Origin of the sequence: Bacteroides sp. BFG-606, assembly GCF_024788145.1 — a bacterium.
Classification (GTDB): Bacteria; Bacteroidota; Bacteroidia; order Bacteroidales; family Bacteroidaceae; genus Bacteroides; species Bacteroides vicugnae.
This window is the reverse complement of sequence record NZ_JANUIL010000001.1, coordinates 3,980,288-4,037,958: the sequence shown is the minus strand read 5'-3', so window position 1 is coordinate 4,037,958 and position 57,671 is coordinate 3,980,288. Positions and strand designations below refer to the sequence as shown.

The following is a 57,671-nucleotide window of genomic DNA, read 5'->3' as shown; positions in this document are numbered from 1 at the left end:
AACTCCATTACCAACAAAAGGACGGTTATCCAATTGCTCTTGTGTTTGATATAAGCCTATAGCTTTATAGCCATAAATTTGTCCTAAAGGTTCACCTATGTTTGTCCGGTACCAAGGAGTACTTTCACTTTCAATCCGCGACAGAACTTTATTTCTAGCCCACGCTACACTACCGGTTATACTATAGTAAAAATCATTAACGTGGTTTTGGTGCTTCAATACCAATTCAAAACCGCGATTGTCGATCTTACCCGTATTTCCTTTTTGAGCATAATTTCCACCTAATGAAGGAGGGAAACCACCACTCCGGCTTTCTTGTATATCTTTTGTCAGCTTATAAAATAAATCGAATTCTACTCCCAATAATCCATTCCACATTGTCAGGTCAGCACCAATATTGTAACTGCGGGTAGTAGACCAGGTTAAGCTGGAAGTAATAGAGTTGGATGCACCTAATCCTGCATAAGGAACTCCTCCGAATATGTAGGCATTCTTCTCTACGTTAAAAATACTTCTATGTAAAAAAGCATCTGTATTATCACTTCCTAATTCACCGACAGAAGCACGCAGTTTTAATAGGTTGATAGAAGAAAAATTGTTTTTTATGAAATTTTCTTCAGAGATTACCCATCCCAAAGATACAGAAGGGAAGAATCCCCATCTTCTATCTTTTGCGAATTTATAGGATCCATCTACACGGAAAGCAAATTCAGCAAGGTATCTTTTATCGAAAATATAATTGAAACGTCCTACATAACCAATGGTAGCTTTATCGCTGTGACTACCTGTAGGATTGGATATAAATTCAGTACCTAATGAAAGATCAACCGGATCATTAAAATTATAACCACCCATCTTTCCTGTCATTGTAGAACCTTTCAATTGCGTCTGTTCATATAAGAAAAGGGCTGAAACTGCATGCTTGCCAAAGGTATTAGCATACTCCACACTTGGGCGGACCATAAATCTTCTGAAAGAAGATGCGGATTTTGTGTAATTACCTTTCTCGCTTGTAGAAGAGGCACGCATTAAATTATATGATTTAGAATCTGCACTATAAGCATTAACATTGTATCCTACCAAGAAACCGTTATCTTCCGAATAACTAGTATCATAAACTAAACCTAGAGAAGCTTTCAACCCTTTTATCCAAGGAAAGGCATAACTGATTTTCATTGTACCATCAAACTCATGTCTTTGGTTTTTCTGAAATCCGCTATTCCTTAAAGTAGCGAGTGGACTCTGTGTGTTGGAACTACCGGGACCAATCCAAGCTGTATATTCTCCTTGATAATAAATAGGAATAATAGGGGCTGAATAAACAGCCTGCTGAATGGGGTTTTGTTCAGCCTGTGCGCTTGTACTAATTCCGGGCCAGTTCTTTTCTTCATAAAAGCCAGAAATATTAAGTTCGAACGTTAAATCTTTGGTAATATTACCTTCTACGTTAGAACGGACATTGTAACGATCATAATTCACATTTTCGATGATGCCGGATTGATCCAACATACCTATACTGGTGAAGAAACGGATATTCTTGTTACCACCGGAAGCAGAAATATTATGTTGATGTGTGAAGCCATAATCCTTAAAAACTTCTTTCGTCCAGTTTGTATTTCCATATTTACCTTCCGGATCATAGTTATTAGCCACTTTCGTCTGAATATCAGCTCCATAATATGGTCCGTTGCCATCAAGTTCACTCGCCTTATTATACCAATAAATATAGTCAGGACCATTTAGCATTTCAGGCATAGCTGTATTTTTCTGGAAAGTAACAGAACCGTCATACGAAAGGGTTACCTTACCTTCAGTACCTTTCTTGGTCGTTACCAGGATCACTCCATTTGCCGCTGCCAAACCATAAACAGATGCTGTAGCTGCATCTTTCAAAATAGATATGTTTTCTACATCATTAGGATTCACTGTATTCAACATACGTTCAACACCATCCACTAATATCAGGGGACTAGAATCTAAAAAAGTACCTAAACCACGGATGTTGATAGATGTCTGGTCGTTTCCGGGAAGACCGGAACGTTGAACACTCGTTACCCCCGGTAACTTACCTGTCATCATATTGGAAAGGTTCGCTTGAGGAGCCATCATCAACTCTTTAGAGCCTACTTGAGAAACGGAACCTATTAAGAATTTCTTTTTTTGAGTTCCGTACCCTACCACCACAACTTCATCCAATGCTTGTGCATCTTCTTGTAGTCTAATAGTAATTTCTGAACGACCATGTAAAGCAACCTCTTGAGTCTGGTACCCAACAAAGGAAACGACTAGAGTTGATTTTAAGTCCTGTACATTTAGGCTAAACTGTCCGTCAATATTGGTAATAGTACCGTTGGACGAATTCCCTTTTACACTAACAGTAGCACCGACAAGCGGCTCATTGTTTGAGTCATACACTGTCCCTTTCACGTTCGTGTTTTTTTGAGCATGAACGTTTAAGAAAGAAAGCGAACAGATGAATAAGGCTATAAACCTTATACTCCATGTGATTTGTTTCTCCATATTAAATATTAATGTTAATAAAACAAGATAGTTATTTATAATTCATCAAATCTTCTAATGTTTTCCAGCACTGATACAGCCCTCTTGGCACATGGAAACATCCTTTCCATTTTCCACCTTTGAGTGGTAGTAACACTTCTCCTCTTCGGTTCAAGTAGCCATACCATTCAAGATATTCTTTATCCTTGAAATGCTCCCAAGTGTAGTCATGTACCTTTTCAAACCATTCCAGACACCGTTTATCTCCGGTCAGTTGATAGCCTTTCAGCAAAGAAATAAGTGTCTCGATATGCACCCACCAGAGCTTCTGATCCCATTCCAGTTGTTGAGGAGGACAACCGTTACGATCCATAAAATAGTAGATCCCCCCATATTGCTTGTCCCAGCCATAATTAAGCATCGTGAGAGTAGTCTCTTTGGCTTTCTCTATCAATTCAGGACGATTCAGGCGCTTGCCCAGATCCATGATAAACCACATAGCTTCAATGGCATGCCCCGGAGTCACCTGACGGCCTTCAAAACAATCGACCAGATTACCGTCAATGTCCACGTTTTCAACAATGATACCTCCGAGTTCGGGACGATAGAAAACTTCCATCACTTCATGAATACAAGTATCCATTGTTTCCCGCAGATACGTTTCATCCAATAAATGCTCTATCTCCAGTGCCAGGTTACAGAGGATCATTGGCAAGGCAAAGTTCTTCAGATTACGGGTACCCGGATGAAGCTTATTCCATTTCCCTTTCGGATTATCTACTTTGGAAAGAATAATGTCGAAAGTTTTCTTGGCAATATCCGCATATTCCTGATTACCGGTTGCAAGACTCAACTGTCCGAAAGCCATGGTGGCGAATGTATACGAGAATATATTATACGGTTCTACCAATGGTCTACCCGAACGATCAAGGGAAAAATACCAGTTATAGTTACCATCATGTCCGTATTTTTTTTAAAAATCCACCACCTTGAACAGCACAATCCAGCCATTCTTTGCGTTTTTCCACTTTATTGTAAAGCATGGAGAACATCCACACTTCACGACATTGCAGCCAGATGAACTTATCCGTATCGAACACTTTTCCTTCACGGTCCAGACAGGTGAAGTAACCACCATACTCGTGGTCTTGGGAGTGTTCGAGCCAGAAAGGGAGGACACTGTCCAGAAGTTCATTCTTGTACAGACTTGCCAGTTTTTCGAAATCCATACTATTATTTCCATTATAGATTGGTATGGGCAATTCAGCAGTGAAAGAAATGTCCGCTGAATGACCAATGTTGTTCTTACTATCCATATTTATAAGATGTTAGTTTATTGTTACTAAGGTCTGTTTTATATTTATTCCGAACGGGTCCAATATCTTTCAATCTCCTCCAGTGACTTCCCGGTAGTCTCCGGCACGAGTTTCCAGACAATCAGCATATACGGCACGCACATGAGGGCGAACAGGAAGAATGTTCCGGCGGGGGTAAGGTTCTGGAGCATCCAGGGGGTCAACTGTCCAATCAGGTACGTTCCGATCCAGAGAGCGAATCCTGCTATCGACATGGCCAGTCCGCGAACCTTGGTGGGATACATCTCCGAGAGGAGCACGAATACCACAGCGCAGATAGACACGGCACAACAGAATACATAGAACAGGAAGAAAATAAGCAGGAAGAGGCTGGATACTCCCAGGGAATCTCCGAAGAGGAAGTACAGGCCGATGAGAATCAGAGAAACAACCATTCCCGAAACTCCGTAATAAACCAGTTTCTTGCGGCCTACCTTATCAATGATGACAAGAGCCAGAACAGTGGTCAGGGTGTTGACTAGTCCTACCAGAACTTGGTAAAAAAGAGAATCTCCACCTGAAAGTCCTGCATTTTCAAAAATAGAAGGGCCGTAATAAAGCACTGCATTCACTCCCATAAATTGCCCTAAAATAGCAATACAAACACCGATAATAACAGCTTTGAAGATTCCGGGCTTCATTAATAGCGACCATTCCGATCTCGTTTCAGAGGTCAGTACAGATTTCGTTTCTTTTAATTGACTTTTCGCTTCTGTAATTGAATTGTATATTCTTTCCAGTATATTCACAGCTTTTAAATCTTTACCACGTACGATTAACCAACGAGGGCTTTCCGGAATAAAGAATATGATAATGAAAAATAAGATTGCGGGCAATGTTTCCATCCCTAACATACCTCTCCAAACTTCAGTAATAAATACTTTATTCAACCAGTCTACACTTAATTGAGTTCCACTCTCTGCCCATGCCAATAATTGATAATTAATCAAATAGGCCCCTAAGAAACCTACCGTTACAGCTAATTGATATAGCGATACCAAACGCCCTCTATACTGTGCCACAGATACTTCAGATATATAAAGAGGAGAAACGATGGAAACAACCCCTATCCCTACTCCACCCATAATCCGATAGATCACTAACTGAGAAAAATCGGCACATAGAGCACATCCTAAGGCTGATGTAGAAAACAATACGGCTGAAATAACCATCGTAAGTTTTCTTCCTAACTTATCACTTAAGATTCCCGCAAAAAGAACACCCACAATAGAGCCGACTAAAGCACATCCTACATACCATCCCTGTTGCAATGTATCTAATTGAAATAGTTGAGTTACCTGGGCAATTGTTCCCGATATAACTGCAGTATCATATCCGAACAAAAAGCCTCCCAATGCTGCCACGACAGAAAGGAATATAAGATAACCAAAATTGATTGTAGACTTCACCATATTTATTTTATTTCAAAATATTCTTTATATCTGTCATATAAATGCCCCGCTTGCAAATAAGCTGATTGCGGACTCATAAAATGAGAAAATTCGAAGGTGATAGCCTTATCATATCCAGCACGTTTTGCCGCTTCCAATTTCATCCGAAGTTTATCGAACTTAATGGGTAGAAAACGAATAGGCATATCACGGTCAAAAGATTCGGCATTTGTCCAACATTGCATACCATACTTATCTGCTAACTTTTTATTGACAGAAAAGAAGGCATCCAGTTCATCATAATCAATATGACCATCTTGAAAAGCGCATGCGTCTACCACCTCATGAATTCCATCAAAAATTTCATCCCACTCTTTTTCGTGTTGTTGTACAGAAACGGCATCTTCCTTAGTCATCTTTGTCGTTCCCATTATTGCTTTTTTGCCATCGATCCAAGGAGATATAAAAGTAGGCAATCCATTGGATACATCTTTACATTGTTTACCTAATGCATGAAAAGCACCAATCGCACCTTTCGTTGCCCGACTAATTTCACCACTGATGTACCATCCACCAAAACTTTTATACTTGGAACCATAGTTTTTCCAAACCTCATCAATCACATATTTATTATCTTCTACTTCCCAGGTCATATCTCCTGTGTCCCAGTATTTACCCGAATCATATAATCCAAAATAGAATTTCATTCCATACTTTTCAGCTAAACGCAAAAACATATCCACCAAATCAACAGAAGGCATATAGCAACCTTTTTTCAGCAAATAAGGAGAAGGGAAAGTTACAAATTTACGATAGCCCGAACGGATCATTATTACCGTATCAATTCCTATATTCTTCATGTGTTGAAAATCTAGGTCCCATTCTTTCTCACCCCAATTCTGATGTGGAATGTCATGCGATATCTCATCCAGAAAAGTTCCGGTAATTTTTAATCCATTGTTTTTAGGAACAATGAGTTTACTTTCCAGACCATCGGTTGCCACTATTGTACTAGCATTAGCTTTTGAAGTACAAGATTCAAACAATGTTGGCACAGCCAAAGCCGACGCACCAGCCAATGTGGCTTTTTTTAGAAAATTTCTTCGATCTAATGTTTTCATATTAGTTTAATTAAAACAGCTGTTAACATTTATATTTTTATTACCTATTGAATATACTGTCCTGTAATATCTATTTTTTTATTATTGAAAGGATCTAATATCTGATCTATCAAAATAGCCATTTCACCCCGTAGAATATTTCGATTCATATCTAAATCTTTCAAGCCAAATTCACTCCAGATTTCTTCAATCCTACCCTTCTTCAACTCAATACTTTCTTTTTCAGCAATCCCTTCTATCATCTCTACCGCTTTCTGAATTGATATGGTATTATTACCTTCAAAATTTTGCTTATCAACAAAGGGATACACATCTCTTAGCCCTTCCAACTCATTTGCCAATAACAAAGTATCTGCTCTAAACCACGTTTGATTTGCCCAGTCAACACTTTTACCTATACCTTTTAAAATTCCTGTAGAACCTACACGCTGTAATGATTTAAACATTGGATGATCCATTGCAACATCTAAATAAGGTAATAAATATCCTTTCGCATCCAAAATTGCATTTTGCACTTCCCGAACAGACACTTCACTAATATTCTTATTTTCTTTCACTGCAAGAGCTGCCAATGCTCCCGCTGCCTGTCCAATCTGCATTACCATAGGTTGCAAGCGAGTGGTACCATTAATTATATTGGAAACGGATATTGATTTTTCAGCAACAATCAAACCTTCAACATCTTTTGGAATCAGAGTTCCTAAAGGCAATCCATACGAAGGTACCGGATGAAAATAGAGATTAGGCAATTCTTCATATCCATGATAACGGGTATGATGATGATCTACTGGATAATTTCCAACAGCAATGCAAGTGCGATAAAGTGGTTGAGACTGGTTGAACGGCTCACAAACATGATTTAAATTAAAACGAACCAATCCATGGATTCTTCTTGACTCCCTATGATAAGGAATAAATGGCAGTTTGTCGGCCGTAGGATATTCATCATCAGCCAATCCCAATGTATTAAAGCCTAACTCATGTTGCAGGAAATAAACAAAGCACATTGTATAATGCTTGGCATATTTCAATGCTTCTTCACGTTCCTCGCGAGTCATTTCAATCAGGTTAACATAATAATCATTGCCTTCTATCGGCCAATTTATCATATACTTATTATTAGGAAGCTTCCCATATGTTATCATCATTTCCTTAGACCATACACGATCCGGTTCTTTAGGTATGATACAAACAGGACTGGCGCATGCACAAGCAAATTCATCTTTATTGTATCCTTCAGGACAAGGAATCGTCACATCCTTACCGTAATCTTTCAAGGTTGCAACGTATGTAATATCCTGGACTATATTATTTTTCTCTTCCGGGGCAATATCTTCTTTAGTATCATGACGGCTTTCCATGCCGATATTATATTTCACACCGCACATTTTTGCTATATCACCCAATTCAGTACCATCAATCAAAATTTTAGCGCATACTTCTTTAATCGTATTATCCTTCATCTGAATTTGAGCAATCCAAGAATCATCTTTTCTTTCCAATTTTACCAGAGTAGTATTATGCCATACTTTTAGTTTTTTCTCTGCACCAACCATTTCATGGAAAATTTTATTTCCAACAGAAGGTTCAAATAGTACCGCACTAACCCAACCGGTTTTTAAGGAATCAAGCCCTCCGTAATAATCAACCAAATGTCCACGAAACTCACCAAATAAGCCAGCTGGTAAATCATAATTTCCATCAACAGCACTTACACCCGCAGAAGTTAGCATTCCACCCAACCAATCTGTTTCTTCCACTATTAATGTCTTAGTTCCCATTCGAGCAGATTGAATACCAGCGGTCACCCCACTAGCACCTCCACCAACAATCAACACATCAACAGAATCATCCAAATGAGAACATGCCATGAAACATAAGGCTATTAACAAATATAGAGTTAGAAAATAGTTTCTCATATTTAATTCATTTAAGGATACAGACTTTTATTAATAATATCACGGCACAAATATAGCTATATTTATTAAATAAACAATAGATAATAAAATATTTTATTAATAAAAACATTATTGATAGCATAATTAATTAATAGAAGGGGTAATTAATTCACCAATCATCATATTCCATTTATTATACCCATAATCGATCACCCTTATATTATCCTGTATATAAACTCATTAGATAACATATATATAGTATAACATCCAAGATATTCTAATTTTCAAGGTTCTAAAACCGTAAATTAATAAAAAAATTAATTATCTTTGTGTGAATTACCAAATAAGCATAGTTATGAACCAACAATTCTTGAAAGAAATAGAAAAGGGCTCTAAAAGCGCTCTCGTCAAAAAGAGAATTATTACACATTATATATATAATGGCAGTTCTACAATTCCCGATCTTTCAAAAGAGCTGGATTTAAGTGTACCAACTGTCACCAAATTTATTGGCGAAATGTGTGATGACGGATATATTAATGATTATGGAAAATTGGAAACTAGCGGCGGACGCCATCCAAACCTTTATGGACTTAATCCCGAATCCGGTTACTTTTTAGGTGTAGACATTAAAAGATTCGCTGTCAATATCGGCCTGATAAATTTTAAAGGCGATATGGTGGAACTGAAAATGAATATACCTTATAAATTTGAGAACTCAATTGAAGGGATGAATGAGTTATGCAAACATATTCTCAATTTTATAAAGAAACTCACTATTAATAAAGAGAAGATCTTAAATATTAATGTAAATGTATCGGGTCGTGTAAATCCTGAATCAGGATATAGCTTCAGCCAGTTTAATTTTGAGGAGAGACCATTAGCAGATGTATTATCCGAAAAATTAGGATATAAAGTGACTGTTGACAATGATACGCGTGCCATGACCTATGGAGAATATATGCAAGGCTGTGTAAAAGGAGAAAAAGATATCATTTTTGTAAATGTAAGCTGGGGAGTAGGGATCGGAATTATTATTGACGGGAAGATCTATACTGGAAAATCCGGTTTCTCCGGTGAGTTTGGACACATGAGCGCTTATGATAATGAAATAATCTGCCATTGCGGCAAAAAAGGATGCCTGGAGACAGAAGCCTCCGGTTCAGCACTGCACCGTATTTTATTGGAACGTATTCAGAACGGGGAAAGCTCCATACTATCGACTCGAGTCGCCACAGAAGAAAATCCGATCACTCTTGATGAGATAATTGCTGCCGTGAATAAAGAAGACTTGCTTTGCATTGAAATCGTAGAAGAAATCGGGCAGAAACTGGGAAAACAGATTGCCGGACTAATCAACATCTTCAACCCGGAACTGGTAATTATAGGGGGAACTTTATCTCTGACCGGCGATTATATCACCCAGCCCATAAAAACAGCCGTACGCAAATACTCACTCAATCTGGTGAATAAGGATTCAGCCATTATAACATCCAAATTGAAAGATAAAGCTGGCATTGTTGGCGCTTGTATGCTAGCACGCAGCAGAATGTTTGAAAGCTGATTATCTTCTACGCTGGGAGAAAAAGTTATCTATAAAGCGAACGATATAGACTACTGCCACTCCGGCAACTACTAAAACAATAATACGACTCAACATAGATTACATTTTTATATTTCACATCTATTACATACACTGAATTTTCCTTTCATAGGAAATTGGATATTTTATAAAAATTAGAACGCTGATTATTAGTTAATAATCAGCGTTCTAATTTGAGAGCCGCTAGCCAGACTTGAACTGGCGACCTACGCGTTACGAATGCGTTGCTCTACCAACTGAGCTATAGCGGCGTTTGTCTCTCGTTTACGGCGTGCAAAATTACAGCTTTATTTGAGAAAACAAAAAGAATCCGATTATTTTTTGAGCTTATTTTTTAAATCAACTTTTGTTGACGTAATCTAAAACTTTTCTTTGCGCTCAAATTTCCCGTCCTCGGTATAATATTTCCATGTACCTTTCGGTTTATTATTTGCATACTTTCCACGAAGTTTCAAGGTACCATCTTCATAATATTCACGGTAACGGCCGTGACGTTTCCCTTCTTTTACTTCCGCTTCACTCTTCAATGCGCCTTCCGGATAGAACTCCCGCAACACATTCCCTTCAAACTTTTCGACATAGAAACGTTTCAGTTCGCTCATCTGCTCTTTCTCGGTTTCAGCATCTTCGTTCATTTCCTTATCATCTTCATCAGTAGCAATAGCAACGGCAACCTCTTCCGGTTGATATGGGCTATAATCCATCACATACTGCAAAGAAGCCGAGTGATCCTCTCCTATAATCTGCATAGTCCAGTAAGGGAATGAATACAAAACGTCTTTGTTTGATTGTATTTCATTCCATGTGGCAGGATTCATCATCGGTTTCAACTGGGAATAAAACTTGCGCACATCTGTATATAAGAAAATAGTAGAACTTGATTTTAAATATGACAGTGCATTTTCAAAACCCGGATTATTTTTCAATAAATTCTTCTGCTCGTAATCTTCTACAAAGGAAAGTAAAGAAGCAGCTTTATTACTAAAAACGACATAATCGTCAACATAAGTATAGTATGGCTTCTCAAATTTATCAAATAGCTTCCCAAAGAACAAGCGGAAAAAGCCTTTCATCTCGATATAATTAATCTCGAAATCCTTATAATTAGCAGTCTTAATCTTAACCGGAGTACGTCGCTTAATCTTCTTTTCAATGAATTCCATGTTCTTACGGGCATCTTTAATACTTTTAGCCCTGATAGCCAGAATCAGTTCGGGATCATGCCCTAACAAACCTGGTTCGGATTGCGTAATAGCAAACTCTCCTGACATCCAACTCAAGAAGTTTTCTTCCAAAGATATACCGAATAGCCCTTCTATCTTTTTCCGGGAACTTTGATAAGAATCATACAGCTGTTTATTGTGAACCGACAGTGCATTCTCCAATTCCTTTACAAAAGTTACCGGACTATTGAAACCTATATTCGTATAAAGAGCTGTCCGCCCGGACAGAATCTCATGCGCTTTCATTTTATGTTTTCCCGAATTCAACAAAGCAGTGACATAAGGATCGGCAGAATCTTTTTTCAACGTATATCCTTTCACCTCCATCCTTTCCTTATTCATATTTAAATAAAGTCCCGCAAAATTCATGGAATTGCTAAACAGATCGATATACTCATTTCTTGTACCTAAATAAATAGACATAAATTGAGGTACACGCGCATAATTGATAAAGACCCTGACAAGCCCCTTACCGGAAACCAACTTCTCTGTTTCAATAAAAGACTGATCAAGCCCGATTTTAGGTTTATTACGAGAATCAATAGCCGACTCGACAAGTCCGGATGTATAAGAACCGACCAAATGATTATCGACAAAAGCAATATAGAAAATATCCCTCGTCTCGGGATCGCGCATTTCAAGGATATTAATACCATTATGCATCCGGTTAGTCACAGTAAAACCACTCATAACCAATACGGTTTCAACCTGGTCTTTCAATAAGTCCATCTTTGATGTCTTCTGCATATCCAGGATAAGTAGAAAATCCCAATTAGTGGGACGAGTCTTATGGAGCGAAATAAGCATATCCCGCTCACCAACAAGCGACAATAATACCTTATTGCTTTTGACAACGGAATCCAGCTTCTCCACACTTTGCGTCACCTCCTCAAAAGATTTCGCTTTCTTCAGGCATTGCCACGTCTCGCTTCCACTAAACTTCTCCCAATCTTCAATCGGAGCCGATGACTGAATAATAAATGCCGCATCTTCCGGAACCAGATAGATCTGCTGAATATTCCGATCAGGCGAGACAAATAAATAAACCACGGAATATACAACATATACCGCCAAAGCCAATGCAGCCACAACTAAAGTTCTCTTCACTATTTTCGAGGTACTTTTTTTCTTCTCCGGGCCTGCATATTGCTCTTCTTGCCCGCAATTTAATTCATCCATTATTGAGTTGTTATAAACTTGAATGGACAAATATACAAAAAAAACTATTCTGAATAAAACATAAACCATTGACTCGTATCGTAAATATGTACTAACTTTACCGCATGAAAAAGAAATTCCAACTCGAAGTTCCGGGAGGAGCCGATAAGGTCTTACTTCATACCTGTTGCGCTCCTTGTTCATCAGCCATTATTGAATGTATGATGCAACATCACATTACCCCTGTTATCTATTATTGCAATCCTAATATCTATCCGCTGGAAGAGTATATGATAAGAAAAAACGAATGTACACGCTATGCCCAATCATTGGGATTGGAGATAATAGATGCTGATTACGATCATGAAAACTGGCGATGTCATATAGCAGGAATGGAGCAGGAACCCGAAAGAGGAGGACGCTGCCTACGTTGCTTTAAACTACGCTTATTGGAGACCGCCCGTTATGCACACGAACATGGCTTTTCCGTAATAACCACAACGCTTGCTTCCAGTCGTTGGAAAAGTCTGGAGCAGATTAATGAAGCCGGACAATATGCCACTGCTTCATACCCGGATGTCACATACTGGGAGCAGAATTGGCGGAAAGGCGGACTTAGTGAACGACGCATTGCCATCATTAAAGAGTATAACTTCTACAACCAACAATATTGCGGTTGCGAATTCAGCATGAGAAAAGAAGAATAAAACGAACCCGACATCAGCAGCTAACCAATGAATCGAAGTAAAAAAGGTAAAAACAGAAAGCTATTCAAAAAGAAATTACATTCCAATAACAAGTTAGGATGTATCATCGCCATCATTGTGCTCATTCCTATTCTTTTTGGCGTCTATTTGTATTGCCAACAGATTAATATCCAGAAAAATAATGAACTGCAAACCGATGCTTCCCTTCAAATTCCACTTGGCAAAGATCTGGAGACACCCATATCATTAGCTCCCCGGCAAGAACAAATCATCCGGCATAGCGGATATACCGTATCATATAACAAAGATTTAAAGATCCCCAACTGGGTCTCTTACGAATTAACCCGGGAAGAAACCAGAGGAAAAGAAAAAAGAGGCAATCGTTTCATTGCCGATCCATTAGTGACAGGTCCGATTGCCACGAATGCCGACTACACCCGTTCAGGATATGATAAAGGCCACATGGCTCCTGCAGCAGATATGAAATGGAGCCCCGAAGCCATGAAGGAATCATTCTATTTCAGCAATATGTGTCCACAACATCCACAGTTAAACAGAAGAGGGTGGAAAAATCTGGAAGATAAAATCCGGAATTGGGCCATAGCAGATAGTGCCATTATTATTATATGTGGACCTATTATTGAAAAACAGCCTAAAACGATTGGAAAAAATAAAGTCGTAGTACCTCAACAGTTTTTCAAAGTAGTCCTATCCCCTTTTGTCAAACCGATACGGGCCATCGGCTTCTTATTCAACAACGAGCAGGCAGTAGAACCTCTATCTTCATATGTAGTCACAGTGGATAGCATCGAGAGCCTGACTAATATGGATTTCTTTGCCCCCCTGCCCGACGAAATAGAAAACAGGATAGAAGCGGACGCTAATTATTCCTTATGGCCGAACTAACTTGCAAAACTCATTCAGCTGAAACGAATTCATCTCCATACGCCAATAGTATTCTGTTACAACAGTCCTTCACCTTATTATAAAGGGATGCCGTAGCGATTCTAACGGTTTCACACGGTATCATCAAGTAATTCAATTAGTCCCACATATTATGGGAAAGTATTCTTTTATATTGTGGGAAAGTATTCCCACAATATATGGAACTAATGGAGTTACTATACAAAAAAGGAAATACTCTAAAGATCCGGATAAATCAAGAAGGGTGAAACGCAAGATGAAGAAACAGCTTCATAAACCGCACCAAAAGAAAACAAACTTTTGATGCGGCCGCCCTGTGATTCATCATGTAAAGAGAACAATCCTATCCAAATTCTTTTTATCTTTGGCGAACTTTTTAAATATACCTCAAAAGATGAAGAGAAAAAAGAGAAACATTCTATTATCCATTCTAATCGGAGCATTCCTCCTTTGTGCAATTGCCGGAGGCACCTTTTATTACTATCTGTTTGCTCCTCAATTTCATCCATCTAAAACTGTATATATTTATGTAGACCGGGATGATACAGCCGATTCTATCTACCATAAAATAAAAGAATTCGGGCACGTCAATAAGTTCGCCGGATTCCGGTGGATGGCAAAATACAAAGATTTCGATCAGAATATCCATACCGGACGTTATGCCATTCGCCCCAATGACAATGTCTATCATGTATATAGCCGCTTTTCCAGAGGTTATCAGGAAGCGGTCAACCTTACTATCGGAAGTGTCCGGACATTAGACCGGTTAGCACGAAGCATTGGGAAACAACTCATGATAGACTCTGCCGAAATCGCCAGCCAGTTATTCGACTCTACTTTCCAGGCTCAAATGGGATACACAACCATAACACTCCCCAGCCTTTTCATACCTGAAACCTATCAGGTATATTGGGACATGAGCGTAGACGACTTCTTTAAACGAATGAAGAATGAACACGAACGTTTCTGGAACAAAGAACGTCTGGCACAAGCCACCGCCATCGGCATGACACCGGAAGAAGTCAGCACTCTTGCTTCCATCGTCGAAGAAGAAACCAACAACAATGAAGAAAAGCCAATGGTAGCCGGATTGTATATCAACCGTTTACATCAAGATATGCCTCTGCAGGCAGATCCTACCATCAAATTTGCACTGCAGGATTTCGGTCTGCGCCGAATCACCAATGAGAATTTGAAAGTCAACTCCCCCTATAACACCTATATAAATACCGGACTGCCTCCAGGCCCCATCCGTATCCCTTCTAAAAAGGGAATAGACAGCGTATTGAACTATACCAAACATAACTATATCTACATGTGCGCCAAAGAGGATTTTTCCGGAACTCACAACTTTGCATCCAATTATGCCGACCACATGGCAAATGCAAGAAAATACTGGAAAGCCCTGAATGAAAGAAAGATTTTCAAGTAAATTTGTAATAAAACGAACGGAAAAGCCTATCTTTGCCCGATAGATTAACAAACTGTGATCAACACTAAATAAAAGAAATATATATGAGCAAGCAACTCTTACTTGGCGATGAAGCCATTGCACAAGCTGCACTGGATGCCGGACTTTCTGGTGTTTATGCCTATCCTGGTACTCCTTCAACTGAAATTACGGAATATATTCAAATGGCCCCAATAACGACCGAACAGAATATACACAACCGTTGGTGTGCCAATGAAAAAACAGCGATGGAAGCTGCGTTGGGTATGTCATTCGTTGGTAAACGGGCATTAGTTTGTATGAAGCACGTAGGTATGAATGTAGCTGCCGACTGTTTTGTCAACTCTGCCGTCACAGGCGTGAAAGGCGGATTGATGGTGATAGCAGCAGACGACCCCAGTATGCACTCTTCGCAGAACGAACAAGACAGCCGTTTCTACGGAGATTTCTCACTGATCCCCATGTACGAACCCAGCAATCAGCAGGAAGCGTATGATATGGTATACAGTGGCTTCGAATTCTCTGAAAAATTGGGCGAACCTATCTTGATGCGTATGGTAACCCGCCTTGCACACTCCCGCTCTGGAGTAGAACGCAAAGCACAAAAACCACAGAATGGCATCTCTTTCAGCGAAGATCCCCGTCAGTTCATCTTGTTACCGGGAAACGCCCGCAAACGCTACAAAGTATTGCTTGCCCGCCAAGACGAATTTATCAAAGCCTCGGAAGAATCACCTTATAATAAATATACAGATGGTCCTAACAAAAAGTTAGGAATTATCGCTTGCGGTATAGGTTACAATTATCTGATGGAAAACTATCCTGAAGGTTGCGAATATCCGGTACTTAAAATCGGCCAGTACCCATTGCCTAAAAAGCAATTACATCAATTGATTGACTCCTGTGACGAAATCCTCGTTCTGGAAGACGGACAACCATTTGTAGAAAAACAATTGAAAGGTTATCTGGGCATCGGCGTTAAAGTAAAAGGACGCTTGGACGGCACTCTGTCACAGGATGGAGAATTGAATCCGGACTCTGTAGCCCGCGCCGTAGGCAAAGAGAATAAATCGGAATTCGGCATTCCTTCTGTCGTAGAAATGCGTCCGCCTGCACTTTGCGAAGGTTGCGGACATCGCGATATGTATATCACATTAACCGAAGTTCTGAAAGAAGAATACCCATCTCATAAAGTATTCAGCGACATCGGCTGTTACACGCTAGGTGCGAATGCTCCTTTCAATGCAATCAACTCATGCGTAGACATGGGCGCCTCCATCACGATGGCAAAAGGTGCGGCTGACGGAGGTCTTTTCCCGGCTGTAGCTGTCATCGGAGACTCCACATTCACCCATTCCGGAATGACCGGACTATTAGATTGTGTGAACGAGAATGCCAGTGTAACCATCGTCATCTCCGACAATGAAACTACCGCCATGACAGGCGGACAGGACTCTGCCGGAACCGGACGTATCGAAGCGATCTGTGCAGGTATCGGAGTAGATCCGGCTCATATCCGCGTCGTTACTCCGCTGAAGAAAAACTATGAGGAGATGAAGCAAATCATTCGCGAAGAAATCGAATATCGCGGTGTATCTGTCATTATTCCACGCAGAGAGTGTATCCAAACATTAGCACGCAAAAAAAGAAGTAAGTAAGCCATGAAGAAAGACATTATATTATCAGGAGTCGGTGGACAGGGAATTCTGTCTATTGCTACAGTGATCGGCAAAGCTGCCTTGAAAGAAGGATTATATATGAAACAAGCAGAAGTGCACGGAATGAGCCAACGCGGAGGAGATGTTCAATCCAACCTCCGTATCAGCGACCAGCCGATTGCTTCAGACTTGATCCCATCAGGTAAATGCGACCTTATTATTTCATTGGAACCCATGGAAGGATTGCGCTACCTCCCCTATCTTAGCCCTAACGGTTGGTTGGTGACTAACGAAACTCCGTTTGTCAATATCCCCAATTATCCGGAAGCAGACAAAGTAATGGCAGAAATCAATAAGCTGCCTCACAAAATTGTGTTGAACGTAGACAAAGTAGCCAAAGAAGTAGGCTCCGCCCGTGTTGCCAACATTGTCTTATTGGGAGCAACGATTCCATTCCTCGGCATCAATTACGAGAAAGTGCAAGACAGCATCCGGGAAATCTTCCAGCGCAAGGGAGAAGCAATTGTAGAAATGAATCTTAAAGCATTGGCCGCCGGCAAGGAAATTGCAGAAAAGCTAATGTAATAACAGACATTATCATGAGTACACAATACTGGGAAGAAGAACTAGAAACCATGAGCCGGGAGAAGTTGCAGGAATTACAACTTCGACGGCTCAAGAAAACAATCAATATAGCTGCGAACTCCCCATATTACAAAGAAGTTTTCAGCAAACATGGCATCACAGCAGATAGCATACAATCATTAGACGATATCCGCAAATTGCCCTTTACTACCAAAGCCGATATGCGTGCCCACTATCCTTTCGGGCTGGTAGCAGGTGATATGAGCAATGATGGTGTACGTATTCACTCTTCCAGTGGTACTACCGGAAACCCGACAGTTATTGTTCACTCACAGCACGATCTCGACTCCTGGGCCAACCTGGTAGCCCGTTGCCTATACGCAGTAGGAATACGCAAGACCGACGTCTTCCAAAACAGCTCCGGATATGGTATGTTTACAGGGGGGTTAGGCTTCCAATACGGTGCAGAACGCCTGGGCTGCCTGACAGTTCCCGCTGCAGCAGGAAACAGTAAACGACAGATTAAATTCATCAACGACTTTAAGACTACCGCTTTACATGCTATCCCCAGCTATGCCATCCGCCTTGCCGAAGTCTTTCAGGAAGAAGGACTTGATCCCAAAGGAACCACACTGAAAACGCTGGTTATCGGTGCCGAACCTCACACCGACGAACAACGCCGGAAAATAGAAAAGATGCTGGGCGTAAAAGCATACAACAGCTTCGGTATGACAGAAATGAACGGCCCCGGCGTTGCTTTCGAATGTCAGGAACAAAACGGAATGCACTTCTGGGAAGACTGTTATCTGGTAGAAATTATCGATCCTGAAACAGGAGAACCCGTTCAGGAAGGAGAAATCGGAGAATTAGTGCTTACAACTCTCGACCGTGAGATGATGCCGTTAATCCGCTATCGCACCCGCGACTTAACCCGTATTCTTCCGGGGAAATGCCCCTGCGGCCGCACGCATATCCGTATCGACCGTATCAAGGGACGCAGTGATGATATGTTCATTATCAAGGGAGTAAATATCTTCCCGATGCAGGTAGAAAAGATACTCGTACAATTCCCCGAATTAGGCAGCAATTACCTGATTACACTGGAAACGGTCAACAACCAAGACGAGATGATCGTCGAAGTAGAATTAAGCGACCTTTCCACTGACAATTATATTGAACTGGAGAAGATCCGCAAGGATATAACCCGCCAATTAAAGGATGAAATATTGGTGACTCCCAAAGTTAAACTGGTAAAAAAAGGCTCTCTCCCACAAAGCGAAGGAAAAGCCGTCCGAGTGAAAGACTTAAGAGACAACAAGTAACGATTCAAAATTCCATGTGCTAATATACCAACCGCTGTTCACCATGCGGAATGGAATATTAGCACATTATTTAATTAATATCATACAGCATGCAATTACTTAAAAAAAGAATTCTGCAAGACGGAAAGTGCTACGAAGGAGGTATCCTGAAAGTAGACGGTTTTATTAATCATCAAATGGACCCTGTCCTGATGAAATCAATCGGAGTTGAGTTTGTCCGCCGTTTTGCAGCCACAAACGTAAATAAGATTATGACGATCGAAGCCAGCGGCATCGCCCCTGCTATCATGACAGGCTACCTGATGGATTTACCTGTTGTATTTGCAAAGAAAAAGTCTCCTAAAACCATCCAGAATGCACTAAGCACTACCGTGCACTCATTCACCAAAGACCGTGATTATGAAGTCGTTATCAGTGCAGATTTTCTCACTCCGAACGACAATGTTCTTTTCGTGGATGACTTTCTCGCATATGGAAATGCCGCATTGGGCATTATTGACCTCATCAAGCAATCCGGAGCAAATCTGGTAGGAATGGGCTTCATTATTGAAAAAGCCTTCCAAAATGGCCGTAAAATGCTCGAGGAACAAGGTGTCAGAGTAGAAAGTCTGGCCATCATTGAAGACTTATCCAACTGCTGTATTAAAATCAAAGACGAGTAGATTGATTGGGGTTGAAATACTGCCCCTTATCTTTCGTCCTTTTTCCATATTGCACCGCATGCTGCGGACAAACATGATAACATGCCAGGCATGAGGTGCAATCCATTCCCCAAACAGGCCTTCCGTCCACAACTTTAACATTCTCCACCGGACAAATCTTCTCACAACGCTTGCACCCAATACAAGCATCGGTAGCATAAAAATGCTTGGAAGACATCTGAAAACGATTAAACAACGGATTTATAATCCTCGTCTTGATAAAAGGCATACTCCCTTCATGACAGAGAAACATCTCTTCCCTCTTACTTATCAAAGCATTTATTTTACTGACAGTCGAAACAGCCTCCGCTAGTTTTTTCTCTTCCAACTCTTTATTATCCACGTCAAAACCGGGAAGCAAGACATAATTATTAGGCATAGTCACCGAAAAACCAGCGTGACATTCCCAACCTTTATTCTTCAATGCCTTCGCCAGCACTTGCTGGGTAAGCCCGGTATCATCACCACAGGAACAAACAAAAAACAAATATTGTCCTTTATATCCCTTTAAAGAAAGTTGTCGAACAAAGTTCAATACAATTTCAGGAGGTCCCCACGAATAGATAGGAAATACAAAGCCGATCTTTTCATCTGCCTGCAAACTAAACTCCAATGCTCCATTCTTTAGCGCATCGGGAATAAAAACCAACTCTTCTTTTTGCTCTTTGGAAAGCTGATTTGCAATCCACTTAGAATTACCTGTACCGGAGAAATAAAATATCATAGAAAAGTATATAAAAAAGCCGCATCGACGATGTGATGAAACTCTGATAGAACAAGATTTGAGCGCTCGCCCTCTTTGTAATCCACCGGCTTAAAGCTGTCCCGAAGGATGTGGCCCGCCATTGAAGAACGAAGCTTTCTCGGTGCATCAGATTAATTTGAAGAGTTTCCCGATCCAGTCGATACGGCTAATATTTTTGTATCACAAATGTAATAAGAATCTATGAGACTAACAAGAAAAAAAAGGAATTTGTTTACCTACTAACATTTTTTTCACTCCCTTTTATCCGCCTAACAAAAGAAAAGTGTCAGTTACTGGCTTAGTAACTGACACTTTGTAACTCGTAAACTATTGATGCTTAAGCAGCTTTAGCCTTAGCAACTACAGCTTTGAAAGCTTCCGGGTGATTCATAGCTAAATCAGCCAAAACCTTACGGTTTATTTCAATACCGGCTTTGTGCAGACCGCCCATCAATTTAGAATAAGACATTCCTTCAAGACGTGCAGCAGCGTTGATACGTTGTATCCAAAGAGCGCGGAAGTTTCTTTTCTTATTTCTACGGTCACGGAACGCGTAAGTCAAACCCTTTTCCCAAGTGTTTTTAGCTACGGTCCATACATTCTTTCTTGCACCAAAGTAACCTCTGGTCAATTTCAAAATTTTCTTTCTTCTTGCTTTTGAAGCAACATGATTTACTGATCTTGGCATAGTTTTACTTTTTTTGAATGTTAGCGCCGCTACTTCACGCAGCGAACTTCAGGCTAATGCATTCGGTTAATACTTTAATAATACTTTTACGCTTTTGATTACTTCATTGCTAAGAGTTCCTTAACCTGGCTTACATTTGTTGTATCAACAGTTGTAGAGTAGCACAGATTTCTTTTTCTCTTCTTGGATTTCTTAGTCAAAATGTGACTGTGAAAAGCGTGCTTTCTTTTGATTTTACCTGTTCCGGTAAGGGTAAACCTTTTTTAGAACCGGAGTTAGTCTTCATCTTTGGCATCTTACTTGTTTTTAAATTATTAAATATATAATGGCAACGCACTATACCTGCGCGTTACGCATCCTTTTCTTATTCTTCGCTCGTTTCCGGCTTCTCTGCTTTTTGTGCAGGAGCAGCAGGTTTCGGTGCTCCGGCTGTTGCAGGCTTTTTAGGAGCTTCTTTCTTCTTCGGAGAAAGCTGTATAGTCATACGCTTACCTTCCAGTATCGGCATCTGATCTACTTTAGCATAGTCTTCCAAATCATTCGCAAAACGAAGCAACAATACTTCACCTTGTTCCTTAAAAAGGATAGAACGACCTTTAAAGAATACATAAGCCTTCACCTTATCACCGTCTTCCAAGAATCCTTTAGCATGCTTCAACTTAAAGTTGTAATCATGGTCATCTGTCTGGGGACCAAAACGAATCTCCTTCACATTAACCTTCACCTGCTTCGCTTTCTGTTCCTTCTGACGTTTCTTTAATTGATAAAGAAATTTAGAATAATCAATAATACGACAAACAGGGGGTTGAGCATTAGGAGAAATTTCCACTAAATCCAATTCTTTTTCTTCAGCCATTTTCAGAGCCTGAAAGATTGGATATACTTTCGGTTCAATATCATCGCTTACTATGCGAACTTCCTTGGCACGAATCTGTTCATTGATTCTGTATTGCCCTTTTAGAGTGTCATTCTTCATTAAAAACGTTTACTTCCTGGTTTGATCTTTTTATTGTTATACTAAATATTTTATTCTGAAACGGCTGCAAAGTTACCATTTATTTATCATATTCTGAACTTCTTCGTTCAAAATTTTAGCAAATTCTTCAAATTTCATGGTTCCTTTGTCACCTTCGCCTTGTCTACGAACAGAAACTTCACCATTTTCAGCTTCTTTTTCACCGACAATCAGCATATAAGGAATGCGTTTCATTTCATTATCACGAATCTTACGACCGATCTTCTCGTTACGATCATCTACAATCGCACGGATTTCGTGTATTTTCAGATACCTCTTCACCTGCTCTGCATATTCATTGAACTTCTCACTGATCGGCAGAATAACTACCTGTTCCGGTGTCAGCCACAATGGGAATCTACCGGCAGTGTGCTCAATCAATACGGCAACAAAACGTTCCATTGATCCGAACGGAGCGCGGTGAATCATCACCGGACGGTGCTTCTGATTATCAGAGCCCATATACTCAAGTTCAAAGCGTTCCGGCAAGTTGTAGTCAACCTGAATTGTACCCAGCTGCCAACGACGACCAATAGCGTCTTTCACCATAAAGTCGAGCTTAGGACCATAAAAAGCAGCTTCTCCATACTCAATCTTAGCAGGCAAGCCCTTCTCCGCACAAGCCTCGATAATAGCCTGTTCCGCTTTTTCCCAGTTATCATCGCTACCAATATACTTTTCACGGTTCACCTTATCACGCAAAGATATCTGTGCTTCAAAATTCTGGAAATCCATAGAACGGAACACAATAGATATAATATCCATCACACGAAGGAACTCATCTTTCACCTGCTCCGGACGACAGAAGATATGCGCATCATCCTGCGTAAAGCTACGAACACGAGTTAAACCATGTAACTCTCCACTTTGTTCATAACGACAAACCGTACCAAATTCAGCTATACGCAACGGAAGGTCTTTATAAGAACGTGGGAAGTTCTTGTAAATCTCACAGTGGTGAGGACAGTTCATTGGTTTCAAGAAATACTCTTCCCCCTCTTCCGGAGTATGGATAGGTTGGAAGGCATCCTTGCCATATTTTGCATAGTGGCCCGAAGTCACATACAGCAACTTATTACCGATTGGCGGAGTAATCACCTCCTGATAATCGTAACGTGTCTGGATACGACGCAAGAACTCCTGCAGACGCAAACGCAATGCAGTACCTTTCGGCAACCACATAGGAAGCCCCTTACCTACAGTTTCGGAGAACATAAACAACTGCATCTCCTTACCGATCTTACGATGATCACGCTTCTTCGCCTCTTCCAACAACACCAGATACTCATCCAGCATTTTCTTCTTCGGGAACGTGATACCATAAATACGTGTCAACATCTTACGGTCTTCATGACCACGCCAGTAAGCACCAGCCACAGAAGTTAATTTAATAGCCTTGATCGGAGCAGTCGTCATCAAGTGAGGACCACGGCAAAGGTCAGTAAACGCACCCTGTGTATAAGTCGTAATGTGTCCGTCTTCCAGTTCGGAAATCAATTCACATTTATATGTTTCGCCACGATCACCAAACATTTTCAAAGCATCCGTTTTTGCGATGCTTTTTCTGACTACGTCTTCTTTCTTTGCAGCCAGTTCCAACATTTTAGCTTCAATGGCAGGAAGGTCGCTTTCTTTTATTACCGCCTCACCCGGATCCACATCATAGTAGAATCCGTTTTCAATAGCCGGTCCGATACCAAACTGGATACCCGGATAAAGTTCCTGCAAAGCTTCCGCCAACAAGTGTGCACTTGTATGCCAGAATGCATGCTTACCTTCTTCATCATCCCATTTATAAAGAACAAAATTTGCATCTTCATTAATAGGACGTCCTAAATCATAAGTCTCGCCGTTCACGCCACATGCCAGCACTTCCTGTGCCAGACGCGAGCTGATACTTTCAGCAATCTGTAAACCGTTCACTCCTTCGTTATATTCACGAACGGAGCCATCGGGAAATGTTATCTTTATCATAATATGATGATGTTATATTTTCATAATTTGAACGCAAAAGTAACTAAATCTTTTGAGTTTTCTGTTTTTTATCAAAAAAATGTTATTCCGATTGATCCGTAAAACGTTTGATAACATTATAAGCGGAAACAATCCCCAACTCACCGGCTTTACTCAAATCTGAAATACCCAGCTTATTATTTCCTAAAAAAATATGAGTCAGTCCACGGTTGAAATAAGCATCCGCAAAATCAGGATTCAGCTCAATCGCCTTATCGTAGTCGATAATTGCGGCACGGTAATCTTTCAACATAGCAGAAACATTAGCACGATTATAATATGCGTATACAAAGTCCGGAGCCAGATTAATCACCTTATCCAAGTCTTTTCTGACCACTTCATAATCTACCGCAGTAATCTCTTTACGCTTATTATCACCCGGAACAACATCTGTTTCGACAGCTTGTTCAGCCTTCTGATATTCCAACTGTTTACAACGGATCAGTGCACGCATAAAATATGCCGGGAAGAAATCACCATCCAGCAAGATCGTCTGGGTCAAATCGGAAACCGCACTCGAGAAATCCTGCACCAGATAAAAATCAATCGCACGGGCAAAACGTTTCGAAGCATTCTTATCATCTTCCACAATCGCCGATGTATGCGTATCAATCAAGGCAAAATGAACTTTCACCTGTTCTTCCGTCAACGGAGCTTCCATATTTGTGATACGAAGACGTTTCGGAAGTATACCTGTACGGTTCATGTCTTCAATATATTTGTGGAAGTTCACCGAACGCTTCACGTCACTCATCTTCTCATAATAAGTCAAAGCGAACATCGGTTCCAGCGTTATATTTACGTTCTTATCCTGCACACGACCACGATAATCACTTGTATAGCGTTGTTCGGCTTCAGAATCATCCGCAATCACTATCTTACGATAGTTATTCATATTCTTATCGGATTTCTTACGGGTCTTCTCTCCGCCTTCCTCCTCATTTTCCTTATCCTTGTTCTGCGCTACATCTTTATTCGTCACACCATTCTGCTTGTCGATCTGCGCCTTCATGACCTTAAACTCGTCCTGCTCCGCACCCTTCTTATCTCCAATCTTTCTGCGAGCTTCCGAACGCTGATAATATCCGGCCAAGAAGTTCGGATACTGATTGATAACGGTGGTGTAATCTTGTATAGCTCCGCGATAATCACCCGTTTGCGCACGAAGCAAACCACGGTTAAAGACAGCCATCATATTATCCGGTTCCATCTTGATGACAAAGTCGAAGTCTTCGATAGCCCGGTTATCATCTCCTACCTGTGCACGTAACAATCCGCGGTTATAATGACCGATAAAGTTATTCGGGTCAATATCCAATGCCAGATCATAATCGCTCATGGCCCCTCTTAAATTATTCTGATGAAAGCGTGCCAATGCACGGTTTATATAATTTCCTGCATTCTTAGCACTCAACGGAATAGCACGGTTGAAATCCGCTTCTGCTTCCGCATACTTAGCCTGCTGTAATTTAACAATCGCTCTTGCAGCCCAAGCATCCGGATCATATTTATCCAGTTCAAGCGCCTTATTGAAGTCATTCAAGGCAGCAATTGTATCTTTCTGTTGCAAAGACACTTCCCCCCTCATCAAATAAGCACGGGTATAGCGTGGAGACACCTTCAACAAGCTTTCCAAATCCTCTTTCGCAGAATTATAATCCTTCTTCTGGATATGAGATAATGTCAGGTTATGCCATAAGGTAATATTCTCCGGATCATAATGCAATGCTTTCTTATAATCCTCAATCGCCCCATCAAATTTACTCTGACGAATCCTTGCCAAACCACGAATCTGATAAGCACCTACCACAAACGGATTGCGTTGGATAGCTGCATCACAGTCCGCTTCAGCACCCTGAAAATCCTCCAGATTCAGTTTGGCCAATGCCCTGAAGAAATAAGGTTCATACAGATAAGGCTTAGCGTTAATGACCTGGTTAAAGTACTGAATAGAAAGCACATAGTCCTCAAAATAAAGAGCATTTCGGGCAATAGTCATCACCCGATCCGTATTTATTTGAGCACACACCAGCGTTGGGAACAGTAATAAAACTGTTAAGATTCTTTTTACCATTGATATTTTATGCTTGTAAACGAAGCAAAAATAATGCTTTTCGCTTACTTAACAGGGATATAAACGTTTTTTATCTTTATTTCACCTGTTTCATCTTATATGAACTGCGCGCTTTTCCCTTCAACATCGTATTCAGCTTTCCTTTAATCATCTGCTTACGAAGCGGTGAGATATGGTCGATGAACATCTTACCATCCAAATGATCGAACTCATGTTGCATCACCCGAGCCAGATAACCTTCCACCTCTTCCTCATGCTCCACAAAATTCTCGTCCATATATTTCACGCGAATTTTATTACCTCTTTTCACTGTTTCATGAATACCGGGAAGGCTTAAGCATCCCTCTTCCATATTCACTTCTTCCCCCCCAACTTCCAATATGTGGGGATTGATATAAGCCTTATTGAAGTCTTTAAATTCAGGATATTCCTCCGAAAGCGGATCCAATGTAATCGTGACCACGCGAATAGGCAAACCGATCTGTGGAGCAGCCAATCCTACGCCGTCCGCATGTACCATTGTTTCGAACATGTTCTCAATCAACTCTTTCAGATTCGGATAATCCGGTGTTATGTCCTCTGCAACCTTTCTCAATACAGGTTGACCATATACATAAATAGGTAAAATCATATTTTTATACTCTACTAAAAAATTAAGTTATTCTTATGTTCTATACTAAAAACGTTTACTCTCCAAATATGTTTGCAAAATAATAGTAGCACTTATCTCGTCCACCAATGCTTTATTTTGCCGGTCCTTTTTCTTCAAGCCGGCCTCCAGCATGGTACGGTGTGCAAGAACAGAAGTGAAGCGTTCGTCCACATATTCGACCGGAAGGTCCGGATAGCGTTTTTTCAGCGAACGAACAAAAGGCTCTATATTCTTCATATTCTCCGAAACCTCATTATTCATTTGCTTGGGCAATCCAATAATAATCCGCTCCACCGGTTCTTTAGCTATATATTCACCGATAAAGTTCAGAAGTTCATGCGTGGGCACCGTTGTCAATCCGTTTGCGATCAACTGCATTGTATCGCTCACAGCTATTCCGGTACGCTTTCTTCCATAATCTATTGCTACTATTCTGCTCATGGGGTACAAAAATACAAAAAAGACGCTTCCCATGAAAGGAAACGTCTCTTTTATTCTATTATTTCAAATGTATATTATTCTTCAACAATAGCTACACGGCTCAACTTAGCATCATCATAGAACATGTTGCCTACGCCACCCTTGTAATCAACCTTCAATTGAGAAGCAGGAACACCAAATTCATTAACCATCAGGTCACGAACAGCTTCAGCTCTCTTCTTACTCAACTTCATGTTGTATTCAGCAGAACCAGTACCCTTATCAGCATATCCTGTTACAGTAAATACTTTATCAGTTGCTTTGATACCCTTAGCCATAGCTTCGATATTCATGTATTCTCTCTTGCTGATGTTGCTCTTTCCGATATTGAATACAACAACCAGACGTGGAACGAATCCAGCTTCTTTCTTAACGATCACTTCCGGTTTCTTGTTACGAGCTTCAACCAAGTCACGTTTCAAAGATTCGTTTTCACCCTTCAGGGCGTTCACTCTGTCTCTCATGTCGTTCAACTGGCTTTCCGGAACCATTGGTACAGTAGGAACAGCATCCCAACCACGTTTCTTAAACTTGTAAGTAACACCTACAGTCAGACCGGCCAATCCTTCAGGACCTGAATTGCCGAATGCGCCTTTCATCAAAAGTCCGCGCAATTCAACGTTGAGATCCAAAGCAGAAGACAGACGGAAACGGTTGATCAAACCGGCATTGATACCCAATTCGTCATAACCCGAACCTTTTCCTGAATGAACGAATCCAGCTCCTACATAAGGAATGAATGAATACAGACGATCTTCTCTATAACCACAAATCATATTGGAAAGATTCAGCATTACATCTCCATGGAAGTTCATCACATTCCATTTTTCTTTGTAATAGCCATTAGAATACTGTCCTCCGTCTACAAGCGGACCATTAGCATCAGGAGTAGCACCTTTAGCCTGAAGACCGTTATAAGCAACACGTAATCCGATACCCGGAGTAAACCACTTACCTACAGCAATGTCAAGTGCCGGAGCAAGACGTTTTCCGAAGTCAGCTTTACCATCATTGTCGCCAAAATACATTTGTGCGCCAACGCCACCACTAATAAACCAGTTAGCACCAAAGCGATTCGTTTCCACTCTATAACTCTTTGCTGCATTTTCTTTTTTCTTGTGCAGGCAGACATACAGAGACTGCTGCCAATAAAATAAACAATAAACCCTTTTTCATCTCAATTTATTTTAGTAAATAATATATTTCAATTGTCTTACAGGATAGAAGCACAACCCAAATGCTCTACACCTGACTAAGAGACAATAAACATCATCCTTCTTTCTAAATTTAGTGCAAATATAGATATTTAATATAACACAAACAAAAAAACACGTAAATTTTCATTCATCCATAGTTTTTTATAGAACGATAAAAGTGTCATATAACACCAGGAGGCATCTGAAGGCATTTATTATAGAAGAATTAAAACAAAAAAAAATAGTCAATGATAAATTATATCACTGACTATTTCCATTCTTCAACTATATACCTTATTAATATACCAGTTTCACATTGTCAATCCATAGCGTATTTCCCGGAGAACCAATATAGGCTCCTCCATGACTGGACGTGAACTGAAGACACATATGAGTCGGAACATCATTTTCATCTCCCCAGGCCACCTCATGAATAGGCACACTTTCACCTTTGCTGTTCACCGTATAGTTTTCGGTCACTTGCAGACGCATCATATGAGACTTATATTCCGGACGGTTCGTTATGTCACCATACATAATCTCATAGGTTGCATTATTTTTCCAATCCGTAGAATGATAGTAATAAGTCACCATTGTCCCTATCCGTTTCGCATACACATTACCATTGGCATCCTCCCAGCGTTTTTGCAAAAACAGGATAGCTGCCGGATAATCTTTTCCGGGAACATCCGTAATCTTGCTGAAACCGGTAGCACGAATACGATTCTCCCGGTCAGACATCTTCACTTTGTAATCAAACTGAAGGGCAACCGGTTTCTTTGTAAACGGAATGCCGGTCTGCAACATTTTCTGCGGATTTTTAGTACCCTTAATCGGCTCATGCACCGAACCAGTGAAAATAGAACCGGCCGCCAGTACTGTGATATTAACCAATCCCATCACTTTCACACTTTCCATGCGCGTATCCAAACGTGCACAATATCCATCCCCCCGTTTCTCCGGGAATACCGAAGTATTAGTTTTCGTTATACCGGCAACCTTCGCCATTACATTTGAAGTGCCCCAAGGCGATCCGCCCATATTCTTATAAACCTGATCTCCCTTAATCACCGTCGTCGGCCCTATCGCATATACATTCTTTGTATTTCCACCAATAATGCTCGACTCCTTTATCTGACGGTCCACCCATTGATCCATGTCCCCAAAAGGAAGCATTTCAACTTTATGTTGCGCCATCAAAGACAAGGAAGAAATAAATGCAACGAAACCTGTCATCAACAGGCGATGAACGTTTTTCTGAATCATCAATACTTTCCCTTTCTTTTTCTTCTTATAAATTATAATCCCATTGTTTCAAAGCAAAATCCCAGTTCTCTTCTACTAAACGAATCGTACGGTCGTCATATTTATACTTATTCTTCTTATATCCCTTCTTTCCGCCCACATATTTTTCTATATCACTACGCGCTTCGGCAAATCCGGGGATAGAAAGAGACTGATAAATATTCTCCGTCATTCCCATCGCATCCGCTTCGAAATCTTCAAACTTCACTTCCATCAAGTTACCTTCCGGAATAAATTTCTTATCCGATTCATACTTATGATAAAGCTTGGCATAAATAGAAAGGATATTTTCCTCTAATTGTTCATTGCTGACATCCTGCAATTTCAGCGGCTGAATCGTATTTGTAAAGAAACTGCGTGTAGATTCGAATACAGTATACGGATTACGCATCAGGTAGATAAACTTAGCATTCGGGAACATTTTCACCAGTTCCTTCACCCTGCCGGTATGCGGAGGATTCTTGCTAAGGAATTGAGTACCATGGGTATTCCACAAAGAGATCTTAATCAACTTCGTAAACACCTCTTCAAACACTCTCAATTCAGCATCCGTTATATCATCAAATAAAAGATATTTATCAGCATATTCCTGTTGATATTTCGGCAAAAACCAGAAATTATAATATGTATAAGGCATCATGTTCGACAAAGCAAACTCCTCCTCTTGGGGAAGATCCACTGCCAGCTCCATATTATCCGTCGGACGCTTATCCGGCATCAGCCAACTCATATTCTTTTTGAAGAAAGGCTGTCCCCACATCATCAGATGAGGAAATACAGTCTGATAAGTAGTGTTATACCCAAAATGCTTGTCACAAGAGAACACATTATGTACAAATGTAGTTCCACTCCGCCAGTGTCCCAAAATGAACACCGGATCATGCTCCAATGGCTGATCAGCCAGCAACTTCTCGTAACGCCTGTCTTGTAATGACGCCAATGGAGAAAGCAATCGGCACACAGCCTTCGTCAATCGGTATTTACCTTTGTAGGCTGCGTCAATTTCACGACCGGCGGTGATAGCCTTGAATGTCTTCCAGTCGGCACCTACCAATGTATTAATCGGAAGTTTATTAAATTCGAGTAATCCCACTTTATTAATTAGAAATTAGAAATCAAAAATTAAAGACGACAGGATACTGTCATTTTCAGTTTTCAATTTATTGTTGAACAATCTATTTTATTAGTCGCACTGCAAGACCCTGGCGTTCCAGTTCCTTCACAGCTTTTTCTACCGCTTCGTAATGTTCCGGAGCAATTCCCAGTTTTGCCATATCCAATACCGGAATACCCTCCGTGTCACTCATATCTTTCATTTCCACACGGTCAATAATCATACCTACTGCCGAAGTATTATTAGTGATCGGGTCAATCAGGATAAATGAGCCACAAGATTTATTCTTCTTATAAGGATCAAAAAACAATTCCTTAGCCGTAGTCAGCACCACACGGGCAATCTGATTCAACTGCAAAGGCAGCGTTTCTTTAGTCAGCTGACCATTCTCCAGAGACAGATGCTCCATGGTATTCACGTCCACCTTATATTTTATCGTATCAATTCGCGTACGGCTCAAATTGGTAGTCTGCTTGATAAAGAACGACTTATTTACATCCATCGGTTCTTCATCCATCCAGACCATCATAGCATCAAAGTTACGATCCACCGTCGGCAGATTATCAGGATGCACCAACATTTCGCCGCGCGACACGTCGATCTCATCCTCCAAAGTCAAAGTCACAGACTGCGGTGGGAAAGCGTAATCCAATTCCCCGTCATAAGTCACGATACTCTTCACCTTAGACGTTTTTCCGGAAGGAAGTGCCATCACCGTATCCCCCTTGCGAACGATACCGGATGCAATTTTACCACAGAATCCTCTGAAATCCAGATTCGGACGAAGCACATACTGAACCGGGAAACGGAAATCCGTAAAATTATGGTCATTATCAATCTGAACCGTTTCAAGGAAATCGAGCAAAGAAATCCCCTTGTACCATGGAGTACGTTCAGATTTATCCACCACATTATCCCCATCCAATGCAGAAAGTGGAATGCAGTTGACGTCAGGAATACCTAATGGAGCAACAAACTTCTTATAGTCAGCCACAATCTCGTTAAAACGCTCTTCCGAGAAATCCACCAGGTCCATCTTATTGACAGCCAATACCACATGCTTGATTCCCAGCAAAGATACCAGGAAAGTGTGGCGACGAGTCTGGGTTATCACTCCGGTACGGGCATCCACCAGAATAATAGCCAAGTTAGCCGTAGATCCTCCGGTAATCATATTGCGGGTATATTGCTCGTGTCCCGGAGTATCCGCGATGATAAACTTACGGCCATTCGTTGAGAAATAGCGATAAGCAACATCAATCGTAATCCCCTGTTCACGTTCAGCCTTCAATCCATCGAGCAATAACGCATAGTCAATATGCTCACCTGCATTTCCCACCCGTTTGCTATCACGCTCCAACGCATCCAACTGATCCTCGTACAGTTTCTTACTATCAAACAACAAGCGTCCGATCAACGTTGATTTTCCATCATCTACCGAACCCGCAGTCAACAGTCTCAACAAGTCTTTCTGTTCATCCTTGTCCAGAAAAGCTTTTATATCTAATTTATTATCTGCCATTACTTCTTAAATTAAAAATTGAGAATTGAAAATTGAGAATTAAAAACTACACACTATTATTTTTTAATTTTTAATTCTCAATTCTCAATTTCCTAAAAGTATCCTTCACGTTTCTTTTGTTCCATGCTACCCTCCTGGTCAAAGTCAATCACACGGGTAGTACGTTCACTCTTCGTTGTAGTCATCATTTCCTCCACAATCTCTTCAATCGTAGCAGCTCCACTTTCCACCGCCCCTGTCAGAGGCCAGCAGCCCAATGTACGAAAACGAACCATCTTCATTTCAATCTGGTCACGGTACTTTTCAGGCAAACGGTCATCATCCGCCATAATAATATTACCATCCAAATTAATCACCGGACGCTCCTTAGCATAATATAGCGGAACGATCGGAATATTCTCCAAACGGATATACTGCCAAATATCCAACTCAGTCCAGTTGCTAATCGGGAATACACGGATACTTTCCCCCTTATGCACGCGGGCATTATAAATATCCCACAATTCAGGACGCTGATTTTTCGGGTCCCATTGGTGAAACTTATCCCGGAAAGAGAAAATACGTTCCTTCGCACGTGACTTCTCCTCGTCACGACGTGCACCACCAAATGCAGCATCAAACTTATACTTATCCAGCGCATGAAGCAAAGCCTGTGTCTTCATCAAGTCCGTATGCACCTTACTTCCATGCGTAAAAGGTCCTACCCCTGCATGAAAAGCCTCCATATTACTTTCAACGATCAGATTCCATCCATACTTCTTCGCATATTCATCACGAAACTGAATCATCTCCTTGAACTTCCATTTCGAATCGATATGCATCAACGGGAATGGCACTTTACCCGGATAAAACGCTTTTTCAGCCAAGCGTACCATCACCGAGGAATCCTTTCCGATACTGTAAAGCATCACCGGATTCTCAAATTCCGCCGCCACCTCGCGGATAATATGAATAGACTCGGCTTCGAGCTCCTTCAAGTGGCTTAATTTATATTCTTCCATATTTATTTCATTTTATACACTTCACTTTTGGCAAAACAAGCTCCAACAAACGGTTCACCGACTCCTCCAAAGTCAATTTGGAAGTATCCAGTGACAAAGCCGGATGTTCGGGAACCTCGAAAGGTGCGGAGATTCCTGTAAAATTCTGAATTTCCCCTTTCCGTGCCTTCGCATACAACCCTTTCACATCACGTTTCTCACATTCCTCCAGCGGAGTACTAACGAAAACCTCCAGAAAATCATCCTTACCAATAATGTTTGCAGCCATTTCGCGAATATCATTATTAGGGCTGATAAATGCAGCAATCGTAATGATACCGCTATCCAGAAACAACTTCGACACTTCCGCTATGCGACGGATATTTTCCACCCGGTCCGTTTCGGAGAATCCCAGGTTATTATTAATTCCACTACGGATATTATCCCCATCCAAGATACGGCAAAGCAATCCGCGCTCATGAAGTTCACGTTCCAATGCAATGGCAATCGTGCTCTTTCCGGAACCACTTAATCCGGTAAACCAGATCATCACACTGTGTTGCCCCAAAAGCTCTTCTTTGTCCTGCCGCGTCATCATGCGGTCAAATATCGGATATATATGATTCTTTTCTTCCATTTACAAATTTATTTATTAAAAGTTCCAGATCAACGGGATCAGAATAATAGAGATTAAGAAAGTGATGATATTAAGCGGCAATCCGATACGTACAAAATCCGTAAACTTATAGTTACCGATACCTTGCACAATCAAATTAGTCTGATAACCAATCGGTGTCGAGAAGCTGGCAGATGCAGCCATACAGATCACCACAAAGAAAGGTGTAGGACTGACTCCCAATTGGGCAGCAATCGACAATGCCAACGGGAAAGCCAAGGCAGCAGCTGCATTATTCGTTATCAGTTCCGTAAACAAATTCGTAATGATAAACAACATTGCGAGCAACACATGCGGGCCATAATCATCGCTCAACCCGATAATAAACTTCGCAACGCTATCCGCCACACCGGAGTTCACCATCGCCTTACTGATGGCAAAAGCACAAGCAATAGTAATCAGAATATCCCACGAAATATATTTAGTATATTTACGGGCAGGGAACAGATTCGTCCATGCCATAATAATAGTAGTAATAGACACAAAGAAAAACATATCCAGCTTGATATCCGGAAACATCTCCTTAGTTACCGGAAGCTCACCCACCGTTGCGCCGACAATCATCAGAACCAGCAACAGCAAAGCAAACCAACGCTTCTTCTTCCCGGTAGTATCCGGCTCATTCCCGTTCGTCAACAAGACAAATACAGAAGATTCCCCCCATGTCGGGATAAACGTATCATCAGCCATCACAACCAATGTATCTCCTTCGTGAAGCACCACATCCTCCAGATTCGACACAAAACGCTGTCCGTTACGTGTTTTAATCTCTTTTACCTCCGCACCGTAATGACGCTGGAAATTAAAATCCTTCAGTTTCTTATTGATACCGGGAAAACGGGCCCCCAAAACAGCCTCTACCCGATGTAACTTCTCCCCTTCCTCTACTTCCTCATCCGGCACAGCCGTATCCGGACGTGCATCCGGCAAAAGACGTTTGGAGAAAAGAAATATATAAACAATTCCGGCAATAGCGATAAAAATGCCCACCTTTCCGAGTTCGAACATCGAAAAGCCTTCAAATCCGGCCTCCAATATCATTCCATGCACCACCAGATTGGTAGAAGTACCGATCAAGGTACAGATACCTCCCAAAATAGTCACATAAGAAAGAGGAATCAGAAACTTCGTAGCCGGGAGATTCACCGACTTAGCCCAATGTTTGATAATCGGGGCAAAAATAACCACCACAGGCGTATTATTCAGAAAGGCGGAAATAAATGCCACCGAAGGTAAGATACGCAACTGTGCCTTAAATACGGTCGTCTTTCCTTGCGGAAGCAACTTTTTAATCACTTGTCCCAATGTGCCCGACTGGCGAATCCCCTCACTCACCAGAAACAGCAGAGCAACGGTAATCATCCCTTTATTACTAAACCCTTCCAGCATCTCTTTAGGAGTCAGGATGCCGGCACACAGAAACAAAACCACTACCGAAAAAAGTATCATGCCCGGACGCATCTTATCTGCTACCAAAGCCGCTACCATTCCTAATAGGGATAATAGTACAAATACAATTTCAAATGTCATATAAACATTATTTAGTGTTCTCTTTTTGGCTCAACGATAAACCACGGATTCAATAAATCCTCCTTATTATATCGTAGAGGTTCTTCCTCTCCAGCCTGATATACTTCCATCCCTGCAGCACGGGCTATCGCATGCCCGGCAGCCGTATCCCACTCCATCGTCGGAGCGAAACGCGGATATACATCAGCCTTACCTTCAGCAACCAGACAGATTTTAATAGAACTTCCGCTCGAAATCAACTCCACACTGCCGTGTTTCTTCTTCAAATCTGCAATATATGATTCAGTTTCAGGCGACAGGTGCGAACGGGAAGCAACCACGATCAAATGATCGTGCACCTCCTTCAAAGGTATCTGTTCCGACTTCCCAATCAGCTGTTCCAATGCCACGCCGTCATCTTCCAGACTGACAATACCGGAACATTTATAAGCCCCTGCACCTTCGATCCCGAAATAAAGTTCTTTTTTAACAGGCACATAAATAACACCGAACACAGGTACAGCGTTCTGCACCAAAGCGATATTTACCGTAAATTCTCCATTGCGCTTAATAAACTCCTTCGTTCCATCCAGCGGATCTACAATCCATAAAGTATCCCATCCTCGACGGATCTCATACCCTAAATGCTTCCCTTCTTCACTAAGAACAGGAAAAGGAGTATCGTTCAGAATAGCCACAATCGCTTCATGCGCTTTTCTGTCTGCTATAGTTAACGGAGAGTTGTCAGCCTTCCTCTCTATCTCAAAGTCCGATGCCGGATCATTATAAATAGAAAGAATCTTTTCACCCGCTTTTAGAGCCGCATCAATAGCAGCCATAACATATTTTTGTTCCATTCAATCTCTAAAATTAATGCCCTATTCACATTCAGGCAATACATCCTCCAAATTAAGAGTTGACAAAAGTAAAAACTTTCTTTGCTATAAAAGTTTCCCCACTATCATTTATAACTTCTTTTAGTAGAAAGATAAAAATATCTAAACGAAAAAGCCACTCATTTTCAATAAAAAAGCAGTAACTTCCCAGTTACCGCCTTCTTATTCGGAAAAAAACGTTCGTTCTTTCCAATATATATTACCAAAAAGAAATCAATATACACGATACAGCAACCAAGCACCCTGGAAATCCGAACGGTTCGGATATTTAGCCTTGAATGCATCGCGAGCTTCAGCAGCAGCAGCCTTGTCAGCAAAAGAGTTCACAATCACACGATACATTGCCTTATCAGCATTAAATGCAATCGTAGAGTGATATCCCTGTCCGTCCAACCAATCTTTCAGGCCTTCAGCATTCGCTTTCACACCAAAGCTACCTGCCACAACGCTATAATCTTTCAATCCTTCGTTACCGGAAACCACTGTAACCTTTTCCTGACGAACGCCGGATGTATCTGCCACTTTAGTAGTTGTCACAGGAGCTGCAACCACCGGAGTAACCTCTACCGGAGCTTCCACCTGCGGTTCTGCCAATTCTTGCTGTTTTGCTTTTTCGTAAGCTTTCTTATAGGCACTTTCGCTGGATTTACAAGATGCAAATGCCAGCACCAAGCATACTCCCATTCCTAATACGACTAATTTTTTCATAATCCTATACTCTGTTTTAATTAATAATTCAATATTCTCGTCTATTATATTTAGTTTCGGGCAACAAAATAATAGAAATTTTATCATCCGGCAAAGAAATCCGTCAAAAAAACGTCTATTCCGGCTTCTTCTTATACGAAATAGTGCCTGTAGCCTGATAAGTAGGCATCAAAAGTACCTCCGCAATCTGAATATGTGCAGGAGCCGACGCGGCAAAATAAACAGTTTCTGCAATATCATCTCCCGTCAACGGACGAATCCCTTTATAAAAATTATCGGCAGCCTCCTTATCTCCCCGATAACGCACCACTGTAAAGTTTGTCTCCACCATTCCCGGTTTTATATTCGTCACTCTCAACGGAGTGTCCACCAGATCGATCCGGAGCCCGTCCGAAAGAGCTTTCACGGCAGCTTTCGTTGCGCAATACACACTTCCACCCGGATAAGCGGCATCCCCCGCAATAGATCCTATATTAATAATATGTCCGCGTCCGCGTTCCACCATACCGGGCACCACCAAACGCGTCATAGCCAGCAGTCCCCTTATATTCGTATCGATCATGATATCCCATTCATCCAGGCTACCCTCGAATTCCTTATCCACACCGATCACCAGTCCGGCGTTGTTCACCAACACATCAATCGCCTTCCATTCTTCGGGCAATGATTCCAAAGAGGCGGCAGCCAATTTCCGGTCGCGCACATCAAAAGGCAATAAATAAACCCGGACACCATACCCCCCTTCCAGTTCAGCTTTCAGTTCTTCCAGTTTCGATACGGTACGGGCATTCAGAATCAGGTTCCATCCCTCCTTCGCAAATTTACGGGCACAACCTTCACCAATTCCGCTACTGGCACCGGTTATAAAAACAATCTTAGCTTCCATTATGTTTTGATTTACAATATTCGAAAGCAAAAGTACGCCTTAACCTTCAAAGGATAGCTACGAAAGTCAGTTAAATAAGATTAAACCATAAAAGAAAAAAAGAATTATAAAACGAGGCACTTTTTTTTCAGTTTTCACGAACAACCTTTCGATAAAAATGTTATATTTGTTGTATCATAATCATTTTAAACATTATACATTATGAAAGGATTGAATGTTTTAGCAGCTTTTTTGGGTGGTGCAGCCGTAGGTGCAGCCCTTGGTATTTTATTTGCTCCTGAAAGGGGAGAAGATACCCGTCATAAAATCGCAGAGATTCTTCGTAAAAAAGGAATCAAGCTTAACCGCAGTGAAATGGAAACTCTCGTTGACGAGATCGCTGCCGAGATGAAGGGAGAAATAGCAGAATAAGTAAGTAACCAAAGACTAAAAACAGAGCGACCATGTTTGCAGACGATAAAAGTATTGAGAATTTTCAGCAGTTGTTTTTCGAGTTCAAGAAATATCTGGAGCTTCAAAAAGAATATACCAAATTAGAATTGACGGAGAAGTTAACCATACTTTTTTCCACGTTAATTATGATATTAGTACTTATTATCCTTGGCATGGTTGCCCTGTTTTATCTGCTTTTTGCTCTTGCTTATATATTGGAGCCTTTGGTGGGCGGTCTGATGTCGAGTTTCGCCATCATAGCAGGCATCAATGTTGTTCTCATCGCCCTGGTTATTATTTTCCGCAAGCAGCTCATCATTTCTCCGATGGTGAACTTCCTCGCTAATTTATTTTTAACCGATTCAAATAAATAAATTATGAATGCGCAGACCCCGCAGAAATTTACATTAGAAGAGATTGCCGAACGTAAAAAGAAGCTTTTAAATGAGATCCATGCTCAAAAAAAAGCCATGACAGCTACTACACGCGAAATATTTGCCCCACTTGCTCCGGCAACCAACAAGGCGGATGCACTCATGCGTTCGTTCAATACCGGTATGGCTGTATTTGATGGCGTAGTGATGGGAATCAAGATTATGCGGAAGATACGGGCGTATTTTAGGAATTTGAGATAAAAAGAGCTACTCTTCCACTATCCATTTTTCTATATTTCTTGTTTGCGAACTAAAGTTCACACCTACTTTAAAAAGCTTACGATTATCCGCTTCAAAAGGAAGTGAATAATGCTTCTCGTTAATCTGTCTCAAAGCTTCTTCTGCCGTGCCATTCAGTTTAAATTCCATGACATATATGAATTTGTCCGTCTGCAAAACAAGGTCGATGCGTCCTTCGCTTGTATGATATTCCACTTTAGTATAAAAGCCTACGAGTTTGAAAACGATAAAAAGCACATTTTCGTAATGCAACTCCTGCTCGCGAATCACGTCATAGCCTGTATCTGCAAAGAAACTTTGCAAACGACGGAAGAAAGAGTTATAATCACCAGATTCAACTTCACGGACAAACTTCTGAATTTCAAACGGAGACTCCACCTTATTCACGTTCGCATAATAAGGAAGCAGGAAACGAACAAACCCCTCTTCCACTTCACGATTCGGAAAACCTAAACGATATATACCAAAACGTTCGTCATACCCCTTAATGGTGAGATATCCGCTCTGATAAATCACTGGAAGGGGATTACTAGATTCCGAGTCAATGCTGTTCAGCACCTGTTCGTCTGTTTCCTCATGAGCCATCCGTTCCAAATCATAGTGATGCTTCTTCAACAAGTTCACCAGATAAGTGGGTGTCCCCGTCTCAAACCAGTAGCTGCCGAACTTCATCTTATCAAACGTGTTCAACAGACTGAAAGGGTTATAGATTCCTATAGTATGTTCCACAAAGTGATAGCCATCATAACATTCTTTCAATTCTGCGCACACCTGCTCATAACTCATCTTCTGCTTTTCTGCCAACTGATGCAATTCCTCCTCCAGATTGTCATGTATTTCTTTCTCCGTGATACCGCAAATATGCACAAAGCGTTCATCCATTGAAATATCCTTCAAATTATTCAAGTCATTGAATACGCTCACCTTGCCAAATTTTGTCACCCCGGTCAACAACGCAAATTTGATGCAGCCGTCCATCGTCTTCAAAGCCCCGTAGAAAGGCTTCAATGTATCCCGGAATTGCTTCTGTAAGTCCTCATTGCCAATTGCCTGCAACATCGGCTTGTCATATTCATCCACCAGAATAACTACCCGTTGTCCGGTCTTTTCATAAGCGCGCTCTATAATACCGGCAAAGCGTAGAGAGAACGAACGTTCCGATGGTTCGGCACCATAAAGTTTTTCCCAAGCGGTCAACGATTTATCCAGAATATTATCCAGACTCTCCGGAACATCATACTTCTCAATATTAAGGTCGAGATGCAAAATTGGATGTTCTATCCAATCTTTTTCGAGCTTCTCCACCATCAGTCCAGCAAATAGTTCCTTCTTCCCTTGAAAATATGCTTCCAGGGTAGAGATCAGCAGACTCTTTCCAAAACGGCGCGGACGACTCAAAAAGTAATAACTCCCGGTCTTTACCATCTGATACATCAAGGCCGTTTTATCAACATAGAAATAACCGTCTTGACGGATTTTCTCGAAGTTCTGGATACCAATAGGATATATTTTATTGCTCATACATGTACAACCTTTTAATTATGGTGCATACAAATATACTGCTTTCATTCTATAACACAAAGCTAGCAATGATTTTAATTCTATGATAGAAGAAACTTTGGGGTGAATTATATTCGGATGCAGAAGGTACGGACATATTTTAGAAATTTGAAATAAAAAATCATTTAGTCAATCGCTTGATTGGATACTTTCAAATCGTCTATGATTTGTTATAGCACATCTTTTAACTTCGGCAAATCATGTTTTATCACGTCATAAACAATTTCAGCATCTAAATCATAATGGTGTGCAACTATATCCCTCATTCCCATTACACCTTTCCAATCCATCTCTGGATACAATGATTCTATTATCTGACTTTTACACATAAATTCCATCTTTATTGATACACCCCCTCAATAATTCATCCATATTATTTCGCAACCGAACCACATCAACAGGGCATTTCAATAGTTTTTCCAATTCTTCTTTAATATGAACTAAAGTAAAGATAGAAGGTCTATCAATTTCAACACAAATATCGACATCACTACCCTCATGTTGTTCACCACGAGCAACGGAGCCAAATATCCCTATGCGAGAAATACCATATTTAGCAGCATTCTTTCGCATATACTCACGAAGCAAAGATAAATATTCTACAGTAGTCAACATAATAAATTGCTTTTATCTATACTACAAAGAAATGCATTTTCTTTCAAAAACACAATAGATAATCAATAAAAAACATTCTAATTCTTTCTATTATACAAAACTAGAAATCTGAATATTATCTTTAATCAATAAACATGCTATTAAAAAGTAATATATCAACGATCTTCACAGACAGTTGATATATTTAGAATACATATCAGCATTTGCCAATATGAGGGGACAGATCAGGAATATACCGCTGTATTTTTCCCAACCTGCAGAATGTAGGGGATTCATGTGTGTAGCATGAAGTTAGGGACCTACATATTTCGTTATTATTATATGCTATTTAGACTTGTATATACCTTCGTAATAGCTCTCGTAAGCACCACTGGCGATAGTATCCATCCGTTCTTGATTATCTAGTCACAATAGTCGGCACACTATAAGTATCGTGAAAAGCGCGTACAAAGTGATCACTACCTGCTTTCGAAGCCGAGTAGGACGACTCTGGTCTCTTTGAAATTCAAAGAATATTCGTACGAGCAAAAGTAAACGGATCTCTGATACTACGGTCCACGTGACTTTCGGCAGCTAAATGAATGACTCCATCTACATGATATTGCTTGAAAATTTTCAGCATCATCTCAAAGTCACAAATATCCGCTTTTACAAAAGTGTAGTTTGGTTTATTCTCTATATCTTTCAGGTTAGTCAAATTCCCCGCATAAGTCAATTTATCCAGGTAAATAATATGGTAACCGGGATACTTGTTCACAAATAAACGTATCACATGGCTACCAATAAATCCGGCACCACCAGTAATAACAATACTTCTTCTATTCATTAGTTACCCTTTTCCTGTGCGTCCACTTCCTCTACACTGCTCAAAACGATACCTTCATATTATTATTTAATTCTATTATTCCTCATAAAATTTCATGATAACAATTGATTTTCTATCAGTTATCTACACTACCAAAGTGATTATTATCTTTTCAACAATGCTAATACAAACTGCGGCACTTTCCATGCCATTTTCTCCAATTTCGTCAATGTAGGAGCCATACCGTGTGAAGCATACACCCGTATATCCTCATCCCACATTTTTTTACGCTTAGCACTATCAGTAGAAAGGCCTCCCATACGCATCTTTACAATATACTCCCCCAAATAAGTTGTCGTGAGTCCTCCTGTAATAAGATAGCGCAACAACAAATCGCTATCTGCTGCTATTTTATAGCTCTCATTATAGAGTCCTAAACGATTTACCACCTCGCGACGGATGTAACAGGTGGGATGCAGTGGTAACCAACCATGACGTACTTTCCAAAGTCGATAACTACCTCCAATCCAATTGCGTACTACCTTATCAGTATTATCAGGATCCACAAAAAGTCCATCTCCATACAAAAAGTCGGCTCGAGTGATTTTCATACGCTCCACAATACGACTTACCACCCCATTACTATAGAAAAAATCATCCGAATGCAGTAACCCTATTACATCACCTGTAGCCACACGAATTCCCTTATTGATAGCTTCATACATTCCATGATCAGGCTCCGAGATAATAGTTGAGATACAACCTTCATATTCCCTAATGATCTCTAACGAACCATCTGTACTCGCCCCATCTACAACAATAAACTCTATGTTATTATAGTCCTGCGCCAAGACACTCTCTATGGCACCACGAATCGTCGCCGCACGATTAAAGCACGACGTTATTATAGATACTTTCATAAAATTTATCTTTGAAAATTCCTAATCACTTGAATTATCACTTTGAACTTCTCACGCTCATTGTGAAGTAAAGTACAACTTCTCTCTTTTCTTTTATATGAAAGAAAAGATACATCCACCCAAAGTACTTTAACATAAGTGTAAAATTCCACCTCAGACCCTCTTCCTAGCTACAAGGCTTTTCCAGAAATAACTTCTGCTCCTTATTCAAAAGCCTTGAGTAGACAACATAAATCACTATTTATAAACATTTAATACATACAGAAGAATACTATAAATATTTCTCTTCCAAATATGCCTTTATTTTTTCTTCATTCCATTCGTATTGCTTCTTCAATTCATACACCTTTGCATCCGCTAAAGAACGATACCAAAAGCCTTGTAGAAAATGCCACAAAAATCCCTCCTTACCATCAAGAAAACCACCTCGAAAGATGTAGCGAAGTATAAAAAAACCAAAAGCACGCCAGAAAAGAGGCATCTTGATGTATTTCAGCTTCTTTCTGCGGATAGTAGCCGAATGTTCACCCGAATTTACGACCGATTCTTCATTCAAGTTATACTCCGTCAGTAACAAGTCAATAGCCTCACGAGTAGCATAACCATTATGCTTATTTGTCCACCAAGTTAGTCCATTCAGATTATCATCATAGAAAGGGCACTCTAGTTCACCAATTATACCTTCAGAAAGCTGGATGTGTTCATCCATATACCGATTCTCACATACCGCATTCTTTATCTTAAAGAGACGAAGCAAAATCAATGGTAGAATACCATGTTTGATATATTTCCCCATAAAGATACGTCGACAAGGAGCTGTAAAACCATTAACATCATCTTGTAAACAAGGGAGCTTTTTATGTAATTCTGTTATTAGCTCATCCGACAGATACTCGTCCGCATCCATACGCCATACCCATTCCGTAGTAATCGGCAAATTTTGCAATCCCCAATTAAACTGTTTCGAATAGTTTTCCCATGCATGCTTATACACCTTTGCACCCATTTTCTCTGCTATCTCCACCGTCTTATCAGTAGAAAAAGAATCTATGATAAAAATTTCCTTTGCGAACTTTCGGGCATTGTTCAAACACCGTTCTATATGAATTTCTTCATTATAAGCTAAAATAACAACTGATATGTCTAACATGTTAATAAATTATTTGAGTTCTCTCTTTTTAATAAATTTAGCGGGATTTCCTCCTACAACAGTCCAAGGTTCAACATCTTTAATCACTACTGCACGTGCTGCACATACAGCACCCTCGCCTACCGTCACCCCTTGCCCAATGAACACCTCAGCACAAATCCATGCCAAATTCTCAATCACAATTGGCGCATCTGTTTGATGATGATGAGGGTCTGTTATGTCATGCCCTGCCGTACAAAGAAAAACTCGTTGGCTCACAGTAGCATTACGCCCTATGTAGATAGGTGCTGCATTATAGCAGTCTACTCCTTCAGCCAGACAAGCGTAATCATCCATTGTCAGTAACCAAGGCTGAAATACCTTTGTTGTAGCATAAACTACTGCCGTAGGTGCAATCTTTGCCCCAAATGCACGAAGCAGCGTACGCTTCCACCCCATAGCGGTAGAGCGAGGAAATGGACGAGCAAAGCAAGCCCAAATCACGCTCCATATCAATCTGCGCAGTTTATTACTCTTCGAGTATGGAGTTTTAAATTCCATCAAATCCTTTTTCATAAAATTGATTTGTACATATCCACAAATTCCTTTGCCACCTTACGCACTGAATACTTCTCCTCTACCAGTTTACGACCATTACGTCCCATCATCTCCAGTTCATCTTCAGTAAGCGATAAAAAGTTACAAAGTGCTTGTGCGGTTGCCTCTGTACCTACCTCCGTCCACCAGCCACACCGCTGACTCTCCAGCTCGCTCCATGGTGTCCCCATAGTAGTTATCACAGGCGTACCACTAGCTAGTGCCTCTGCCACCACAATACCAAAATTCTCACTGTGTGTAGGTAATATAAAGAGATCCGCTTGACGAAATAATTCCCATTTACGATTACCATATACACCACCTTCAAAGATGATTAATTGTGATATACCGAGACGTGCTGCTAATTGCTTTAATTCCTCAATATAGGTAACATCCCCTTCACCAGCAATGCGTATCACATAGCCTTCCATCTGTTCCTTCAATTGAGCAACTGCCTCAAGAAGAAAATTAATCCCTTTCTTCACATGTATACGGCTCAAGAAGAGAATTTCCTTGTTACGCTTCCATGATGGCTTCATCTCTATATCCTCCACATCAATGCCGTTAGCAATGACCTTAATCCTATCGTTATAACCTAACCTCTGCAAATTTTCTTTCTCGCTCTTTGCAGTAGCGTGCAACACATCCGCCTTCACCACTGCTGACTTTTGATAAAGCAACAATGCAGGAACTTTCTTTGACCAGTAATGACGCGCCATAATCCACGGCTCTAGCATACCGTGCGGTGTAAGTACCACTTTATATCCCAACGCCTGTGCCCACTTTTGTGTAAAGGCACAAGCAGGCATCCAACAACAGTTTATATGCACCACATCAGGTTGTAATTGAGTTAACAATATCCTCCATTGTCGCTTTATCTCCATGAAGTTGCTAATTTCAGGAATGAAATACACCTTACAATTATCCATTTTTACAGGATTCCCACTAGCGTGACTCACCACATGAAGCTCTACCAATCGTCCCAATTCTTTAGTCAACAATTGCATATAAGCAGTTGTTCCACCCGATGTACGGTCTAAACTAGGAATATAATGTATTACTCTCATAAGCGTTTATTCATAAATTTTGTATTATATAATTTGCCACCGCTTTACCTGAAATGTAGTTTCTACTCCATACAATGCGTTCATTTACCGTCTCCCTTATCCAATCTTTTTTTGCAATACAGGCATCAACCACATTACTTAATCCCTGTGCTTCTTCTAGAGTAAATACCATTCCCTGTTGCTTATTCTTCAACAAATACGAAGCTCCACAATGATTGCTTGTTATCACATACAATCCTACTGTCAACGCCTCATTCACAACAGCCCCCCACCCATCATGTTTTGAAGGCAAAATCAGTACATCATATTGTTGCATAATCTCCGAGACCCTCTCCATAGGTTGTATACCATAGAGTGTTACTTCTGTTTTAGACTGGATGTTCATTTCCTCGATCTGCGTTCTCTTCTCGCCATCTCCTACTATACCAAGCTCTAATTCTACTTTTTGACACAACACCTGAAACATTTCCACCACATTCTTTCTATCTGACAAACTACCCACATAGAGCATCTTAAGCCTCTCTGAAGTCGGTATAGGATGTGTACGTTCTTTCCACTCCGTACAATATATAAAAGGTAATACTTTCCATTTTTTACTCCAAAAGCGATAATAAGGCACGAATTCATCTCCCATCACTAATAAGTAATCAAAATACTTTATATATCGCCAATCTTTCAATGCAAATCTTAGTTTATGCTGCCATAGTGGATGATTATAGAGTAATGGTGGCTCGGTTATTACCCCTCGCTTAAAAGAATAATTGAATGAGAGTTTCATCCATGGTACAATTTCAGGAAAAGCATTGATTCCAGAAAAAAAACAAAACGTTTCAATACCTTTGCACTCCTCATATAGTTTTTGCACTACTCCTATAGTAGGAGTAATCAAAAACTCTATTCCCTCTACCTTAAGCAATTCTGGAGTCTTCCATCCCATCTGTTTGCGATCATCATAATCAATACGTGGCGCCACTACCACCACCCTATCTACACTTTCATAAACAGGCAATTCTTTAATATATGGCATCTGATGAGGACTGATACAGTTTTGCAAGAATATTAAATTCATTTCAAAATGAAGTTTTGTAATTGTTTAAAAAATTTCTGTAATGAAAATGCTATTAGCATACTAATAAGCAGTATCATCCAAGCAGAGAGTGAACTATGTACCATACCCAACATCTGCATATGTACAAGATACAGTTCATATGATAAAGCACCACATAATGCTAAAACAGGATTAATCACCCATCTATGGGGTAACAACCAAAGAATAATCATAACAGAAATTCCCAAAGGTAATTTTATGCCAAATTCTACTAGAGAGTAAAATGGTGTACCACATAAATTCCTCACTTCTGGCAACTGCTTGATTGCTAATGAGACTAACCCTATAATACAGAATATTGCCATTAGTTGTACATATTTTCTTTTTGAGAGCAAAAGAAACTTTTCTTTTTTCTCAGACAAGAGTACACCTATCGGAAAGCTCAAACATTGTTCTGCCCTAATAGCATCCATACAAAAAAATGTATAAATGGCAAAAGCTACCAATAGATACCACCTATATTTATAAAAGAATTTAAATGCTACCCAAAACACCAAATAGCAACGTAGCATATAGTGCACATACCAATAATCATCTTGTCTGATACTACATATATTCAGAAAAAGATTCTTATAGTTATGCTTATCGTAAAGCAAATAAATACCAATATAGAACAATAAGAAAGGCACCCATACCCTCCACAGTTTACTCTTCAAGAATCCTCTCATGCCTCTCTTACTAAATGATTCTGTCAACCCAAAGCCAGATAAAAGCAAGAATACTGCTACACCTATTCCTCCAAAAGGAGTAAAAATATTAGTTCCCAACTCACCAGCACAGTGTTGCAAGGCTATTAAAATAATAGCAACACCTCGATAACACTCTGTCATCTCTTTATCATAGATATTCACCTCTCCCAATAATATCCCTACGCCACTTCGACAAGTGATTAATGCAATAGTACCAATTACTATTATTACAAGTAATATTGATTGAGTCATATAAAATTCATCTTCCCACAAGCCATGGGGCATATTTATTAAAGCTTCTTATTAAAAAATATAAGGTAAATGCCAATAGGAGCAATCGCAATATTGCATCTTGTACAGTGGATAGAGACAAACACTTTGTTAATATCTTCATAGAATTATAGATAATCTGATGGAACGCTACTATAATCAATGTATTTCTACCAATAAAGCACACTGTAGAATTTAATAAAGTTACAGATAGTCTTGATAACAATATACTAAGTAAACCCAATATTATTATACCGCAAAAGGCCGGTAAGATGTGAAAATATCCATAGCTAATAGGTTGTAAAAGGCATGATATTATAATCAATACTATCATTACAGAACTTACCAGCCAATATCTAATTTCATGCATGTTTAAATTAAGAGCCATATTCCTTATTACGTGACCTACGGCATAATAAAAAAGTGGCATACTAGGTAATATCACACCAATAGCCTCATTTCTAGTTAAACCGATATATTCAGGAGTAACACCACGAAAATAATCAGATAGAACTATTAAAAGGAATATTATAAATAACTTCAATACCCAATTGCTTGCCAGTTTATTAATGAAGAAATACCACAATTCTGAAACAAATAAAGCACGAATAAAGTACATAGCTAAACAGCCTGTTAAGAGTTCTGTAAAATCAGTCTGAATATGAGATATATTAAGTCCTTTCACTATCAACCATAACAGTGTATTCAAGCAGAAGAACGGAATAATTAATGTTTTTAATCGTCTTTTTATATAGGACCGAAAGTCACTATACTTGCTATCATTCAACATCATGCCTGAAAGCATATAAAACATCGGCATATGAAAGGAATAAATCCAATTATAAACCGTCTGCGATATTTGTGCAATACTAGTATGACCTATTACAACCAAGAAGATACCAAGCCCCTTGCAAATATCAATCCATTCAATTCTCAAAGATGATTTCTGCATGCTTATTTCAGCCATGTATCACGTTGTATTTTATCAAAATTTTTCTGTACTAGAGGGATTTGTTCCAGTTTATTATATATGGCTTTTATCACCTTTATCTGCGCCAATTTTGCATAAATTCGCTGTTTAAAGTTCATTTTCTTCCAGCTATTCTTCACCATATGAAGAGCATATGTATTTTCTGTCTGCTTAGAGGGGTGAGTAAAGTACTCATCCGGGAAAAGATGCATATCCTCTTTCAGTGTCTGAAATTCATTCACATATCTAAAACCATACTTTTCTGCTTCTAGAGCCATGATTACTGGTACAATTATCTTATCATAATATGTTCCATCTGGTAAAATAAAGTGTTTTCCTATATAATAATCTAAACAATCTTTTATAAAGGGATGATTCTTCTCTGCTGCAAATATGCTTGACTCTATACATATATCAATGATTACATCCTCTTTATTTTTTTTGTATCCTTGGGAAGTGAGTTGATCTTCTACGTGGTTAATCCGGACATTATCTCCGTGATACTCCATAGCAGTAAAGAAACGATAGTTCAAGAACTCATCAAAGCGCTTTAATACTTGAATATCAGTATCCATATAGATACCACCATATTGATACATAGCCCACATACGCACATAGTCAGCCACGAAGGCATACTTTTTCACTTGATATGCCTCCTGCACAAAAGGCAGTGAAGCAGAAATATCAAATGTAGTCTCGTCCCAACATTTTATTTCAAACTCTGGAAATATCTTCTTCCAGCCATCTATATATGTTAAAAATTCATATGGAAGTGGACTACCCCCAAACCAACAATAATGAATAATCTTAGGTATCATACTCGTTTTTGATTAAAAAATAAAGGTTTTAAATGATTGATTGAAATCCATCCCATTCTCAAACTGTAGATAATTCCTTGGGTTAAGAAAAAAATAGACTGTAAATTGACAGCCTACAGTAGTGATATAGCCTTCACCAAGAGAATTAATACAAAAAAAAGTGAGTAATGCTCCCAACAAACAATGCACAAAATGTCCATCTTTTCTAGATAAAAGGTATCTAAAATTCTTGTAAGTAAGCATTATAAAAGGAACAGCTCCTAGCAAACCTAGTTGAGATAAAAGTCCGCCCCAGCCAGTCGTAGTTTCCACCATTCCTGTCATTAATGAAAATTCTGTAGGATTTGAAACAGAAGCAAAACCAATTCCATATATGGGGCTTGATGTGAACTCATCCCATCTTGTTAACCAGGTACTTTCTCTTGATCTCATATTGAACGATTCCGTACTACCACCCTGTTTATCGAGTATACCTACAGTATAATCCTCCCATATCGGAAATGTAAAAATAGCCAATGCAGCTAACATAGCAAATAATGTAACAGTACTTCCTATTTTACCTTTTTTCTGAATATAAATCATTATTAAAGCAGAACCAATTATACCAACAATTGAGTTACGCGATGATGATAATAATAGACATAACAGTAATCCCAATAACAACCCCGTAAATATAAATACATATATTTTTTTTATATTTTTCCTATACAATAACAATGAACCAGCATATAATATCCCCATACTGCACAACATACCAAGATAATTGGTCCCTATAGTACCTGCATATACTCTATTACCCTCCATAATAGAAAGGCTCCCCGTTCTGTATAAATAGTAATTTAGAAACCCAACAAAAACTAGTAATAGACAAGTGTATTGAAGGAATTTGAAACACATTACCGCTTTTTTCCTATTAAAAAGTATAGGAGTAATGCCAAATAATAAAATGGTATAAGCTGTAAATCGGAAAGGAGTTTTAAATACTGGCAATATTTCGTTAAGTAAGATACTTAGTAAACAAGCTAATAGAAACCATCCAAACACAGAGTTTAAATTATTTCTCTGTATTTTTCTATTGTAATATAAACAAATAAATAGTAGCATTGGATAGTATAATATATATCCTATACCACCTGTAAAAGTGGATACGAACATTGATGCTACAATCAAAGCAAAATAGAATGGTGGTTCTTTAAGAGCATGGAAAGTGAAATCTTTCATTCAAATAATATTCTAGAATTAAAGTAATGTAGAATTATCTAATAACTTAAGATGCTTTTTTATAATATATAGCTATCATAAAAAAGAAATACCAATCCATAAGTTTAAAGTGTTTCCCTCTCATAAACAGCTTATAGCCTAAACGAACCAACATATTAGCTCCCCGGCTATTATCGCAAATGATTTGTCTAATCTCCGGTGCCATATTCTTATAAAAATTCACACGTTCTTCTCTCGATAGTTCCTTTTTGATATACATACTGTTTCGTACCCGTGCAAAAAGCATTGAAAGGATGGAGGCTGATGAAGAAAACTGCATCAAGTCTATATCAGATATGACAGAAAGTATGTTCATCTGTGCAATATACTTGTAGAAACAGCTACGCTCCATTTCAAAAGTGAAGAACCTCCCACTAGCACTACCACTACGCAAATAATAGATATAATCTGCATATGGTATATACTTAGCTCTTGGACTTACCGTAAGATATTGCATCACAAAAATCAGATCTTCGGAAAACCTTATTTCTTCAGGAAAACGTAGTGGCAGTTCATGAGTAACCAAACTCATGGGCCAAATACGATAACATTTAGCGCATGCATAACCATGAGCACTTAGTTCGTTGTCCGAAAAAATTTCTGGCAACGAAAGAGTACCGTAACTTTTATAGGATAATCGCTCACGACTACCATCTTCGTGAACAAACACTGCTTCAGATATAATTATATCTACCCCCTCTTCCATGGCATCCACAAAGTGTTCCACATAGTATGGAGTGACTTCATCATCTGCATCAGCAAAGCACACCCACTCTCCTTTCATTACGTTAAGGGCATGATTTCTTGCTCGTGACACTCCGCCATTCTGAAGATGTAATACTCTTACACGACTATCTCGTTGAGCATATTCATCACACAATATACCACTACGATCTTTGCTTCCATCATCCACCAAGAGAATCTCTATATATGTGTAGGTTTGCGCTAGTAATGCATCTACACATGCTGTGAGATATTGTTCTGCATTGTAAATGGGTACAATCACACTAACTAGTGTTCTATCCTTCAGATTCTTCACATTCATCCTTTATAATTTTTCATTGCACTACACATCCTATCCACAACTTTTTCCCAACGAAAGGTATCTTTCACATACTGCTGACCTAACTCACCCATCACTTTAAGTCGTGCTTTATCACTCATTGCATCTATAATGATATCAGCCAGTTGGTGAGCATTCTCCTTTTCACAGAGAAAACTCCATTTGCCATTGCCAGAGAACTCGGGGGGTGGCAAAACGATTCAAAGCCACAAAGGGTGTCTTATTACACAAGGCTTCGAGGTAAGTCATTCCATTAGGTTCATTGCGCGAAGGCATCACGTAGAGTGTAGCTTTTCGAAAGAGTTCTATAGTCTTTTCACGTGGTACATCCATATAACAGTCCACTCCATCTAAGCCTTTGTATTGTTCATTACCTACTACAGCCAAACGCACATTTGGACATTGTTTTCTCACTATGGATAATGCCTCTACAAGCAGATCTAATCCTTTAACTTTAGCATTGTACTGTCGAAGTACAATAAGCAGTAAATCATTATCATACAACTTCTCGCCTTCATAAGTTTTAAGATTGATGCCAAATCCCACATTTATTATCTTCTCTGGCTCCAAGCCAAACTTTCTCATTAACGATTGCCGAGTCCACTCATTCTGTGTGAAGATAAGATTCTGACGTCGATAAGCTATTCCAGCTTTTTGGTGATAATAATTCAGGTAAAAGTTAAATAAGAGTTTTGTACGATTTATATCGGTTTTCATCACTTCCTCAAAATCAGCGTCCACATAGGTGCAAAATTTCTTATCATGAGGAAATTCATCTGTTATAGTTTTGGCAATAATCCACTCGGCACCCATCAGTTTGACTTCTTTCAAGGTTTTTCGTTTGAACAGTGGATACATCTGTAACTCGAAAGGGTTGCCATCCTTAAAATAGAAGCATCTACTATATAAGGTTAACAATTTCTGATACCATCTAGAGATATTTGGAAAAACAGATACCCACTCTATACTTTCTATTGAATCATGCTCTCCAAAATATTTATCAAAAGCATCCCATGTACCACTCCATAGCCCTTTACGATCTCTGCCACAATACGTTATTCCAAGCCTCATATATTTTCTTTATATTCTCTTTCGTTAAGTTGATTACAAAGTTCTTCTTCTTCCGTTTCAAAAATTCGCTCATATCCTTCCGCTACAATTTTTGCAGGACACCCAGCTAAAGTTAAATGAGTTTTACCATCTTTGGCATAATTTTTATTTGTCATACTGCCTCCAGCTAAAATAGAATACGCAGGCATTCTAGTTCCTTTATTAATTGTTGTCCGATTTCCTATCCAACAATGATCATCAATAAAAACAGATTTATTTATATAAGGAATCATACCAGTTTCTATATTGCGCATAAAATGGAAATTAGAGTCAAATAATTGAACCTCCCAACTAAATCTAATATGGTTTTGTAATACAACATTTTTTCTGATAAAAATACGTGCACGAGCTCCGAAAACGATATCTTCTCCCATTTCAAAAATTGCATTCTCATGAATCTCTATTTGCGATCCAATTCCCATACACATAACCGAACCATTAAATTTCCATAGACCATCAATTGTTATAATTGTTGGCTCTTTATGAAAGATCTCATACTGAAAACGACCAAACTGAAATTGGCCTCGCCTTACCTGTCCATTAAGTTCCACTTTGCCTCTTAAAGATTGGAATCGAATGGCTCCATAGAAATCAAATGGAAATTTTACCGCTTGCCTAAACGGTAACATTTTAAAATTAAAATATAATATCGCCCACCAATTACGACGAAACAAATTTACAACCTGCATAATATATTTATTTATTTTTACGAATAAAATCTTCTTTTGTACCCCAATCTTGATAGTTTTTCACTATCTGAGGGCGAAAATGAGCCTGCTGCAACAACAATGAATAGACTATGTGAGATAAATGAAGCTGTGGCAAGGTAGAAAGCTTTTCATACTCCAACACAAAATCTTGTACATCCTCAATGCCGTATCCACCCGCACAGAAAAAACGGCTTACAATTTTCTTCTCAATAATATTAGTAATGTAATACTGTTCATCAATCGTTACATAACTTTTATTCTGCGGATTTACTACCTGCAAACCATCTAGCGGAAAGATGTAAAGCATATTTTCAGGATACACTTCGGTTGTGAAATAACTATCACCATCCTTAAAAAGCACTGCACCTGTGATATGATTCCCCACAACCGTATGATAAAGCGTTTCAGGCTGTGAAGAAGTAGACTCCCAAAGCTCGTAAACATGTGTCTTGTGTGCAATACCTAGTCGTTCAAACTGAACCTGCATCATTTCTAATAGTTTATAACGTAAGTTATGTTTGTGCAGAATAGTGAAATAGATATCACTAAAAGCTTCTAACGGTAACCCCATGATAGATTTTACGCAATACATCAAGCCATTGCTATCCAGCCCGAACAGATAAGGCATTTCGGTCCCCATTTTATCAGTGTCAGCAGCAATGGGAACAATCAATGTATATTTACTCATAATTTAATATGCTTTGAATAGTTTTCTTAAGATAAGCCACAATTTTCTTCTCTTTAGCATACTGTAAAATACGTAGAAAATTCATCAACTGTAAAGTATGATAAAAAGTACGATACCATGTATACTGTTTAAAAGCACCATCAAGTTGATGATCAATAGTATCTGACACTATATGAAAGCGCGTCTCATCAAATTCCCCTTCATACATCAGTGTACTCCAACGATAGCGCGTATCTTGACGAATTTTCACCATATCAAGCAGCGGCGACTCTATAAAAGAATCTAAAAAATCTATCAGATAATAATTATTACCATTGAAAAGAATATTAGAGAAAGTAAGATCGCCATGACAACAACCTACAGGTATCTCCAAGACTTCGGGCAGATCTTTGAAGCAAATTTCAGATTGTTGTAGCAGATATTTTATTTCTTCATCCATACACAACAATATATTTTGATTTACTTTACTCTTCACGTCTTCAAACTTCTCGATAATCATTGAGCGTGGTACATCTGTCATAGTTGATTGCTCTATTTCTCGCTTTAAGAATAAATGCATAGCTTTCACAAAATAATTCACTTGCTCAAATCCAGCGGCCTCAAAATGATCTATAAAATTATGTGAATATACATACTCCATCTTCATCATCATAGTATCCGTTTGTCTCTCTATATATACAATCTGCGGCACACGAATGTACTGATATTCCTGTTCACCAGCCCTCTGTTGCTTCAAAGCCTGCTGATAAAGTCGCTCCACATACTTAGGGTCACAAGTACCTTTAAGGATAAACAACTCCTTACCTTCGCGTACTATATCAATGGAACAACCACTATGACCTTTTACTTCAATATCCATAAAATGCTTGATTTATTTTTACACACTGTACTCCCGAAGCCTCAGCAGCCTCAAAACCTACTTCCGAGTCTTCAAAAATTAAAGTCTGCTTAGCAGATACTTCCATCCTTTCCATCACTTTTAGATAAATCTCTGGATTAGGCTTACCGTGAGTCACATCTTCACCTGCCAAAATACAATCAAAGAGTTCTGTTAAATGTAAATATCGCAACGCATTAACCAGGTTCAACCGACGCGCGGTAGAGGCTATTGCGGTTTTTCCCCCACCCCTATGAAACGCACGAATGAAATTGATAAGCGGTTCGTTAGATTGTAAATATTCGAAGTAAGAAGGATATACTTCCCCCTTTATTTTCCTGATACGTTGTCGTACGTCAGCATCGTCAACGCCTACCGCTCGCATAAAGTCATCATACCTATAGCCGAAACATTGTCTATAAGAATCGCGAGTCAATTTTCTGTCACACTGTGTAAATGCTTCAGCATAAGCTTGATAATTGGCTTCGAAGGTATTTACCAATGTTCCGTCAAAGTCGGTTATAATAAGTTTTAGATTCATAAGTCAAGAATATCAAAATAACCTAGCCTTCACCCAAATAGACAATTGAGAAGTACAAAACTACAGTATGAAAACAACAATCGGTATACAATAATCTTAAACAAAAGATACTCCTATAAATTGAATAAAGAAGCTGAGCAGATATGAATATCCTATTTACAATATAAATATGAAGGCTGTTCTCCTTCCCTATTTTGCAAAGGCAATCTCACGCATAAAAATTATCTACTCCTGATAGTTTCGATAAAAATTGTTGCATTACTCATTATATTCGGATTGTGTATATCGATTCAATTCCTCGGGCGTCCCATAAGAATAATACTCCTCCATTTCGGCAAGTCTCACTATTTCACCTCGCTGCAACAAGTAATTATAAAGCAAGCTAACATAATACTCAGGCTTTGAGAAATTAGTTTGATGCATCAAGCTATCAGCCGCATAAATAAACGAACGTGCCGATGAAAAGAAGTAAGCACCGCAAAGAGCATGACGACTTATCACCTCTTTTTCCGCCGTACGCGTCACAAACCCTTCCGAATTTACCGCAGCATAACTGTATCTAGCCTCATTAGAATCGAAGCTCACCAATATTCCGCCATTTACTTCTTCTACGGATTTTGAAAGGATTTCTTTGATCAGCACATTAAATCCTTGACTAATAAACTCCAAATCACAGTCCATCACTAGCACAGCATCCTCCTCTTCAATAACCTCACGAGCCATCAAACAAGTCTCCACCGCACCGCGTGTCGTTTCCTGAACGGCAAAGATATTAGCGTGTGGTATAACAGCTTTTATTTCTTTATCAATACCATATTTGTCTATATGTTCCTGCCGCACTATAAAACTATACTTCATTTCTATTCCTGAAATATCTATGCTATCAATAGCATGCAAAAAAAGTTCTCTGCCATTCAGTTTAATCAAAGGCTTAGGCGTAGTCCACCCCTCTTTCATAAAGCGAGAACCTTCGCCCGCCATTGGCATAATGATATGCAACGGTCTCTTATTTTGATACATATTTCTGAATTTTATTAATTATCAAATGAAATAAAAAAGCAAGAATACCTGTCATAAATACAACATAAACAACACATTGAAAATTAGCGATAGTAAACATTGTATTTGATGTAGATTGATTCATATAATGCGTAACAAAAGGTATGGAAATACATTGTGAAAGATATATCTCAAAAGAATAATCAGGAAGATGATATCTTGTAAGAAATGATAGTTTACAAGTTTCCAAAGTTATAATAATGACACTAACCAAAACTAATGCACTTATGGTACAACTGATAAGTCCATTGAATGTTTGGAGACTATATGCCACATGAAGCATCCTTAAAAAATATGAACGCCACGAACACACGAAAACAATCATCAACACCACAAGTATTCGGTATTTATATTGATGAATGAATACAGAAAAGCGACTTTCATTTTCTGCATACCATACACCTAATGCAAAACAAGGCGATGTTATATATACCCATTCACCTACTTCCAATAGGAAAAATATTATATAACCAATTATCAATATAATATAAATCAAGACAGAACGTTTCCATTTTATGGAGAGATAAAACATGAGATATAAAAACATCAAAACAACAAAATACCAGCCATATGGGAGAATGGGATAAACAGACAATATCTGCCACACCTCATATGTGTGTACTATTTCATGAATGGGAAGGGGCGAGAGAACTAC

52 protein-coding genes, 1 tRNA gene and 4 pseudogenes (2 of these 57 running past the window's edge) are annotated in these 57,671 nt (G+C 39.5%); 11 read left to right on the top strand and 46 right to left on the bottom strand.

Features of this window, described 5'->3' with window-relative positions:
• From NXV01_RS15095 to NXV01_RS15075, 5 genes and pseudogenes are all read right to left on the bottom strand, one after another.
• A protein-coding gene (locus tag NXV01_RS15095; RefSeq protein WP_234133906.1) for a TonB-dependent receptor crosses the window boundary here: on the bottom strand, window positions 1–2,520 show its 5' portion. 603 nt of this gene lie to the left of the window's left edge; the window shows 2,520 of its 3,123 coding nt (coding positions 1–2,520); it begins with the start codon at window positions 2,518–2,520; the stop codon falls past the left edge of the window.
• A 31-nt stretch (window positions 2,521–2,551) separates the two neighbouring features.
• Window positions 2,552–3,728, bottom strand: a pseudogene (locus NXV01_RS15090) (AGE family epimerase/isomerase).
• Between the two features lie 131 nt (window positions 3,729–3,859).
• On the bottom strand, window positions 3,860–5,263 hold the full coding sequence (locus tag NXV01_RS15085; RefSeq protein ID WP_259023454.1) for a sugar porter family MFS transporter: 1,404 nt from the start codon (window positions 5,261–5,263) through the stop codon (window positions 3,860–3,862).
• A 5-nt stretch (window positions 5,264–5,268) separates the two neighbouring features.
• The gene (locus NXV01_RS15080; protein WP_259022786.1) at window positions 5,269–6,366 is read right to left on the bottom strand and encodes a DUF4434 domain-containing protein; all 1,098 of its coding nucleotides are present in this window, start codon (window positions 6,364–6,366) and stop codon (window positions 5,269–5,271) included.
• 44 nt (window positions 6,367–6,410) lie between these two features.
• Entirely contained in the window at window positions 6,411–8,285 is a 1,875-nt protein-coding gene (locus tag NXV01_RS15075; protein ID WP_259022785.1) for an FAD-dependent oxidoreductase, read from the bottom strand.
• Window positions 8,286–8,619: 334 nt separating this feature from the next.
• Here NXV01_RS15075 and NXV01_RS15070 point away from each other — a divergent pair, with 334 nt between their 5' ends.
• Complete coding sequence (locus tag NXV01_RS15070; RefSeq protein ID WP_074559553.1) at window positions 8,620–9,828, top strand: ROK family transcriptional regulator; 1,209 nt, start codon at window positions 8,620–8,622, stop codon at window positions 9,826–9,828.
• 217 nt (window positions 9,829–10,045) lie between these two features.
• On the opposite strand, the gene NXV01_RS15065 is transcribed toward NXV01_RS15070, so the two are convergent.
• Window positions 10,046–10,118 (bottom strand) — tRNA-Thr (locus NXV01_RS15065).
• Window positions 10,119–10,226: 108 nt separating this feature from the next.
• The gene (locus NXV01_RS15060; RefSeq protein ID WP_259011448.1) at window positions 10,227–12,269 is read right to left on the bottom strand and encodes a toxin-antitoxin system YwqK family antitoxin; all 2,043 of its coding nucleotides are present in this window, start codon (window positions 12,267–12,269) and stop codon (window positions 10,227–10,229) included.
• A gap of 104 nt (window positions 12,270–12,373) precedes the next feature.
• On the opposite strand from NXV01_RS15060, the gene NXV01_RS15055 reads away from it, so the two are divergent.
• The 7 genes from NXV01_RS15055 (at window position 12,374) to xpt (ending at window position 19,556) form a co-directional block, all read left to right on the top strand.
• The gene (locus tag NXV01_RS15055) at window positions 12,374–12,955 is read left to right on the top strand and encodes an epoxyqueuosine reductase QueH (protein WP_259022784.1); all 582 of its coding nucleotides are present in this window, start codon (window positions 12,374–12,376) and stop codon (window positions 12,953–12,955) included.
• Between the two features lie 27 nt (window positions 12,956–12,982).
• A complete protein-coding gene (locus NXV01_RS15050) occupies window positions 12,983–13,861 on the top strand; it encodes a DNA/RNA non-specific endonuclease (protein WP_259022782.1) in 879 nt (292 codons plus the stop codon).
• Window positions 13,862–14,273: 412 nt separating this feature from the next.
• Window positions 14,274–15,311 carry an endolytic transglycosylase MltG gene (gene mltG, locus NXV01_RS15045; RefSeq protein WP_074637065.1) on the top strand — a complete coding sequence of 346 codons (1,038 nt, stop codon included), beginning with the start codon at window positions 14,274–14,276 and terminating at the stop codon, window positions 15,309–15,311.
• Window positions 15,312–15,394: 83 nt separating this feature from the next.
• Complete coding sequence (locus NXV01_RS15040; RefSeq protein ID WP_259022781.1) at window positions 15,395–16,987, top strand: thiamine pyrophosphate-dependent enzyme; 1,593 nt, start codon at window positions 15,395–15,397, stop codon at window positions 16,985–16,987.
• Between the two features lie 3 nt (window positions 16,988–16,990).
• Window positions 16,991–17,572 carry an indolepyruvate oxidoreductase subunit beta gene (locus tag NXV01_RS15035; RefSeq protein WP_195358988.1) on the top strand — a complete coding sequence of 194 codons (582 nt, stop codon included), beginning with the start codon at window positions 16,991–16,993 and terminating at the stop codon, window positions 17,570–17,572.
• 14 nt (window positions 17,573–17,586) lie between these two features.
• Entirely contained in the window at window positions 17,587–18,894 is a 1,308-nt protein-coding gene (locus NXV01_RS15030) for a phenylacetate--CoA ligase (RefSeq protein ID WP_148366349.1), read from the top strand.
• A gap of 89 nt (window positions 18,895–18,983) precedes the next feature.
• The gene (gene xpt / locus NXV01_RS15025; RefSeq protein ID WP_008999223.1) at window positions 18,984–19,556 is read left to right on the top strand and encodes a xanthine phosphoribosyltransferase; all 573 of its coding nucleotides are present in this window, start codon (window positions 18,984–18,986) and stop codon (window positions 19,554–19,556) included.
• Here xpt and NXV01_RS15020 read toward each other — a convergent pair.
• The 18 genes and pseudogenes from NXV01_RS15020 to NXV01_RS14935 all read right to left on the bottom strand — a co-directional run bounded on the left by NXV01_RS15020 (window position 19,543) and on the right by NXV01_RS14935 (window position 38,054).
• A complete protein-coding gene (locus tag NXV01_RS15020) occupies window positions 19,543–20,319 on the bottom strand; it encodes an EFR1 family ferrodoxin (RefSeq protein ID WP_259022780.1) in 777 nt (258 codons plus the stop codon). The two genes, xpt and NXV01_RS15020, sit on opposite strands and share 14 nt — an antisense overlap.
• Window positions 20,320–20,677: 358 nt before the next feature.
• Entirely contained in the window at window positions 20,678–21,028 is a 351-nt protein-coding gene (rplT, locus tag NXV01_RS15015) for a 50S ribosomal protein L20 (protein WP_004297540.1), read from the bottom strand.
• Window positions 21,029–21,126: 98 nt separating this feature from the next.
• Window positions 21,127–21,323: pseudogene (rpmI, locus tag NXV01_RS15010) on the bottom strand (50S ribosomal protein L35).
• Window positions 21,324–21,392: 69 nt separating this feature from the next.
• On the bottom strand, window positions 21,393–22,004 hold the full coding sequence (gene infC, locus NXV01_RS15005) for a translation initiation factor IF-3 (protein WP_004307244.1): 612 nt from the start codon (window positions 22,002–22,004) through the stop codon (window positions 21,393–21,395).
• A gap of 72 nt (window positions 22,005–22,076) precedes the next feature.
• On the bottom strand, window positions 22,077–24,017 hold the full coding sequence (gene thrS, locus NXV01_RS15000) for a threonine--tRNA ligase (protein WP_148366345.1): 1,941 nt from the start codon (window positions 24,015–24,017) through the stop codon (window positions 22,077–22,079).
• A gap of 82 nt (window positions 24,018–24,099) precedes the next feature.
• Entirely contained in the window at window positions 24,100–26,130 is a 2,031-nt protein-coding gene (locus NXV01_RS14995; protein WP_148366344.1) for a tetratricopeptide repeat protein, read from the bottom strand.
• Window positions 26,131–26,206: 76 nt separating this feature from the next.
• Window positions 26,207–26,761 carry a peptide deformylase gene (gene def / locus NXV01_RS14990; protein ID WP_074559540.1) on the bottom strand — a complete coding sequence of 185 codons (555 nt, stop codon included), beginning with the start codon at window positions 26,759–26,761 and terminating at the stop codon, window positions 26,207–26,209.
• 45 nt (window positions 26,762–26,806) lie between these two features.
• Window positions 26,807–27,223: a Holliday junction resolvase RuvX gene (gene ruvX, locus NXV01_RS14985; RefSeq protein ID WP_004307247.1), complete on the bottom strand. Its 417-nt coding sequence runs from the start codon at window positions 27,221–27,223 to the stop codon at window positions 26,807–26,809.
• A gap of 74 nt (window positions 27,224–27,297) precedes the next feature.
• Window positions 27,298–28,438 (bottom strand): annotated as a pseudogene (locus NXV01_RS14980) (OmpA family protein).
• 317 nt (window positions 28,439–28,755) lie between these two features.
• A complete protein-coding gene (locus NXV01_RS14975) occupies window positions 28,756–29,724 on the bottom strand; it encodes a PCMD domain-containing protein (protein WP_148366342.1) in 969 nt (322 codons plus the stop codon).
• 25 nt (window positions 29,725–29,749) lie between these two features.
• The gene (locus NXV01_RS14970) at window positions 29,750–30,856 is read right to left on the bottom strand and encodes a sulfotransferase (protein ID WP_087318915.1); all 1,107 of its coding nucleotides are present in this window, start codon (window positions 30,854–30,856) and stop codon (window positions 29,750–29,752) included.
• An 82-nt stretch (window positions 30,857–30,938) separates the two neighbouring features.
• Window positions 30,939–32,399, bottom strand: coding sequence for a sulfate adenylyltransferase subunit CysN (cysN, locus tag NXV01_RS14965; protein WP_195650687.1), 1,461 nt, complete (start codon window positions 32,397–32,399; stop codon window positions 30,939–30,941).
• Between the two features lie 92 nt (window positions 32,400–32,491).
• Window positions 32,492–33,400, bottom strand: coding sequence for a sulfate adenylyltransferase subunit CysD (cysD, locus tag NXV01_RS14960; RefSeq protein ID WP_004297523.1), 909 nt, complete (start codon window positions 33,398–33,400; stop codon window positions 32,492–32,494).
• 7 nt (window positions 33,401–33,407) lie between these two features.
• A complete protein-coding gene (gene cysC / locus NXV01_RS14955; RefSeq protein ID WP_259022779.1) occupies window positions 33,408–34,016 on the bottom strand; it encodes an adenylyl-sulfate kinase in 609 nt (202 codons plus the stop codon).
• 15 nt (window positions 34,017–34,031) lie between these two features.
• Complete coding sequence (locus NXV01_RS14950) at window positions 34,032–35,585, bottom strand: SLC13 family permease (protein WP_148366340.1); 1,554 nt, start codon at window positions 35,583–35,585, stop codon at window positions 34,032–34,034.
• A gap of 11 nt (window positions 35,586–35,596) precedes the next feature.
• Window positions 35,597–36,421 carry a 3'(2'),5'-bisphosphate nucleotidase CysQ gene (gene cysQ, locus NXV01_RS14945; RefSeq protein ID WP_167511825.1) on the bottom strand — a complete coding sequence of 275 codons (825 nt, stop codon included), beginning with the start codon at window positions 36,419–36,421 and terminating at the stop codon, window positions 35,597–35,599.
• Between the two features lie 252 nt (window positions 36,422–36,673).
• Window positions 36,674–37,168: an SPOR domain-containing protein gene (locus tag NXV01_RS14940; RefSeq protein ID WP_004307254.1), complete on the bottom strand. Its 495-nt coding sequence runs from the start codon at window positions 37,166–37,168 to the stop codon at window positions 36,674–36,676.
• Window positions 37,169–37,283: 115 nt separating this feature from the next.
• Window positions 37,284–38,054 carry an SDR family oxidoreductase gene (locus NXV01_RS14935; protein ID WP_148366338.1) on the bottom strand — a complete coding sequence of 257 codons (771 nt, stop codon included), beginning with the start codon at window positions 38,052–38,054 and terminating at the stop codon, window positions 37,284–37,286.
• A gap of 201 nt (window positions 38,055–38,255) precedes the next feature.
• On the opposite strand from NXV01_RS14935, the gene NXV01_RS14930 reads away from it, so the two are divergent.
• Genes NXV01_RS14930 through NXV01_RS14920 form a run of 3 tightly spaced genes read left to right on the top strand, consistent with a single transcriptional unit; the run spans window position 38,256 to window position 39,121 of the window.
• Window positions 38,256–38,465, top strand: coding sequence for a YtxH domain-containing protein (locus NXV01_RS14930; RefSeq protein ID WP_259022778.1), 210 nt, complete (start codon window positions 38,256–38,258; stop codon window positions 38,463–38,465).
• Between the two features lie 32 nt (window positions 38,466–38,497).
• Window positions 38,498–38,860, top strand: coding sequence for a phage holin family protein (locus NXV01_RS14925; RefSeq protein WP_004297511.1), 363 nt, complete (start codon window positions 38,498–38,500; stop codon window positions 38,858–38,860).
• 3 nt (window positions 38,861–38,863) lie between these two features.
• Window positions 38,864–39,121 (top strand): hypothetical protein, encoded by a 258-nt coding sequence (locus NXV01_RS14920; protein ID WP_004297510.1) that lies wholly within the window; start codon window positions 38,864–38,866, stop codon window positions 39,119–39,121.
• A gap of 6 nt (window positions 39,122–39,127) precedes the next feature.
• Here NXV01_RS14920 and NXV01_RS14915 read toward each other — a convergent pair whose 3' ends face one another.
• The 21 genes and pseudogenes from NXV01_RS14915 to NXV01_RS14815 form a co-directional block, all read right to left on the bottom strand.
• A complete protein-coding gene (locus NXV01_RS14915; RefSeq protein WP_259022777.1) occupies window positions 39,128–40,681 on the bottom strand; it encodes an ATP-binding protein in 1,554 nt (517 codons plus the stop codon).
• 209 nt (window positions 40,682–40,890) lie between these two features.
• On the bottom strand, window positions 40,891–41,049 hold the full coding sequence (locus NXV01_RS14910) for a HepT-like ribonuclease domain-containing protein (RefSeq protein WP_342988939.1): 159 nt from the start codon (window positions 41,047–41,049) through the stop codon (window positions 40,891–40,893).
• Window positions 41,042–41,335 (bottom strand): nucleotidyltransferase family protein, encoded by a 294-nt coding sequence (locus NXV01_RS14905; protein ID WP_259022776.1) that lies wholly within the window; start codon window positions 41,333–41,335, stop codon window positions 41,042–41,044. The genes NXV01_RS14910 and NXV01_RS14905 overlap by 8 nt, the downstream gene beginning before the upstream one ends.
• A gap of 403 nt (window positions 41,336–41,738) precedes the next feature.
• Window positions 41,739–42,161: pseudogene (locus tag NXV01_RS14900) on the bottom strand (GDP-mannose 4,6-dehydratase); the annotation flags it as partial.
• A 143-nt stretch (window positions 42,162–42,304) separates the two neighbouring features.
• Complete coding sequence (locus NXV01_RS14895; RefSeq protein WP_259022774.1) at window positions 42,305–43,060, bottom strand: glycosyltransferase family 2 protein; 756 nt, start codon at window positions 43,058–43,060, stop codon at window positions 42,305–42,307.
• A 271-nt stretch (window positions 43,061–43,331) separates the two neighbouring features.
• Window positions 43,332–44,210, bottom strand: coding sequence for a glycosyltransferase family 2 protein (locus NXV01_RS14890; RefSeq protein WP_254008963.1), 879 nt, complete (start codon window positions 44,208–44,210; stop codon window positions 43,332–43,334).
• A 9-nt stretch (window positions 44,211–44,219) separates the two neighbouring features.
• Window positions 44,220–44,750, bottom strand: a complete 531-nt coding sequence (locus tag NXV01_RS14885; RefSeq protein WP_254009560.1) for a putative colanic acid biosynthesis acetyltransferase — start codon at window positions 44,748–44,750, stop codon at window positions 44,220–44,222.
• 11 nt (window positions 44,751–44,761) lie between these two features.
• Entirely contained in the window at window positions 44,762–45,853 is a 1,092-nt protein-coding gene (locus NXV01_RS14880; RefSeq protein ID WP_254008962.1) for a glycosyltransferase, read from the bottom strand.
• A gap of 10 nt (window positions 45,854–45,863) precedes the next feature.
• The gene (locus tag NXV01_RS14875) at window positions 45,864–46,922 is read right to left on the bottom strand and encodes a glycosyltransferase family 4 protein (RefSeq protein ID WP_259022773.1); all 1,059 of its coding nucleotides are present in this window, start codon (window positions 46,920–46,922) and stop codon (window positions 45,864–45,866) included.
• Window positions 46,919–47,902: an acyltransferase gene (locus tag NXV01_RS14870; protein ID WP_259022772.1), complete on the bottom strand. Its 984-nt coding sequence runs from the start codon at window positions 47,900–47,902 to the stop codon at window positions 46,919–46,921. The genes NXV01_RS14875 and NXV01_RS14870 overlap by 4 nt, the downstream gene beginning before the upstream one ends.
• A 7-nt stretch (window positions 47,903–47,909) precedes the next feature.
• Window positions 47,910–48,887: an acyltransferase family protein gene (locus tag NXV01_RS14865; protein ID WP_259022770.1), complete on the bottom strand. Its 978-nt coding sequence runs from the start codon at window positions 48,885–48,887 to the stop codon at window positions 47,910–47,912.
• Window positions 48,875–49,708, bottom strand: coding sequence for a glycosyltransferase family 32 protein (locus tag NXV01_RS14860; protein ID WP_259022769.1), 834 nt, complete (start codon window positions 49,706–49,708; stop codon window positions 48,875–48,877). The genes NXV01_RS14865 and NXV01_RS14860 overlap by 13 nt, the downstream gene beginning before the upstream one ends.
• Window positions 49,709–49,720: 12 nt before the next feature.
• On the bottom strand, window positions 49,721–50,929 hold the full coding sequence (locus NXV01_RS14855; RefSeq protein WP_259022768.1) for an O-antigen ligase family protein: 1,209 nt from the start codon (window positions 50,927–50,929) through the stop codon (window positions 49,721–49,723).
• A gap of 46 nt (window positions 50,930–50,975) precedes the next feature.
• Window positions 50,976–52,013, bottom strand: a complete 1,038-nt coding sequence (locus NXV01_RS14850; RefSeq protein WP_259022767.1) for a glycosyltransferase family 2 protein — start codon at window positions 52,011–52,013, stop codon at window positions 50,976–50,978.
• Between the two features lie 162 nt (window positions 52,014–52,175).
• Window positions 52,176–53,102 carry a glycosyltransferase family 4 protein gene (locus NXV01_RS14845; protein ID WP_259022766.1) on the bottom strand — a complete coding sequence of 309 codons (927 nt, stop codon included), beginning with the start codon at window positions 53,100–53,102 and terminating at the stop codon, window positions 52,176–52,178.
• Complete coding sequence (locus NXV01_RS14840) at window positions 53,099–53,830, bottom strand: hypothetical protein (RefSeq protein ID WP_259022764.1); 732 nt, start codon at window positions 53,828–53,830, stop codon at window positions 53,099–53,101. Before NXV01_RS14840 ends, NXV01_RS14845 begins: the two co-directional genes overlap by 4 nt.
• Before the next feature lie 7 nt (window positions 53,831–53,837).
• On the bottom strand, window positions 53,838–54,539 hold the full coding sequence (locus tag NXV01_RS14835; RefSeq protein WP_259022763.1) for a hypothetical protein: 702 nt from the start codon (window positions 54,537–54,539) through the stop codon (window positions 53,838–53,840).
• On the bottom strand, window positions 54,532–55,398 hold the full coding sequence (locus tag NXV01_RS14830) for a phosphotransferase (RefSeq protein WP_259022762.1): 867 nt from the start codon (window positions 55,396–55,398) through the stop codon (window positions 54,532–54,534). The genes NXV01_RS14835 and NXV01_RS14830 overlap by 8 nt, the downstream gene beginning before the upstream one ends.
• Entirely contained in the window at window positions 55,388–55,957 is a 570-nt protein-coding gene (locus NXV01_RS14825) for an HAD family phosphatase (RefSeq protein ID WP_259022761.1), read from the bottom strand. Before NXV01_RS14825 ends, NXV01_RS14830 begins: the two co-directional genes overlap by 11 nt.
• A 258-nt stretch (window positions 55,958–56,215) precedes the next feature.
• The gene (locus NXV01_RS14820; protein ID WP_309569304.1) at window positions 56,216–56,938 is read right to left on the bottom strand and encodes a glycosyltransferase family 2 protein; all 723 of its coding nucleotides are present in this window, start codon (window positions 56,936–56,938) and stop codon (window positions 56,216–56,218) included.
• Between the two features lie 25 nt (window positions 56,939–56,963).
• Window positions 56,964–57,671, bottom strand: the 3' portion of a protein-coding gene (locus tag NXV01_RS14815; RefSeq protein ID WP_259023453.1) for an acyltransferase family protein. The gene runs 261 nt beyond the window's last position; only the last 708 of its 969 coding nucleotides appear in the window; its start codon lies off the right edge, out of view; its stop codon occupies window positions 56,964–56,966.

Coding starts and splice junctions, on each gene's coding strand:
- NXV01_RS14870 (WP_259022772.1), bottom strand. CDS start 47,902: ATGACTCAATCAATATTACTTGTAATAATAGTAATTGGTACTATTGCA.
- NXV01_RS14950 (WP_148366340.1), bottom strand. CDS start 35,585: ATGACATTTGAAATTGTATTTGTACTATTATCCCTATTAGGAATGGTA.
- ruvX (WP_004307247.1), bottom strand. CDS start 27,223: ATGAGCAGAATAGTAGCAATAGATTATGGAAGAAAGCGTACCGGAATA.
- NXV01_RS15050 (WP_259022782.1), top strand. CDS start 12,983: ATGAATCGAAGTAAAAAAGGTAAAAACAGAAAGCTATTCAAAAAGAAA.
- NXV01_RS14920 (WP_004297510.1), top strand. CDS start 38,864: ATGAATGCGCAGACCCCGCAGAAATTTACATTAGAAGAGATTGCCGAA.
- NXV01_RS14940 (WP_004307254.1), bottom strand. CDS start 37,168: ATGAAAAAATTAGTCGTATTAGGAATGGGAGTATGCTTGGTGCTGGCA.
- NXV01_RS15070 (WP_074559553.1), top strand. CDS start 8,620: ATGAACCAACAATTCTTGAAAGAAATAGAAAAGGGCTCTAAAAGCGCT.
- NXV01_RS14910 (WP_342988939.1), bottom strand. CDS start 41,049: ATGTGTAAAAGTCAGATAATAGAATCATTGTATCCAGAGATGGATTGG.
- NXV01_RS14830 (WP_259022762.1), bottom strand. CDS start 55,398: ATGGATATTGAAGTAAAAGGTCATAGTGGTTGTTCCATTGATATAGTA.
- NXV01_RS14860 (WP_259022769.1), bottom strand. CDS start 49,708: ATGATACCTAAGATTATTCATTATTGTTGGTTTGGGGGTAGTCCACTT.
- NXV01_RS14885 (WP_254009560.1), bottom strand. CDS start 44,750: ATGGAATTTAAAACTCCATACTCGAAGAGTAATAAACTGCGCAGATTG.
- NXV01_RS14915 (WP_259022777.1), bottom strand. CDS start 40,681: ATGAGCAATAAAATATATCCTATTGGTATCCAGAACTTCGAGAAAATC.
- NXV01_RS14925 (WP_004297511.1), top strand. CDS start 38,498: ATGTTTGCAGACGATAAAAGTATTGAGAATTTTCAGCAGTTGTTTTTC.
- NXV01_RS15080 (WP_259022786.1), bottom strand. CDS start 6,366: ATGAAAACATTAGATCGAAGAAATTTTCTAAAAAAAGCCACATTGGCT.
- NXV01_RS15020 (WP_259022780.1), bottom strand. CDS start 20,319: ATGATATTTTATTTCTCCGGTACAGGTAATTCTAAGTGGATTGCAAAT.
- infC (WP_004307244.1), bottom strand. CDS start 22,004: ATGAAGAATGACACTCTAAAAGGGCAATACAGAATCAATGAACAGATT.
- NXV01_RS14855 (WP_259022768.1), bottom strand. CDS start 50,929: ATGAAAGATTTCACTTTCCATGCTCTTAAAGAACCACCATTCTATTTT.
- NXV01_RS15040 (WP_259022781.1), top strand. CDS start 15,395: ATGAGCAAGCAACTCTTACTTGGCGATGAAGCCATTGCACAAGCTGCA.
- NXV01_RS14835 (WP_259022763.1), bottom strand. CDS start 54,539: ATGAGTAAATATACATTGATTGTTCCCATTGCTGCTGACACTGATAAA.
- mltG (WP_074637065.1), top strand. CDS start 14,274: ATGAAGAGAAAAAAGAGAAACATTCTATTATCCATTCTAATCGGAGCA.
- cysC (WP_259022779.1), bottom strand. CDS start 34,016: ATGGAAGAAAAGAATCATATATATCCGATATTTGACCGCATGATGACG.
- NXV01_RS14930 (WP_259022778.1), top strand. CDS start 38,256: ATGAAAGGATTGAATGTTTTAGCAGCTTTTTTGGGTGGTGCAGCCGTA.
- NXV01_RS14825 (WP_259022761.1), bottom strand. CDS start 55,957: ATGAATCTAAAACTTATTATAACCGACTTTGACGGAACATTGGTAAAT.
- NXV01_RS14995 (WP_148366344.1), bottom strand. CDS start 26,130: ATGGTAAAAAGAATCTTAACAGTTTTATTACTGTTCCCAACGCTGGTG.
- NXV01_RS14975 (WP_148366342.1), bottom strand. CDS start 29,724: ATGATTCAGAAAAACGTTCATCGCCTGTTGATGACAGGTTTCGTTGCA.
- NXV01_RS14865 (WP_259022770.1), bottom strand. CDS start 48,887: ATGGCTGAAATAAGCATGCAGAAATCATCTTTGAGAATTGAATGGATT.
- NXV01_RS14890 (WP_254008963.1), bottom strand. CDS start 44,210: ATGTTAGACATATCAGTTGTTATTTTAGCTTATAATGAAGAAATTCAT.
- xpt (WP_008999223.1), top strand. CDS start 18,984: ATGCAATTACTTAAAAAAAGAATTCTGCAAGACGGAAAGTGCTACGAA.
- cysN (WP_195650687.1), bottom strand. CDS start 32,399: ATGGCAGATAATAAATTAGATATAAAAGCTTTTCTGGACAAGGATGAA.
- NXV01_RS15035 (WP_195358988.1), top strand. CDS start 16,991: ATGAAGAAAGACATTATATTATCAGGAGTCGGTGGACAGGGAATTCTG.
- NXV01_RS14905 (WP_259022776.1), bottom strand. CDS start 41,335: ATGTTGACTACTGTAGAATATTTATCTTTGCTTCGTGAGTATATGCGA.
- NXV01_RS14845 (WP_259022766.1), bottom strand. CDS start 53,102: ATGAGGCTTGGAATAACGTATTGTGGCAGAGATCGTAAAGGGCTATGG.
- NXV01_RS15060 (WP_259011448.1), bottom strand. CDS start 12,269: ATGGATGAATTAAATTGCGGGCAAGAAGAGCAATATGCAGGCCCGGAG.
- cysQ (WP_167511825.1), bottom strand. CDS start 36,421: ATGGAACAAAAATATGTTATGGCTGCTATTGATGCGGCTCTAAAAGCG.
- cysD (WP_004297523.1), bottom strand. CDS start 33,400: ATGGAAGAATATAAATTAAGCCACTTGAAGGAGCTCGAAGCCGAGTCT.
- NXV01_RS14820 (WP_309569304.1), bottom strand. CDS start 56,938: ATGGCGGGCGAAGGTTCTCGCTTTATGAAAGAGGGGTGGACTACGCCT.
- NXV01_RS14880 (WP_254008962.1), bottom strand. CDS start 45,853: ATGAGAGTAATACATTATATTCCTAGTTTAGACCGTACATCGGGTGGA.
- NXV01_RS14875 (WP_259022773.1), bottom strand. CDS start 46,922: ATGAATTTAATATTCTTGCAAAACTGTATCAGTCCTCATCAGATGCCA.
- NXV01_RS15075 (WP_259022785.1), bottom strand. CDS start 8,285: ATGAGAAACTATTTTCTAACTCTATATTTGTTAATAGCCTTATGTTTC.
- NXV01_RS14895 (WP_259022774.1), bottom strand. CDS start 43,060: ATGAAAGTATCTATAATAACGTCGTGCTTTAATCGTGCGGCGACGATT.
- NXV01_RS14850 (WP_259022767.1), bottom strand. CDS start 52,013: ATGAATGTGAAGAATCTGAAGGATAGAACACTAGTTAGTGTGATTGTA.
- thrS (WP_148366345.1), bottom strand. CDS start 24,017: ATGATAAAGATAACATTTCCCGATGGCTCCGTTCGTGAATATAACGAA.
- rplT (WP_004297540.1), bottom strand. CDS start 21,028: ATGCCAAGATCAGTAAATCATGTTGCTTCAAAAGCAAGAAGAAAGAAA.
- NXV01_RS14840 (WP_259022764.1), bottom strand. CDS start 53,830: ATGCAGGTTGTAAATTTGTTTCGTCGTAATTGGTGGGCGATATTATAT.
- def (WP_074559540.1), bottom strand. CDS start 26,761: ATGATTTTACCTATTTATGTATATGGTCAACCTGTATTGAGAAAGGTT.
- NXV01_RS15055 (WP_259022784.1), top strand. CDS start 12,374: ATGAAAAAGAAATTCCAACTCGAAGTTCCGGGAGGAGCCGATAAGGTC.
- NXV01_RS15030 (WP_148366349.1), top strand. CDS start 17,587: ATGAGTACACAATACTGGGAAGAAGAACTAGAAACCATGAGCCGGGAG.
- NXV01_RS14935 (WP_148366338.1), bottom strand. CDS start 38,054: ATGGAAGCTAAGATTGTTTTTATAACCGGTGCCAGTAGCGGAATTGGT.